Source organism: Bacillus paramycoides (assembly GCF_038971285.1).
GTDB lineage: Bacteria > Bacillota > Bacilli > Bacillales > Bacillaceae_G > Bacillus_A.
Window position 1 is genome coordinate 1 of record NZ_CP152428.1, and the last position, 57671, is coordinate 57671.

The 57671-nt window shown below is 31.5% G+C and carries 40 protein-coding genes and 8 pseudogenes; 15 read left to right on the forward strand and 33 right to left on the reverse strand.

Annotation, left to right across the window (positions count from 1 at the left end):
* Positions 1 to 33 precede the first annotated feature (33 nt).
* Positions 34 to 3894 (forward strand): SIR2 family NAD-dependent protein deacylase, encoded by a 3861-nt coding sequence (locus AAG068_RS27485; protein WP_342719876.1) that lies wholly within the window; start codon positions 34 to 36, stop codon positions 3892 to 3894.
* 253 nt (positions 3895 to 4147) lie between these two features.
* On the opposite strand, the pseudogene AAG068_RS30010 reads toward AAG068_RS27485, so the two are convergent.
* Positions 4148 to 4240, reverse strand: a pseudogene (locus AAG068_RS30010) (IS3 family transposase); the annotation flags it as partial.
* Positions 4241 to 4353: 113 nt separating this feature from the next.
* Between AAG068_RS30010 and AAG068_RS27495 the strand changes: the two are divergent.
* Positions 4354 to 4524 (forward strand): annotated as a pseudogene (locus AAG068_RS27495) (lysostaphin resistance A-like protein); the annotation flags it as partial.
* A gap of 152 nt (positions 4525 to 4676) precedes the next feature.
* A complete protein-coding gene (locus AAG068_RS27505; protein ID WP_342719908.1) occupies positions 4677 to 6626 on the forward strand; it encodes a P-loop NTPase fold protein in 1950 nt (649 codons plus the stop codon).
* A 735-nt stretch (positions 6627 to 7361) separates the two neighbouring features.
* Here the strand turns inward: AAG068_RS27505 and AAG068_RS27510 are convergent.
* The 6 genes and pseudogenes from AAG068_RS27510 to AAG068_RS27535 form a co-directional block, all read right to left on the reverse strand.
* Complete coding sequence (locus AAG068_RS27510; protein ID WP_270673594.1) at positions 7362 to 7922, reverse strand: NAD(P)H-dependent oxidoreductase; 561 nt, start codon at positions 7920 to 7922, stop codon at positions 7362 to 7364.
* Positions 7923 to 8469: 547 nt separating this feature from the next.
* Positions 8470 to 8997: a GNAT family N-acetyltransferase gene (locus tag AAG068_RS27515; RefSeq protein WP_342719877.1), complete on the reverse strand. Its 528-nt coding sequence runs from the start codon at positions 8995 to 8997 to the stop codon at positions 8470 to 8472.
* A gap of 381 nt (positions 8998 to 9378) precedes the next feature.
* Positions 9379 to 10109, reverse strand: a pseudogene (locus tag AAG068_RS27520) (MOSC domain-containing protein).
* 147 nt (positions 10110 to 10256) lie between these two features.
* Positions 10257 to 10421: pseudogene (locus AAG068_RS27525) on the reverse strand (metallothiol transferase FosB); the annotation flags it as partial.
* A gap of 38 nt (positions 10422 to 10459) precedes the next feature.
* Positions 10460 to 11164, reverse strand: coding sequence for a metal-binding protein ZinT (locus AAG068_RS27530; protein ID WP_342719878.1), 705 nt, complete (start codon positions 11162 to 11164; stop codon positions 10460 to 10462).
* 480 nt (positions 11165 to 11644) lie between these two features.
* The gene (locus tag AAG068_RS27535; RefSeq protein WP_342719879.1) at positions 11645 to 12466 is read right to left on the reverse strand and encodes a peptidoglycan-N-acetylglucosamine deacetylase; all 822 of its coding nucleotides are present in this window, start codon (positions 12464 to 12466) and stop codon (positions 11645 to 11647) included.
* A 335-nt stretch (positions 12467 to 12801) separates the two neighbouring features.
* On the opposite strand from AAG068_RS27535, the gene AAG068_RS27540 reads away from it, so the two are divergent.
* Complete coding sequence (locus tag AAG068_RS27540) at positions 12802 to 13152, forward strand: hypothetical protein (protein WP_193673045.1); 351 nt, start codon at positions 12802 to 12804, stop codon at positions 13150 to 13152.
* A gap of 274 nt (positions 13153 to 13426) precedes the next feature.
* On the opposite strand, the gene AAG068_RS27545 is transcribed toward AAG068_RS27540, so the two are convergent.
* The 3 genes from AAG068_RS27545 to AAG068_RS27555 all read right to left on the reverse strand — a co-directional run bounded on the left by AAG068_RS27545 (position 13427) and on the right by AAG068_RS27555 (position 17378).
* Positions 13427 to 14644 (reverse strand): macrolide family glycosyltransferase, encoded by a 1218-nt coding sequence (locus AAG068_RS27545; protein WP_342719880.1) that lies wholly within the window; start codon positions 14642 to 14644, stop codon positions 13427 to 13429.
* Between the two features lie 657 nt (positions 14645 to 15301).
* Positions 15302 to 16807 carry a PIN domain-containing protein gene (locus AAG068_RS27550; protein ID WP_342719881.1) on the reverse strand — a complete coding sequence of 502 codons (1506 nt, stop codon included), beginning with the start codon at positions 16805 to 16807 and terminating at the stop codon, positions 15302 to 15304.
* Positions 16808 to 17099: 292 nt separating this feature from the next.
* The gene (locus AAG068_RS27555) at positions 17100 to 17378 is read right to left on the reverse strand and encodes an AbrB/MazE/SpoVT family DNA-binding domain-containing protein (protein ID WP_342719882.1); all 279 of its coding nucleotides are present in this window, start codon (positions 17376 to 17378) and stop codon (positions 17100 to 17102) included.
* A 608-nt stretch (positions 17379 to 17986) separates the two neighbouring features.
* On the opposite strand from AAG068_RS27555, the gene AAG068_RS27565 reads away from it, so the two are divergent.
* The gene (locus tag AAG068_RS27565) at positions 17987 to 19021 is read left to right on the forward strand and encodes an ElyC/SanA/YdcF family protein (protein ID WP_342719883.1); all 1035 of its coding nucleotides are present in this window, start codon (positions 17987 to 17989) and stop codon (positions 19019 to 19021) included.
* A gap of 276 nt (positions 19022 to 19297) precedes the next feature.
* Here the strand turns inward: AAG068_RS27565 and AAG068_RS27570 are convergent.
* Positions 19298 to 19586: pseudogene (locus tag AAG068_RS27570) on the reverse strand (replication initiation protein); the annotation flags it as partial.
* Positions 19587 to 20303: 717 nt separating this feature from the next.
* Between AAG068_RS27570 and AAG068_RS27575 the strand changes: the two are divergent.
* Genes AAG068_RS27575 through AAG068_RS27585 form a run of 3 tightly spaced genes read left to right on the forward strand, consistent with a single transcriptional unit; the run spans position 20304 to position 22717 of the window.
* Positions 20304 to 21218 carry an ABC transporter ATP-binding protein gene (locus tag AAG068_RS27575; RefSeq protein WP_342719884.1) on the forward strand — a complete coding sequence of 305 codons (915 nt, stop codon included), beginning with the start codon at positions 20304 to 20306 and terminating at the stop codon, positions 21216 to 21218.
* The gene (locus AAG068_RS27580; protein ID WP_342719885.1) at positions 21218 to 21958 is read left to right on the forward strand and encodes an ABC transporter permease; all 741 of its coding nucleotides are present in this window, start codon (positions 21218 to 21220) and stop codon (positions 21956 to 21958) included. Before AAG068_RS27575 ends, AAG068_RS27580 begins: the two co-directional genes overlap by 1 nt.
* Before the next feature lie 15 nt (positions 21959 to 21973).
* Complete coding sequence (locus AAG068_RS27585) at positions 21974 to 22717, forward strand: ABC transporter permease (RefSeq protein WP_342719886.1); 744 nt, start codon at positions 21974 to 21976, stop codon at positions 22715 to 22717.
* 155 nt (positions 22718 to 22872) lie between these two features.
* Here the strand turns inward: AAG068_RS27585 and AAG068_RS27590 are convergent, their stop codons facing one another.
* The 3 genes from AAG068_RS27590 to AAG068_RS27600 all read right to left on the reverse strand — a co-directional run bounded on the left by AAG068_RS27590 (position 22873) and on the right by AAG068_RS27600 (position 28603).
* Complete coding sequence (locus AAG068_RS27590; RefSeq protein ID WP_342719887.1) at positions 22873 to 25050, reverse strand: peptidase domain-containing ABC transporter; 2178 nt, start codon at positions 25048 to 25050, stop codon at positions 22873 to 22875.
* A gap of 101 nt (positions 25051 to 25151) precedes the next feature.
* Complete coding sequence (locus AAG068_RS27595) at positions 25152 to 28343, reverse strand: type 2 lanthipeptide synthetase LanM family protein (RefSeq protein WP_342719888.1); 3192 nt, start codon at positions 28341 to 28343, stop codon at positions 25152 to 25154.
* Positions 28344 to 28444: 101 nt separating this feature from the next.
* Positions 28445 to 28603, reverse strand: a complete 159-nt coding sequence (locus AAG068_RS27600; RefSeq protein WP_063263939.1) for a lacticin 481 family lantibiotic — start codon at positions 28601 to 28603, stop codon at positions 28445 to 28447.
* Positions 28604 to 28868: 265 nt separating this feature from the next.
* Between AAG068_RS27600 and AAG068_RS27605 the strand changes: the two genes are divergently transcribed.
* From AAG068_RS27605 to AAG068_RS27615, 3 genes are all read left to right on the forward strand, one after another.
* Entirely contained in the window at positions 28869 to 29606 is a 738-nt protein-coding gene (locus AAG068_RS27605; protein ID WP_137026902.1) for a response regulator transcription factor, read from the forward strand.
* Positions 29603 to 30997 (forward strand): sensor histidine kinase, encoded by a 1395-nt coding sequence (locus AAG068_RS27610; RefSeq protein ID WP_342719889.1) that lies wholly within the window; start codon positions 29603 to 29605, stop codon positions 30995 to 30997. Before AAG068_RS27605 ends, AAG068_RS27610 begins: the two co-directional genes overlap by 4 nt.
* A gap of 510 nt (positions 30998 to 31507) precedes the next feature.
* Positions 31508 to 32350, forward strand: a complete 843-nt coding sequence (locus tag AAG068_RS27615; protein WP_342719890.1) for a hypothetical protein — start codon at positions 31508 to 31510, stop codon at positions 32348 to 32350.
* Positions 32351 to 32920: 570 nt separating this feature from the next.
* Here the strand turns inward: AAG068_RS27615 and AAG068_RS27620 are convergent.
* The 17 genes and pseudogenes from AAG068_RS27620 to AAG068_RS27700 form a co-directional block, all read right to left on the reverse strand.
* Positions 32921 to 33153, reverse strand: a pseudogene (locus tag AAG068_RS27620) (hypothetical protein).
* A 41-nt stretch (positions 33154 to 33194) separates the two neighbouring features.
* Complete coding sequence (locus tag AAG068_RS27625; RefSeq protein ID WP_342719891.1) at positions 33195 to 33383, reverse strand: hypothetical protein; 189 nt, start codon at positions 33381 to 33383, stop codon at positions 33195 to 33197.
* Between the two features lie 350 nt (positions 33384 to 33733).
* The gene (locus AAG068_RS27630; protein ID WP_342719892.1) at positions 33734 to 34396 is read right to left on the reverse strand and encodes a restriction endonuclease; all 663 of its coding nucleotides are present in this window, start codon (positions 34394 to 34396) and stop codon (positions 33734 to 33736) included.
* Positions 34389 to 35366, reverse strand: a complete 978-nt coding sequence (locus AAG068_RS27635; protein WP_342719894.1) for a DUF3991 and TOPRIM domain-containing protein — start codon at positions 35364 to 35366, stop codon at positions 34389 to 34391. The genes AAG068_RS27630 and AAG068_RS27635 overlap by 8 nt, the downstream gene beginning before the upstream one ends.
* 354 nt (positions 35367 to 35720) lie before the next feature.
* Complete coding sequence (gene mphM / locus AAG068_RS27640; protein ID WP_428846011.1) at positions 35721 to 36620, reverse strand: macrolide 2'-phosphotransferase MphM; 900 nt, start codon at positions 36618 to 36620, stop codon at positions 35721 to 35723.
* A 304-nt stretch (positions 36621 to 36924) separates the two neighbouring features.
* Positions 36925 to 39582 (reverse strand): type IA DNA topoisomerase, encoded by a 2658-nt coding sequence (locus AAG068_RS27645; RefSeq protein WP_342719896.1) that lies wholly within the window; start codon positions 39580 to 39582, stop codon positions 36925 to 36927.
* A 15-nt stretch (positions 39583 to 39597) separates the two neighbouring features.
* Positions 39598 to 39732, reverse strand: coding sequence for a hypothetical protein (locus tag AAG068_RS27650; RefSeq protein ID WP_001103676.1), 135 nt, complete (start codon positions 39730 to 39732; stop codon positions 39598 to 39600).
* A 145-nt stretch (positions 39733 to 39877) separates the two neighbouring features.
* Positions 39878 to 40804, reverse strand: coding sequence for a hypothetical protein (locus tag AAG068_RS27655; protein WP_342719897.1), 927 nt, complete (start codon positions 40802 to 40804; stop codon positions 39878 to 39880).
* Positions 40805 to 40825: 21 nt separating this feature from the next.
* Positions 40826 to 42754 carry an LPD25 domain-containing protein gene (locus AAG068_RS27660; RefSeq protein ID WP_342719898.1) on the reverse strand — a complete coding sequence of 643 codons (1929 nt, stop codon included), beginning with the start codon at positions 42752 to 42754 and terminating at the stop codon, positions 40826 to 40828.
* Positions 42747 to 43022 carry a hypothetical protein gene (locus AAG068_RS27665; protein ID WP_086391240.1) on the reverse strand — a complete coding sequence of 92 codons (276 nt, stop codon included), beginning with the start codon at positions 43020 to 43022 and terminating at the stop codon, positions 42747 to 42749. The genes AAG068_RS27660 and AAG068_RS27665 overlap by 8 nt, the downstream gene beginning before the upstream one ends.
* A 42-nt stretch (positions 43023 to 43064) precedes the next feature.
* A complete protein-coding gene (locus tag AAG068_RS27670) occupies positions 43065 to 43502 on the reverse strand; it encodes a hypothetical protein (RefSeq protein ID WP_342719909.1) in 438 nt (145 codons plus the stop codon).
* A gap of 3 nt (positions 43503 to 43505) precedes the next feature.
* Positions 43506 to 44696, reverse strand: coding sequence for a MobP2 family relaxase (gene mobP2, locus AAG068_RS27675; protein ID WP_342719899.1), 1191 nt, complete (start codon positions 44694 to 44696; stop codon positions 43506 to 43508).
* Complete coding sequence (locus AAG068_RS27680; protein ID WP_342719900.1) at positions 44689 to 44949, reverse strand: hypothetical protein; 261 nt, start codon at positions 44947 to 44949, stop codon at positions 44689 to 44691. Before AAG068_RS27680 ends, mobP2 begins: the two co-directional genes overlap by 8 nt.
* A gap of 259 nt (positions 44950 to 45208) precedes the next feature.
* Complete coding sequence (locus AAG068_RS27685; RefSeq protein WP_342719901.1) at positions 45209 to 46105, reverse strand: hypothetical protein; 897 nt, start codon at positions 46103 to 46105, stop codon at positions 45209 to 45211.
* Positions 46106 to 46126: 21 nt separating this feature from the next.
* On the reverse strand, positions 46127 to 46705 hold the full coding sequence (locus AAG068_RS27690) for a MerR family transcriptional regulator (RefSeq protein WP_342719902.1): 579 nt from the start codon (positions 46703 to 46705) through the stop codon (positions 46127 to 46129).
* Positions 46706 to 46732: 27 nt separating this feature from the next.
* A complete protein-coding gene (locus tag AAG068_RS27695; protein ID WP_342719903.1) occupies positions 46733 to 47860 on the reverse strand; it encodes a bifunctional lytic transglycosylase/C40 family peptidase in 1128 nt (375 codons plus the stop codon).
* Between the two features lie 4 nt (positions 47861 to 47864).
* Positions 47865 to 49535: pseudogene (locus AAG068_RS27700) on the reverse strand (VirB4 family type IV secretion system protein); the annotation flags it as partial.
* Between AAG068_RS27700 and AAG068_RS27705 the strand changes: the two are divergent.
* The 4 genes and pseudogenes from AAG068_RS27705 to AAG068_RS27720 all read left to right on the forward strand — a co-directional run.
* Positions 49535 to 50219, forward strand: a pseudogene (locus AAG068_RS27705) (Replicase RepFR55); the annotation flags it as partial. The pseudogenes AAG068_RS27700 and AAG068_RS27705 overlap by 1 nt on opposite strands.
* A 1188-nt stretch (positions 50220 to 51407) precedes the next feature.
* Positions 51408 to 51962, forward strand: a complete 555-nt coding sequence (locus tag AAG068_RS27710; protein ID WP_098138944.1) for a MerR family transcriptional regulator — start codon at positions 51408 to 51410, stop codon at positions 51960 to 51962.
* A gap of 2321 nt (positions 51963 to 54283) precedes the next feature.
* On the forward strand, positions 54284 to 55471 hold the full coding sequence (locus AAG068_RS27715) for a ParM/StbA family protein (RefSeq protein WP_088080615.1): 1188 nt from the start codon (positions 54284 to 54286) through the stop codon (positions 55469 to 55471).
* A gap of 1 nt (position 55472) precedes the next feature.
* A complete protein-coding gene (locus tag AAG068_RS27720; protein WP_342719905.1) occupies positions 55473 to 55910 on the forward strand; it encodes a hypothetical protein in 438 nt (145 codons plus the stop codon).
* A gap of 178 nt (positions 55911 to 56088) precedes the next feature.
* On the opposite strand, the gene AAG068_RS27725 is transcribed toward AAG068_RS27720, so the two are convergent.
* Both AAG068_RS27725 and AAG068_RS27730 read right to left on the reverse strand, forming a co-directional pair.
* A complete protein-coding gene (locus tag AAG068_RS27725) occupies positions 56089 to 56787 on the reverse strand; it encodes a YrrS family protein (RefSeq protein ID WP_342719906.1) in 699 nt (232 codons plus the stop codon).
* Between the two features lie 238 nt (positions 56788 to 57025).
* Positions 57026 to 57460, reverse strand: coding sequence for a sodium:proton symporter (locus tag AAG068_RS27730; protein ID WP_342719907.1), 435 nt, complete (start codon positions 57458 to 57460; stop codon positions 57026 to 57028).
* Between the last annotated feature and the right edge of the window lie 211 nt (positions 57461 to 57671).

The window sequence follows — 57671 nt, forward strand, 5'->3', positions numbered from 1 at the left end:
ATGTTATTTAAAGGGATATTTTACTATCTTTATGTGCGTGGTAATAATAAAATTATTAATAAAAGAGGAGGGAGTGTTATGGGGGATATGACTTATTTACCTGATCAACATCATATTGAAAAGATAAGAGAAAGCCTTTGGTGTGGAAGGGAATATGGGAATGTTTCTATAATGGTAGGGGCTGGTTTTAGTTTAAATGCCGAAAAACTATCGTATAATTCAGATTCCTTTTTACTATGGAATCAACTGGGAGAAAAAATGAAGGGTGAATTACACCCTTATGATAGTAGTTATAACCAGGATGTTTTAAAGCTTGCAAGTGAATATGAAGAAGTTTTCGGGAGACAGGCTCTTGATCAACTAATTTTAAATTCGCTACCAGATGAAAATTATGTACCTGGTAACTTACATAAAATGTTGTTATCACTGCCTTGGGCTGATGTCTACACAACAAATTATGATACGCTTTTAGAAAGAACAACAAAATATATATATGATAGAAATTATAGTTTAGTACTAAATACCTCAGATATACCGAATCGTATGAAACCTAGAATCGTAAAATTACATGGAAGTTTCCCGTCACATAGGCCATTTATTTTTACTGAAGAAGACTATCGAACTTATCCTAAAAAATATGCTCCATTTGTTAATATGGTACAACAAACTATTATGGAGAATGTATTATGTTTAGTTGGTTTTTCAGGGGATGATCCGAATTTTTTAAATTGGATAGGTTGGGTAAGAGATAATTTAGGTGAAAATACTCCACCTATTTATTTTTGTGGATTTGTTTCCTCTACACAACGGAGAATGCTAGAAGCTAGAGGGATTATTCCGATTGATTTCTCGCCTTTATTTCCTAATCATAAGTACCCAGGAGTATTAAAGCATAAAAAGGCATTAGAATGGTTCCTCTTAAACCTAAAATGTGGTAGAAAGGCAGATGTGTTGAGATGGCCTAGTTTAGAAACAATAGAATATGACGGTCATGAGGATATACCAGATATTCCAGTAAAGAATTATAAGAACGAATCGATAAGAAGCGATTTTGGTTATGGAGAGGAAATTAAAGAAGAAGAATTACTGAAGATTGCAAGGTATTGGAAGCATATTCGTTTGTTACATCCGGGATGGGTAATTACTCCTAGAAGTAATAGAAAAGATCTTTGGTTAGAAACAGATTGGGTAATTGATGAAATACTTAATAATATTCATAAGTTAACGGATGTGGATGCATTAATGCTTATATATGAATTGAATTGGAGGATTGAGACATCATTATTACCGATAGAGCCCAGATGGAAGAATAAAATGATTATAATTATTGAGAAATTTAATGAGATTTTTCAAACTAATTACCTGCATAGAAATCCAGAACAACTTAAGAATTTTAAGTCAAATCTGGATTCAAATATCGATTGGCAATTTCTCCAAAAATGTTGGGTTGAATTAATATTTTCAATCATAAGAGAAGCCAGATGTAATCATAATGTGGAAGAGTTTAACTGGTGGTTAAATACTACTAAAGATAGTGTGCAAATAAATTCTGAATGGATTTCAAGATGGTATTATGAACAGGCACTCTTTCATTTGTTTAAGCTAGATCAGGATGGTGTTAAGCGGATTTTAAAAGAATGGCCTAAAAATAAAAACACTCCTTTTTGGCAGGTTAAAAGGGCATCTATATTTGCCGAATTAGGTGAAATCATTGAAGCTGAAAGGGAGTGCGAAGAAGCGTTAGAAGAAATTCGCATACGATTACAGGCCAATAGAATAGACATCTCTTTACTTTCTCAAGAAGGCTGGACAATGTATTTACTAAGAATGATTAAACATGATGGCATGCGTTTCAAGGACCTTGGTGAGTATCGTGACAGATGGACGAAACTTTCACAATACAAATGTAGTCCTTTCCAAGAAATTGAGATTATGGATTCATTATTAAAAGATTCTGCTCCTGATTTGAAGAAAAAAGTGAACGAGGATTTTGATCCAGGGATAAAAACTTATCACTTTTCTTATGGCACTAATAATGAAAAAATACATCTATCTTTTGAATTTTTACGTTTGTTTGAAGAAGTTGCTATGCCTAAGAGGTGTCAGATTATAGCAGTCTTTAATAAATCTGTTATAAATGCTACCAAGTGGATAGATTTTGTTGCACCATTATTATCTATGAGCGCTTTAATTAGAACAGGCGATTCTAAAGCAATAAAGAATAAATTTACTAGGGCGTATATTGTTTCTTTAACTGATGAGAGAGTTGAATATTTCTATGAGTTATTTGTTCCTGCCCTCAAGCAAGCATTAAAGGGAATATCTCAGGGAGAGGATATTTACGGCTTTTCTCATAGACATTTCCCTAATTTGTTAGAAATCATTTCTAGAATATATTTTCGCTTTTCAAAAGAGAAAAAGGAAGAAATTTTTAGTTTAATGATTAAAATGTATAATTCTAAAGAAATTCAGAACTGTTACTCTTTACATTTTAATTTAAGGTCTATGTTTAAAAGAGTACTGTATGGCATGCACGATGAGGAAATATGTCAGCAATTCAACGACTTATTAGAACTTCCGATAATTGGAGAAAATGGTTTGGATGAGCGGATGGATTCAACATGGCTTGAACCGTTTCATTTTATAGAATGGGGTGAAAATTATAGGGTTTATAGACCGGATGAAATTTTGGGACAGGCTATTACAAGGTTAATAAAATTGGTTAGACATTCGTCTGTCACTACCAGGGATCGGGCAGTATTAAGACTATTTAAATTGTTCCAGATTCATGGACTAACTGAAGAGCAATGTGGAGAATTTGCTGATGCTTTATATACTAATGTTGATAATGAGACTGGATTACCTAAAACTTCAATTTTATATAATAGTAGCTTTTTACGTTTGCCTAAGAAAAATGAAGAGCAGGTTCAGCAAAATTATTATAATTGGATAATAGAACAAGATGTGCCATCTATTTTTGTAAAGGATGGTGTATATAATGGGGCAAGTAAATATAAAAAGTTCGTAAATGAATGGATTAATAGTGCCAATTCAATATTTTCAGATAAGGTGGATCCTGAAGATATAAATTACAGTGAAGAAGATTGTATGGAACTATTAAAAAAAATATTGGTTTGGTGGGATAGTGAGAGAAAAAATAGAATACTAGATGAAGATATGTTTCAAGGACATCCTATAACCGATATATATAATCTGACTTATCTAATGATTCATGTTATTTTTCCGAAATTAAAGGTTATTGATAATAGAACAAGGGAAAAAATAAGAAGTTTATTTGAAGAAATTGAAGAGAGGGGTATTATAATTACTCATATTCTTCCTTCAACTTTGCACTTAGAGATATATGAAACTAATTACATATATCAAAAATTAAAAAAGGAATTGGATTCGAATGATGAAGAGAAAGTAAAGTACTCTAGTCAAGGTTGCTTGTTCTGGATTATATATAACAACAGAAAAATTGCATCTGAAATCCCAATTATTCTCCTTTATAATTGGGTGAATAAAGTTTATAGCCGTAGGCAACCTGGGTTAGATCACATATTACAAGATATAGGAACATGTTTACTTTATGTCCCTAATGCATTAAATGAGATGCAGTGGGATTATATACTAGAGGGATTGGAATATTTAATTGAAGAAACTGATATAAACGTTATTATGCAAGAAAGTAAGTTTCAACTATTTTCAAGGGCGGAATATGCAAATTATAAACAATTATGTGTGAGACTGGCTGGTGTATCTTACAAGTCATTCGAGGAAAATGGGAAAAATATACCTGATATATTAATTAAGTGGAAGGATATATGTAATTCTGATAGTTTACCGGAAGTAAGAAAACATCTATATTTATTTTTGAATAGAACAGAATAGATATACTAAACATAGGGCCCTTAATTTGCAGAAATTAGTTTATAAATGAAAATTTTAGAGCGTTATTACATGTAAGAAAACAATATAAATAAAGGAGAATGAGTCTTGAAAAAGAGCAGCATAGCGATTTTTCAAGACTCAAGAAATTTATTTTTTCTTTTTGAGATAAAAAATATATAATGTATAACATTATATTAAGAAAAAAGCAGATACAAGTATGAACTGACCCCATAAAGTTAGAAAGGTCGTTTCATTAGGCAGCCTTTAGGGCATGAGTTCGATATTGTACCGGACTCATGCCTTTTAATTTTTCCTTAATCCATTTGTGATTATAATAATTGATATATTTTTCAAATTCTTGTTTAAAGTGTTCTATATGCTTTCAACATTTTCTAGGTAAAGAGATTCAGATTTCATTCTGATTATAAAGTTTCTATATAACAGAGAAAAAAGCACCCAGCAGCGATCGTGATCGCTAATGGTATCTATGCAGCCGTGCATTTTGATTGCTTCTTTATCTCTTACTTTATAAATGGATGTCTATATGCATGGAGTTATGAAAAGACCAGAGATATAAAAGTACCAATAGTAGCGCATATATCATTTAATTCTTTCGTATTATCTTCATAACTCCAAAGATAAGTCCCACGCATAAAGCTAAAAGCAATAAAAAGCGGATTGTCGCTGTAGTATCTTAATTCTAATACTTTTCGACAATATAGTTCAAATCAAAGTTAAAATGATAAAATCGTTAATTATAAGGGGGCTAACAAGTGAATTATATGATTGATAGTGTCATTAATTATGTAAAACAAGAAGATACAAACTATGCAATTTTAATTAACGGGGAATGGGGCTGTGGGAAAACTTATTTTTGGAACAAAGTCCTTAAGAATGAGATTGAAAACATTGAACTAAAAGGCAAGAAGCAAAAGACCGCCTATCTATCTCTTTATGGCATTACTAGTATTGAAGAAATTAATAAAAGAATTGTAGTAGATCATGTTTTTAAAAATAGTGAAACGTTTAAAAGTATAAGTGAAAGTAAATGGGGGGGAAGATTAACAGAGTTAGGGAAAATGGCTGTTGGAGTTGTGAAAAACCTTGAGATACCCATTATATCAGAGGCCATGAACACAGAAATAAATTATGAAAACTTACTGAATTTTACTGATACTGTTTTATGTTTTGATGACTTAGAAAGAGCTAATTGTGATATTGCAGATATATTGGGTTACATTAATAATTTTGTAGAACATGATGGTGTTAAAGTTATTATTATTGGGAACGAAGCCGAAATATCCACTCGATTAAATACTCAAAATTATGAAATGAAAATGATCACTTCTTCAATTGTTTTGGAAAAAGAAGGTGCATTTACAGGGACAAATGTTGAATCTAACGAATTAATTGAAAATAAATTACGATCTTTATTTAATAAAACGGATACATACAAGAGAATAAAAGAAAAGCTTATAGGAAAAACTTTATCGTTAAATTCAGATTATACTGAAATTACAAAAGAAATAATTCAAAGTTATCAGGACGATTCATTAAGAGTTTTTTTGATGGATAATTTATCAATAATAGAAACAACTTCTCAAAACAGTGGTACTAAAAACATTCGTATCTTGAAACAAGCTTTAGATGATTTCAAAATAATTTATGGACACTATAATGAAAAATATAAGGATTTAGAAGGTCAAATACTTTCTTCAATACTTAAATTTACGCTTGCCGCTTCATTTGAAATTAAAACTGGTATTGAAGAAAATGATAAACTAGAAGTTATAAAATCTAATTCTGATTTCTTATCACATGTCACATATTCAGATATGATAATTAAAAATAAACCAAAAGATTACATTAAAGCTTTTAAAACTAAGTATTTTAATGACTCTAATAATTACAATGATCTTATTTACTTTAAATTCTCCGAAATACTAGTTCGAAAAGGCATATTTAATGTAGAAATTTTTGAAAATGAAATGAATGCAATTAAAATTCAATTTAAAGATGATACACCATCCTATATAAAATTGTTAAGAAGTGGGTATATGGTATTAGATGATGATGTGTTTATTGATGCTAGGGATACAGCTTATTGTAAGCTGATTAATGGAGAAATGAAATTTACGTGGTATTTTAAAGCTTTTGTACTATACAGAGAATTAATAAACGTAGGGCTATTTAAAAAGGAAATTAGCGAACTTAAGCAAGAGTTATATGAAGGGCTAAAAAAAGCTGGGGAGCAAGCTACAGATTATGTAGATTCAGTTACCTTATTCTGGGGTTATGAAGTAAACCCGGAGGATAGTGATTTACAAGAATTTAATAGCAAAACAGTTGAAATTAATAGAGCATTACTGGCAAAAAAAGAATTTAACGATTTTAATAAGTTAATTGAAGACCTGAATAAGAACTTCCAGCAATTTGTAATAGATGTGAATGGTGTATATTATAATACACCTGTATTTTCTTATTGTAATATGGATGAATTATCTCATAAGATAATTAAACTTTCGAATCGGAATATTGGGGTTATGATTGATGTGTTTGAAAAGAGATATAACGATTTAAGAATCAATTCAGAGTGTAGATCGGAGCTAGATAATCTAAAAAAATTAGGTTCGAAATTTAATACATATATACAATCAAAAGAATTAACACCGAAAACTGTCCTCTTAAAGGAATTTTCAAATGTAATAAAAAATATAAACTCACGTATTTAAGTGATGGAAGACTTCTGATCGTATTTGATCAGAATAACAAAAAGAACTTGTAGGAATCACTACAAGTTCTTTTTCAGACAATGTATAAAAGGTGAATCAAACTATCTCATTACTCGTAACGGGGAAACCATCTTACATATGGCTTGATTTTATTATATAACAAATATTAACATCCATAGATTTTAATTTTGAAAATTATGTGAATTAAGAAAATAGAATGGTTTATCATTTTCTCTTCCTAAAAAGTCCATTTAGTTATTTCATATAAATAACTTTAAATTAATATCTATATCATAATTAATTAGTGAAATTATAAGTATAGGTAAATAGAGAAGAATGGTGCATTCTTACAGAAAAACATATAATTAAATTCAGGATTAATTAATTATAAGAAAATGAATTTTATGTTATAACTAACTATAATTCTTGAATATATGTAAATGTGGGTTTCTTATCTTTTTTATTTATGAGATGAAGAAATTAGGTATAGAAAAATTAAACAAACATTTGTTTAAAATATTTTAGTTATGAATCAATATGTGAGGTATGATGAGTTCAGTGTTCAATTGTCCGCTTAGTTAATTTCTCATTTATTATATAAATTTTATATAACAAAGAAAAAAAGCATCCGCTATGGATGATGTACAGCGGTAGCTAGCTATTTTATTTAAATCAAAAGAAGTATCTCCTCAAGAAGGAGATACTTCTTTTTTATAGCTGTTATAAAGCCACCTATTACAGGTTTTCAACAAAATTCAAATAATCTTGAGCGCTTTTTTCCAATTCGCTTGTACCAGGCTCATTTTCTTCTTCTTCGTTTCCACCCGGCTTATTTTCTTTACCATAAAACGCAAAGTACGAACGATAATCTGCATTGCAATACAGGAATGTCGTTTTAAATGGAACTAATATTTGTTCAAGTGTATACTGATATCTTCCATTTTCACTATAATCTTCTTTTTTGATTCCTGCAGTTACACCCAAAGCAACTTTACGATTCTTTAATTTATCTCCTCCATTTGAACCATAAGCCCATCCATAAGTTAAAACATCGTCAAGCCATTTTTTGAGGAGAGGCGGACAATTAAACCAATGTATAGGGAACTGCAAAATCAGATTACCATGTGATTCAACCATTTTTTGTTCTTTTTGCACATCTATGTTTCCATCAGGGTAAACCTTAGACAATTCGTGAACAGTATACTTTTCCGGATATTTTTTCAGTTCTTCTACCCATCGCTTATTAATGACGGAAGTTTCTATGCTGGGATGTGTTACAATGACAAGGGTTTTCAAAGATTTGTCCTCCTTAAGTATTATTTATATCTTGATAATAAAGTGAACACTGTAAATATGTAAGTATGCACTTTAAGTACAGGTACTTACATAAAGGTGAGTATTAAATCATTTATAAAAATATTTATTCTATATGGGGGGACCAGAGAACCTATTACCCGCAAAGTAGAATAATTACATTCATGGGGACACCGTACGATGTACGAAAAGATGTCATTTTTTCATTATTCAAGAATAGGGCGCGATTGTTGAGCAAATACAGGTAGAAAAATGATTGAGCTTTTTTATAAAAAATTATTCACTAGCAACAAATAACCCAAGCACTTTGATCAAACTTTTTTCAAAATGTTTGGGTTTCTTCTGTTGAAAAATCAATTTTTGCAGCATGCTTTTGATTGGAAATTATTACAAACCAACAGCATTCACGGCAAGGTTATGCTTCCTTTAGGGGCAACTTTATGGCTAAAGTCACATACAGATTTATCTTAACTTGATGGACATATGTGGTGACACCTATTAAATTAACGCCTCCGTTAGTTTAAGAAGGCTATTTACTGGAAATTAAGTTTAAACACCAATTATTACATCGCATAAAGCTACCAGGAGGGTATTCGAATTCGGATTCGGAGATTAATTTGAATCCAAGCTTCCGACAAATTGCATTTGAAGCTGGATTGTCAACTGAAGGAAAAGCATGAATGTACCTATACTTATTCTCAGCGGATGCTTCATCTATTGCCAACTTTACTGCAGTTGTCGCTATTCCTTTCCCCTGAAATGCGGGAAGAACACTCCAGCCAGTTTCGTACACACTTTCATTATTCCAAGTAGTTTGCCAATAGCCAACAGAACCCACTGATTCTTGCTCTGGTAACAATAAAATGCTAAACATACATCCTCTACTATCTAGTTCAAGGTACCGTTTGTGTCGCTTCAAAATCTGTTCTTCATTTTCTGGACCTCCAAGATGCTGCATCATCACTGGGGTGTTAATACGAAAAAGTAAATCAAGGTCCTTATCTTCCCAAGGTTTAATTTGAATAACATGATTGCTACGTTCTGAAATTTTATTCATCCCCTTACATTTTTCTTTATTTATTCTTTCTTTACTGTAAGCAAAACTCCTTTATTTGTTCAACTAACCTGCACCGTTAGACAATAAGTAAAACTGAAAAATAGTAAAGGGTTTTTATTCTCAAAATTTATCATAGATCATACTACGTAATTTCAATAATTCATCTTTTAAGGGTCATCCATCGCTATCAAGTTAAAATTTTATAAAGCCCCCAGAACTAAATTTTGTGTTAACTTATAATAAAAAAGCTGATTTTTTTTTGAAGTTAATCTGTTCTATCAAGCTATGAAAAACCAAATACCCCAAAACGAGGCGTATCGCAGTATTTTTGAAAAACCTCACGCTAAGCAAAAAAAACGTCCATCAGGACGGCTTTACTTTTTACATAATCAGTGTTATCGAAGGGTATTCTAATATGATAGAATCTCCAACATTCACTTTTCCTGGTTTTATAACTGATGCATAGACTCCAAAATGATTATTTCTTTTTTGTACAACAGTTTTTAAGAGAGTTTTTTCAAATGTTAATGTATTAGGTTCAATAGTAATAATCATGCAGCGTTCACAGTGTCTTACTATTTCTAATTCTGCTTCTCCTATACGTATACATTTTCCAAACCATGTATCTTCTACGAAAGGAATATTTTCATATAATGAGAATATCAAGTTTGGACGAAATCTCCTATGGTCCACATTGCACTTATTTCTTGTAATGACGTATCAGTCACAATTAATACATGTTCTTCTTCAATTGCACCTAGAGGTACTTGCTGGGGTGAGTATTGTATGCCTTTAATTCTACGATCTGATTTTTGTTCCAATTCTGTAAGTAACTCTGGATCTCCCCACTTATATATTTTCCCTTCAGGAGAAACGATTTTGATTGATGGATATGTATCCAAAGTTTCTTCTCCTATAAAACTCGCCGTATAACCAATCATTTCAGGAAGTTGTGTTGCGGTTAAATACTTTCCTGGTCTTGTTTCATCTAAAAAAGCATGGCTTCTATCTCCATATAAGCCATAGGATGCAATGAAAGTTTGTTGAACATTTTCTCCGCGAAATGACTTTATTGGATGTCTTACAATTTCTTTTAGTTCTCCAATTATCATATCCCTACTCCTTTTTTATCTAATCTTATCCCTTCATTATATAATCAATTGGAATTAGTTACCTTATGAATATAGTATTCATGTGAAGTTTACATAACCTATCATTATCAGAAGTGCGAAAAGCTAGTATTTTACTAGCTTTTTTAATCAGTAAAAAGTCATATGCTTTTTATCTTCTTTATAATATTGTAAACGATCTTGTAAAGTACCAGTATGAAACTCAAACTTGTGACCATCTGGATCTGTAAAATAAATAGACCGTTTATCTCGGTCATCTCTCTCTCGTCCAGGTAAGATATTAACATGATTTTGATTTGTTATCATTTCATTAATTCATCGCGACCCCAAATTTAATGCTCCATCATCTCATGGGCAATATCATGTCCATCCATTTTTGATGGGTAGTAGGTAGGCCAGTGTATGACTTCATTCAATAAAGCTTTACGGTCGTCACCCCAGTACAAGTGGTAATGACTAGCTTTATTTGGATAGATACTATGATCACTAAATTGAATATACTGAGGAACTCCTTCAACTTTTTCTGCTAGTTTAAATATGTACCTTACACCTCTATTTCCCGCATCATATGTCAGAATTTCGTACCCATCATAGATATACTTACCAGAATGTTCTTCTCTATTTTTGAAAAAAGTTACAGTATCATCTTGAATCGCGATACGGTTAACATCTGTTTGATACCCTTCATTATAATACTCCTTATACTCTTTAGCTGTCATTTTACCTGTATGTTTTGCTTTATAAGCAAATACCTCATCAAGTGTTCCAGCTTGTAAATATGGATATACAGATTGCCAGTCTCCTTTCCAATCGGAGAGTGATCGATCCTTCACTTGGCTGTCTTCAAAATACCCTTCATAAATTTTTTCTGTTTCTTCATCATGAGCATGACCATGATTATGCTCATGGTTGTGATCGTGTTCATTTTCATGTGTGCGCTCTTGTTTTTCAGATGAACCTGAAGTCTGACACCCTACTAATACTAGCAATGAACTAATAGCTAATATACCTAGTTTCTTTGCAAATAAAATCTTCATTATATCAACTCTCCTTCAAATCGTAATCATTACGATTTAAATTATACATAAATCTTGGGTAAATATCAAAGGAAAAATACCCAATATCACTGAATAGATGATTCTATCCATAAATCTTCGTAGACTATTACAAGTGTTTCTGGTACAAAAACTTCAAGACAATTGCAATGAATCTATAAAAATTCGATAATTTAAGACCATTACGAGATAAAAATTCTAACAAAAGGCAGTAAAATAAATAACCGGTTGCTTAACGTACAGGGAATCGGTTATTTTGTGTCTAAACGTACAATTTTTTTGATATGGTTATCCCATAAAGAGTAATACCTTATGATAAAGTAAGTATTCTAAAAAGCCCATGACTCTATTGATGAAATAGAGTCATGGGCTTTTTAGAGTTTGTTAGAGTACTATATTGATGAATTTTTATAACTTTTAGCTTTATTGTGTTTTAAAATATAGCATAATTTCCTTTAAAAGTTAAATGCGTGGGTCCTGCCAGAAATTTAAAGAGAAGTGATTATTTTCTTGATAAGCTTCAAATTCATATCCTTTGTCTTTTAATCCTTTTATAATGGCTGGTACGGCTGCAACAGCTTGAGGATGGATGTCATGCATTAATATAACTTCTTGGGACTTCGTTGCATTAATAAGTACATTTTGAGCAATGTTAACTGAAGCTGCTTCTACTGGTAAGTTATTATATTTCCAATCTAAAGAGTCAATTGTCCAATCCCATACTTTAAATCCATCCTCTGCTACCTTATTACGAAGCGCTTCATTTAATCCAGGCATAGAACCATAAGGAGGTCGGGTTAATTGTGGTTTTTCTCTAATAATATCTGCTATTAAACTTTGATTTGTTTTCATTTCATTAACATAGTCACCATTTGTATATAATTTTTTGAAATCATGAGTTATGCTATGCATACCCACATAATGACCTTCTGTTTTTTCTCGTTTTACTAAATCAGGATATGCCTTTACATTCTTACCAGTTAAGAAAAAAGTAGCTTTAACATCATGTTGTTTTAATATGTCTAAAAGCTCAGTTGTATACTTTCCTGGTCCATCATCAAATGTAAGATAGGCAATTTTTCTTATTTGACCATTGAATTGGGAAGGAACGGTTTTATATATGTCTATTTTGGGTTGTTCATTTACAAGTTGAATGGGGTTCTCTCGGTTTGTTACACCTCTAGCGGGTGATAAAATAGATTGTATTACAAAATAAGTAATTAGCACTAGGGCTACTGTTAGAATTGATATTAAGAATTTTTTAGTCTGAAATAGTTTTTTCAATCTCTGTATTCCTTCCTCTACCTATTAGCAATAATTTGTTTAAATACAATTATACCAAATTATATATAGCATCTAGAGAATGGTGTAATTTACCTGTATTTCGATTGTTTTGCTAATTAATCCGAAATACAGTTTTTGCGCGTTGTTTGTAAAGGTATACCTTTTTAAACGTCGGATGAAGAAAAATCTCTAACCATGATAAATAGCAATATTTAACTTAGTTTTCTCAATAAGTATATTATGTATAAAATTATAATAATAGTTAATATTTTCTAATTTATAGTGTACAGTAGATATGCGGGTATTATTTTAGAATTTAGAGGAGGTAACTTTAGATGAAAAAGAAAATTATGTTTACTGCACTGACTTCAACATTATTAGCTATTCCATTATTTTTAGGAGTAAATCATGAAACGAAGGTTGAAGCAAAATCTACTCTTGCGAGTGGTTTTTGTAAAAGTTCTCAGGCTACATCTTACATAAGTACATTTGTAGGTGATAAAGAAGAGTTTGAGGGCGTGGAATTTGAGGCAATAAAAGGACATCCAGATATATATTATTTACGTTCATACGAAAAAGATGGATATGCACTTCTTGAAGGTAAAAAACCAGGAAAGGGCTGTCTAAAGGTTGTTGAATCTGATGGTGAAGTGTATTACTGGGATGTACTAGTTAAAGAAAGATAAAAATTAAATTTCTATTGGGGTAGCACCACATCGCTATCAAGCTAAGAAATACAAATACCCCCAAAACGAGAAAATTGACTTCTTCATGTGAAAATGTACAATTTTTTTGTTTTGGGGTGTTATAAAATTCTTAAGTTGATGGGCATGGGGTATTTAATTTCTTAGCTTGATGAGTATGGGATACAGCCAGCATTTCTGCTATCTTCTATATTCTTATTGTAGGGTGTTATAAAACTCTTAAATTAATAGGGCTTGAGTGGGATACATAGCAGTATTAACGAGTAAATGTAATAATCTCATCAACAGCTTTGATATAACCACCTGCCTCACGGAATGATTGACTAATTTTTTTGGCATTCTCTTTGTAAATCGAATGTTGCAACACTTCATTAACGGCATGTTTTAAATCCTCGGCCGATAATTGCTGGATATTTAACATAAATCCTGCGCCAAGTTCATATACTCGCTCAGCGATCGTATGCTGATCATTTATAAATGGGAGCATAACTAGAGGTACTTCAAAATACAGTGATTCACTTGTGCTATTCATTCCACAATGACTAATAAATACATCCGCTTGACGCAGTATATCTAATTGTGGAAGATAGTTACGAACAATAAAATTATCAGGTATATCTCCTAGCTGCTCCACTGTTAATTGTTTGCCTATACTAAGTACTACTTTCGCATTGAGATCTTTTAAACCGACGAAACATTTTTGATAGAATTCAGGCTGTTTATTAATTATGGTTCCCATAGAAATATAAATCACACGTTCTCCTTTTAAATCATCAACCGGAAAATCATTTAGAGTTTCATTTTCAACAATTGAAGGGCCGATAAAAATATAGCCATCCTTAAAATCCTTGCTATTTCTTTGGAAATAGCGAGAAGTAAAGACAATATTCAAATTGCCTGAACCCGGACAAAGTAAAAAATTATCAGATAGGGGTACTTCATATTTTTCTTCTAAATATTGTTTCCGTTTTGCTATTTCTTCTAATTGCAAAAATGCTTGTAGCATGTCTAAACGTTCCTGCTTTTGTTCTATGTTTCTTGTTCCTGTCAGGTTCATATTTTCTTTTAGTTCTTGTGAAAAAGCAAACGTGGTCCAAGTTGCAATAGATGCTAAACCTCTATGGTGAGCAACCCATTTTCCAGGTAAAGACTGTGCATCGTAGAGGATGTAATCGTATGTTTCTTTGGAGATTTCTTTAAGAATGGAATCGGTAATTATTTCCATTGCGTGAAGGAAGTGTAATAAGTACTTTTGAGGATGGGAAGTCATAAGATTCATAGTTTCCGAAAGCTCTCTTTGTGCCTCTTGATTGATGGGACGGAATTGTGCACCTGCTTTTTTGATTTTTTCTTCAAAATCATTTGATGCATAATAGACAATGTTGTCTCCGCGTTGTACTAAATCATGTACTAATCCTAACGTTGGATTTAAGTGTCCTTCTCCACCTATATTGATGTAAAGTGCTTTTTTCATTTTTATCCCCTCCAGTAAATTTGATATCGTTAAATGTAAAAAGTAGACGTTTATTCATTTCGTTTGAATTATAACAAACGAAGTGAATAGGTGTCTACTTTTATTTTTGAGTATTCTTAATTTTTAGAGGGTATTTTATTTAGATAACTTGATGGGCATGGGGTGGTACCCCACATCCATCAATCTAAAGTTTTGAAGTACACCAAACACGAAAAAATTGTGTCTTTTATAGTAATGAAGTTCATTTTTATCGTTTTTCGGGTAACCTGTTCTTTTGGGTTGATGGGTATGCGTCAGTATCCCTAATAAGAAAAACCACAGCGATTGCTGCGTTTTTTCTTATTAAACGGTAAAAGTAAACTAATGGCTAAAAGTTTACTTTCGATTTTCGAATCATCTATAGCTAATTTTGTAATAAATTTCTTAATATTGATATAGATTTTAAATATGGGTTTTATATCGAAAAATAACAAAAAATATAATATCATAAAAATTAAGATGGTTTGTGTCACTTGTTTTTCCCTTATGCTTAAGATAAAATCGTATTCGCCGATCTTATCTTTTTTTATTGGATGTAAATTAATTCTTGTTCAATTAAAGTCCCTGTTACTCGGGTTAGCAAAAGTACCTTTGATGAGAAAAATATTTAGCAAGAGACTAATCCAATTGTTGAAAACATGAATTACAAGTAGAGCCATCATACATTTCATCAAAAGGAACTTTTTGCCCACAATTTGTACAAACCGTGCCATTTGAAGTATCTCCAATACAGGTTTCACATATAGGTTCTCCATTATTATTAAAATAGCTACCTATACTTCTTGCACATTCAACACAAATATCATCAGCTATATCTGTAGATGTTTCATAAAATAATCCATCTGTTATATTAATTTCATCAAATAAATTAGCACTATACCAATAATCTAAATATGAATCTATATTTCGAGTTATTTGAACCTCAAAATCACCTTTAAGGATATGGTATCTAGGCACCGAGAAGGTTACCTCCATAGTATCACTGTCTATTGCCTCGCATTCCCTAGAAATAGCTTTGCCTGTTATATTAACATTTAAGAGATATTTAGCTTCATCAACATAGTAACCCTGAAAATCCACAGATTCTATGTCTAGATTAAATGAGTCTTCAACATATTCAAAATCACTACCGTCATAGTCTGATAAAGATGAAGTATCAACATACCTCTCACCAGTATTATGTAACATTTCAGCTATTTCAGGACCAATCATATCTTTTAACTGACCGAAATAATTTTCTAAATCAGAATTTATTATCCACTCTACTGTAGATGGAATTTCCTTGTTGTGGATATTTGCTAATTCATTAAAAAATTCACTTCCTGTAACCCCTACCATCTTCATACCTGTTCCGGTCTCAAATTCACTTACTAGATATTTCCTAAAACCAATTCGCCTTTTGTTCTCAAGCTCGTACCAGTCTTCTTTGACATCATCCGTAACAAAAATTAGATTCTTATTTTTTTCATGACAGAATTTTAAAGCTTCTTTCCAAATAAACCAATCACCAAAAGCTTGTACACCAGATTTTTTCTCCCCATCTTTATAACCTGGTGGTACTTTATTTTTATACCTTTTTTCACCATCAGCACATAACTGATATATTTCATCAATCGAAAGATGTGGTAATAAATTATTAGCGCTTGCTATGTTATTTATTAATTCATAGATAATATCATTATCTAAAAAATTACGGTTCATTTGTTCAAATCCTTCATGTTCTTGAGTATATACGTCTAGCTTTGTAGTTAAACTCTCGATATCCGCTTTTATTTCTGTCTGTAACTCACTAATCATAGGTATATTGAAGGTATTTAAAATTTCAACTTGTCGATCCAATTTTGCTACGAACTGATTAACAGGTTTTTTTAAATTTGTAATTGCATTCTTAAATTTATTTCTTTGCCTATCTAGCGAATCGCGATGATTTTTGTCAAACTCGCGTTTTACCGTACTAGGTAGTACAAGTTTATCTTGAATTAGATTGCATAAACTTATAAAAAACTCTGTTGTGTCAGGTGCGTATTCATAAAGGTTCAAATAAATATTTGTATCGAAAATGACACAATAATTTTCTAATGCTATAATACTCGCAATTGTTTGTTCTTGATTTGTCTCTGTCAAAACAATTCACCCTCTTCATGTATTAGTTATCTAAGTCTTATTTCAAACTGCTGATTTTCTGTTCCCTCCCCCATTATTATATAGAGAAAATAAAAAATATGGTGAAAACCCCCAATTACATTTTACATTTTTAAACAAATTTTTTGAAAGTAAAATTCCTATATCTTTATATTACATGTTTAGGAATAAGAATTGAATGTGGACTAATAATGAGGTGTTTTATTTTTATTTACTATTGCGGTACGTGAAATTATACATTTCCCTTACAAAAAAAGCCCCTTGAAAGGAGCACTTATTTTACAAGATACTGTTCTATTTCTTTTATTAATAGTTCTGCACCTTCTGGACTTAATGAGATTTTACCCTTTGCTAATGCTATGTTACGATTTGACATTTCTCCTGTTAATGCACAAACATGACCAGGCTGATACTTCTGTAAAATGATGTCTTCCCCTTCTACAAAAATCTCTAATGGTGATTTTTCTTTAATCCCAAGCGTATTTCTAAGTTCCTTTGGAATTACTATACGCCCTAATTCATCCACTTTTCTAGTTACTCCGGTTGCTTTCATCCAGCATATTTCCCCATTTCATTATCAATTTGTACCCAAGTTATTCTTTACTATTGTAACAGGCTTTCACCATACATGAGAAACATAATGAATCAAAAACAGACAATCATAAAAAGAAACTCTTTAAACCCTCGCTGAAAGGAAATACTCAGGGTTCTAACAGGATAATTCACAAACGTTCTTCCTATTCCTTCATGAGGACTGAAAATAAGTGGCACTATCCAAAGGTACAATACATTTCCTAGTACATTTACTAAAATTAAGTTTAAAAATAAAACTATACACATTAGAAGTGCTAGAAAGAGAAGATTTCCCCACAGTTAATAGAAGAAACTTATGCAAAGTGGAAAAAAAGAGAAATAACGAGCGTTAGATTTATGGAACTATTAGGGCTTAAGAAAAATATTTTTTATAAGTTATTAAAAGAATATGAAGAGAACAAATTACAACTTAAATAAAGCATATAAGCCAAATATTCCTTAGAGTAGGAAGTTCGGCTCATTTTATATCGAAATTTTCTTAGGTGGAAATGTGGGCAGTATCCCTATAAAATCATGTATTATTGAATATATGTAAAATTCTTATACAAATTGAGGTGTACTATATTTATGTATTTTGGAATGATTCCTATTATATTGTTTATTGTTTTTCTTATTTCTTATTTAAAGGAGCCGCGAAAAATAATTAACGGCTTTTTATTTAATGCCTTTTTCTGCTCTTTCCTTCTTTTTTGTGTACTTATTTCTTATTACTCAAGTAATGAAACTTTACACTACATTATATTTTTACCCATTTTAGTACTTATCATTATGCTTCCTTTTGGTTTTGTTGCTTTAATGTTTGGGTTATTTCTTAATGCTAGAATTTTAATGAGGCGAGAAGGAAGGCGTTTTACCAATTGTTTAACACTCATTGCGGCTTTAGGAATTCTATTTTTTATGCTAGTCTTTATTATAAGTCCAGCAAGTTTGTTCTCATCACATTTCAAAGCTATTTTTATTGGTGCTGCTCTTATAACTATATATTTCCTTATACACTTATCTAACTTCTTAACCGCTTATTTTTTATACCAATTTAACAGACCTAAATGTAATCAAGATTTTATCATTGTTCTTGGTAGTGGTTTAATTAATGACAAAGTACCTCCTTTACTTGCAAGTCGCATTAATAAAGCTATCGATTTTTATTGGAAACAAGCTGCTGTAACTACACCACCAACAATCATTTTCTCTGGTGGACAAGGTCCAAATGAAGGTCTTTCAGAAGCAAAAGCAATGCAAAATTATGCTGTTGAGAAAGGAATTCCTCTTGAACATACAATACAAGAAAATCGCTCTGTAAACACATATCAAAATATGTTGTTCTCTAAAGAAATTATGGATTCTTTAAAGCCTGAAGGTAAGTATAGAAGTATTTTTACAACGAATAATTTCCATCTTTTCCGGGCTGGTATATATGCAAGACAAGCCGGTCTTAATAGCCAAGGAATTGGATCAAAAACTGCATTTTATTATTGGCCTAACGCAATGATTCGTGAATATGTCGCAATTGTCGTTATGGGACGTAAGCGTCATATGAAAATATGTGGAACTATTTTAGGTTTCGCTTTATTCCTAACAATTGCTAGTTTTATTGTTTCTTAATAACTGAAAAAAATAACCAGAACTTAATTTATGAAACTGTTAGAGCTTAAAAAATAATTCTTATAAAATAATTAAAGAATAGGAGCCGACTTTTCTTAAAGTAAAAAATTCGGCTCCTACCCTATATAATACTTTTATATATTGTATTTTGGTTGAAATATTAACAATAATCCTCTAAAACTAATACCCTAATTAGATTACACGTAAGTCTTCCTTTAATTATAATTGATAAACCCTCGTTTTATTTCTTTACATACTTTCATAAATTTTATCCATAATAAACTCTTCTCCTTCCCTAACTTCAATTACTTTGGAAACTAATTCCTTTGTTATTTTACTTAACTCAGTATATTTAGTTGATCCACTCAAACCAAGTAAGTCATGAAATTGTTTAATTAGACATGTGTATGTTTTAAAATCCCAATCACTTGGTTCAATATTACTTGCCAAGCAAAGTAACATCTTTTGTTCTACTAAAATTCAAACGTGAATTCGCCTCAATTAAAGTATTGGATTTCGAGACAATATTATTTTCTTTAACCTGCAAATCTTGCTTCAGAGACATATCTACATACGTCCGTTCCTTACTAGCTTTATCGCTACAATAACTATACTCCTTAGTTATAGTTACCTTTTAATAACCAAATTTGTTATTTTTCTAAGTCTAGCAAAAATATTTTGGATAAATAATCTTTAAAAACAATAACATAGTTATGTAAACAAGTGTAAAAAGGATGTATTAAATAAATTATCTCTCTCAAATACCAACACATATAGTTCATCATATCCGTAAGCAAATTTGCTATGGTTAAAACCATTTTTGTTATAGTAAGGTTGCAGAAACCCTTATATATCAAAGTAGTATATACTCTTAAAACATATAAAATACTCAAAAACATTTTAAGTTTTAATTTATAAATAATCTTAATGGGAATTCAACAGAAGTATAAATGTATTTCCGCTAAACTTTTATTAACAATAACAAAATGTAAATTTAATTTGTATAAGTTATTTTCAAGTTAATACCAGGGGAAATCATATAGAAATTAGTTGGATAAATTTATTAAATAATAAATATTACCTTTTCTAAAAATATTATTTTAGAATGGAACCTCATAATTTATTTCATTTCCGTAACCTATCTTAAGCTCCTGAAACATCTGAAATAGATAATCTTTTTACATACATAAGGTAATCTTAAGGTAAGCTGAATCTTAACTTAAGATTATCATTGTATAATGATATTAAGTTAATAAATATAAAATGATGAGGTGGTATTTATATGTCTAAATATATTGTGCAAACCCATAACCTTTCCAAAAAACACGGAGATACTTTTAATGTAAATAATATAGATTTAAAGGTTAACGAAGGTGAGATTTATGGTTTTTTAGGACCAAATGGAGCTGGAAAAACAACAACTATAAAGATGCTATTAGGATTAGTCAAACCAACAAACGGTGACATCAAAATATTTGGCCAAGATTTAAAAACAAATAGGCTAAACATTTTAAAGCAAATTGGTTCTCTCGTTGAATCCCCTTCTTATTATGGACACTTAACAGGATATGAAAATTTAGAGATAATCCGTAGAATGCTTAATGTTCCACGAAAAAATATAGATGAAGTTCTTGAAATAGTAAGATTAAAAAATCAAAAAGAGAAATTAGTAAAGAATTATTCATTAGGTATGAAACAAAGATTGGGTATTGCCTCATCACTTTTAGCATTTCCAAAACTTTTAATTCTCGATGAACCAACTAATGGTCTAGACCCATCAGGTATACATGAAATACGTGAACTTATTAAAGAATTACCTAGTAAATATGGTATGACAGTCATTATCTCAAGTCATTTATTAAGTGAAATAGACCATATAGCTACTCAAGTTGGAATTATTCAAAATGGGGTTTTAATTTTTCAGGATGATATAGCAAAATTAAGACAGCAAAGTAATTCAATTATTAGAATGAAAGTAAATAACTTAAGCGATGCTCACAAAATTCTATTAAAAAATGAAATTCTCTCCAAAATAGAAGGTGATTCTTTAGTTTTAAATACATATACTGAAGAACAAATTGCCCAAGCAAATCGACTAATGATAAATAATGATATGTCGGTTTATAGAATTGAAGAAGAGAAACGTACACTAGAAGATATATTCCTTGAGTTAACAGCTAAAGGAGGAAGTCTGTAATGATATCCCTATTAAGAAGCGAATTTCTTAAGTTAAAAAGAAAACGTTTTATATTTGTTATTATTTTAATGAGTATATTAGAGATTGCTTGGGTTTTTGCGTTAACAGCAAAGGCCCGTCAGGAATTTCATATTTGGGATAACTTAATATCAAACTTCGGCATACTAAATGGTTTATTTGTGCCAATTATGATTGCCACAATTGTATCTAGGCTTGTTGATGTAGAACATAAAGAAAATACATGGAAAATGCTATTGGCTACACCTATTAATAAAGCATCACTTTATATATGTAAAATAATTACGACTATGATTTTACTTTTAATACCTCTAATTATTTTATTTTTCAGTATGTTAATAATAGGTAATGTCTTAGATTACCCTGGATCTTTCCCAATAAATTTAATACTAAAATTCCTTGCGACAACTTGGATTTCTAGTATTGCGATTGTAGCTCTGCAAACTTGGGTTTCTGTATTAATAAAAAATCAAGCATTTTCATTAACAGTAGGTATTCTTGGATCTTTTTTAGGTTATTTGGGGCAAATGGTACCTATCAGTAAATTTCTTATTTGGACGTATCCATCAATTACTGGTCCTCTCATGCTTAAAGTAGTCGGAAACCAAATGACGTATCAACCAAATGTTAATGCATTATCCAATTTATTTTTAAGTATTGGAGTAGGTATCATCCTAATTCTAGTAGGATTAAAACATTTTATGAAAAAAGATACTAACTAAGGAAGGATTGTTTTTATGCTTAGACTAGCTATTTCTACAGAATTATTAAAATTAAAAAGATCTAAGATGTGGATTATTATGCTATGTATACCTTTTATTTGTATCTTATTGGGTCTACTAAATTTTCAGTTTAATCGAGAAGTACTTGCAGGTAATGGTAAAAATGAATGGATGCAAGCTTGGACACAAATAGGTATGTTATATAGTATGTTTTTATTTCCTATATTAATAGGTGTTTATAGTTCTCTTGTTTGCAGATATGAGGATTCGGGTAATAATTGGAATAAAATATTATCATTACCTATTTCCATAACTAATATTTACCTTTCGAAACTTATTGTTATCGCATTACTTTCTTTGGTTACTCAGGTATTTTTAGTAATACTGTATATAATTTCTGGGTATTTTTTAGATTTTTCTCATCCATTCCCTATGGTGCTAATTAAATGGGTATTTTATGCTTGGATTGGAACTATTTCTATAGCATCTCTTCAGTTATGGCTTTCTACATCATTAAAGAGTTTTGTAGTTCCAATAGGTATTGGAGTAGCTTTTACATTTTTAGGGATTATTTTTTATTTAATGGGTGTTGGATATATATGGCCTTTTTCTTACTCAGCTTTATCAATGGATCCAATAAAACTACATGGTATTCAAGGATTTAAGAATACATTTTTCTTTTTCATTATGAACATTTTTTACACAACATTATTTTTATTTATAGGTATACGCAGAATGACACGTAAGGACATTAAATAATTTCTACTATCATTTTATAATTTTAAATTTCACATTAAATGTTCAATAAGATGTGAATCATAAACAAACGGACATTTCGTATCTAAAAATCTGTTAAAGATTTAAATATGAAATGTCCGTTTGTTATTGTTTACATTGAATTAGGAAAATAAGTATTAAATTTTTTGTAATTGTTTACTATCATGAAAATTACTATAATAGAAATCTTTGTAATAATTACATCGTAAAAGTAGCTGCTCATGGGTTCCACTATCCAAAATTTTACCTTGATCCATAACAACAATTATATCTGAATCTATGATGGTACTTATACGATGAGCAATTACAACTCTTGTACAATTTAAGTTTTGAATTCCTTCATTAAGCTTCTTTTCTGTTATCGTATCTAAAGCACTAGTAGCTTCATCTAAGATTAATATCGATGGCTTAGAAATTAATGCTCTAGCTAAAGAAAGCCTTTGTCTTTGTCCACCAGATATATTTGATCCACCTTCAGAAATGACCGTATGATATCCCATAGGCATAGCTTGAATATCTTCATGTATTTGAGCCAAATTAGTAGCAAATAAAATTTCATCCATATTAATATCCTTATTATGGATAGTTAAATTCTCTAAAATGGTTTTATTAAATAGAAAATTTTCCTGCAGTACAACACCTATGTTCCCTCTCAAAGTTTCCTTACTAAGGGAACTGTAATTATTATCATCAAAATATATATTACCATGTGTAGGTGTATATAGCCCTGATAGTAGTGCTGCTAAGGTACTTTTTCCTGATCCAGACTTCCCAACTATTGCTACCTTTTGACCAGATACGATATTTAAAGAAATATTTTTTAAATTGTAATCTCCAAATTTACTATATCTAAATGATACATCATCCAGCTTTATATCCCCTTTTAATCTAATGAATACATCATTATCAGGAATAGGCTCTTTTTCTTCTGTTAATACGTCATCAATTCGATCTAATAATGTTTCTGTAGTTACAATATCATTTAATAGCATAGCAATGGAATTGAGGGGTGTTAAGAAAGAAATTGTTACTGATTGAAATGCAAAAAGCGTCCCAATTGTTATTTGTCCATGAACAACTTGATAAATACCTATACATATGACAATTAATGGCGCAACAAAAAATAAACTTTTTGTAATAGTATCTACTTTTAATTGAAAATAGGACTTATTTTTATTTGCTTCAACCTGCTTACTTAATAATTCCTCCCAATTTTTATATATATTATTTTCAATACCTAAAGATTTAATCGTAGACATTCCACCTAACATTTCAGTCATAAAACTGCTGTAACGTGTTTGGCTAGTAATCTGTGATTTTGTTAAATACTTCAGCTTATTTTTTGTAAATATAATGGTAAGAACTTGTATAATCCCAATTAATAATACTACCAATGCTAAAAGACGTGATTCTATGAACATGTAAGTAAATAATACAAATACTAAGCAAATATTAATTAAAGACATAATAAGATTTTGAGATAAGAACTCTCTTATTCTAACATTACTATTAGCACGTAAGATTAAGTCCCCTCGGGAACGATTCTCAAAAAATTTGTATGGTAATTTTAATAGATGCGATACAAATTTATTTGTAAGCTTATAATCTAAACTATTTTGTAATTTAATAAGTATGAAATCCTTAAACAAATTGAAACCAACTTGAAAAATACAAAGTATTAAAAAAGAAATTATAAATGTCGAAATCATAGCGTATTTTTTTTGCATTACAATTAAATCTATAGATGTTTTCATAATTATCGGTACACCTACGGAAATCAATTGAATTAAAAGTGAAAACAGCACTAAATATAGTAATGGTTTTTTATTTTCAACTATAATTTTTTTTATACTTGATTTTTGTTTTTGTTTTTTGGGAACAAAATCCTCATTAGGAATCATAATAAAAATGGTACCCGAATATTTCTCTTCAAACTCTTTTTTAGTCATTTTTACATGTCCTATAGCTGGATCGGCAATAAAGAAATGTGTACGTGTAACCTTTTCTAAAACCACATAATGTTTATTCTCGAAAAACACCATAAATGGAAATGGCAAATCTTTATATTCTAGTAAAAAATCTATTGATACCTTTTTTCCAATACACTGCATATTAAACTTTTCTGCTACTTGTTTTATTTTTAACAAAGTAGTACCATTTCTACTTTCTTCAAAATAAGGCCTTAATTCAGAAAGTTTTATTTCATAATTATAATACTTTAAAATCATATTCAAACAACAAATTCCACATTCATATTGACTCATTTGTTCAACAATTGGAACTTTTGATTTTTTATTTCTTATATTCCATTCCATTGCAAATCTTTTCCCCCTAAAAATTAAAATCGCTAAAATTTAATAAAAGTATGGCAATCAATATAATTGTCCTTATATTGAGTACCATACTTTTTTATATCTTATTCTAGAGTTAGAACGGATGGTAGTTCACTATTATAAAGACGTAGTAACTGATAACCTATTCCTGACAGACCTACCATAAAGTTAGGTGTTTGTTGCCCGCCTGGTATTCCACACTTCCAATTTCGATTATCTTCCAGTACATATTGAAGTATACTACTTGCTTTTTCATAAACAAATTTTGACAAATAATTATATTTATCAATACGCGTAGCAGCTAATAATAGTAAATCTAAATTACCTAAATCACCGTGGCAAAGGCTATAGTTAGGATTTAAAAAACCACGATCTATAGTAATTTCTATGGATTTTTCTAAATCTTTTTCAAATATCTCCGATTGATAATGCTCTAAGATTTTCAATCGTGCCATTCCTATGCCAATCGTTCCATTACACCAATGTATAACAGATTTAGGTGTATCTCTATTCATATTTTGGCGAAGGTCTAGCCAATTGTTTTCTTTAGAAGAAAAAGTGCTATTCTCATAATTTAAAGCTTGTAATGCTGCATTTAAATAATTTTGATTCCCTGTTTCTTCAGTTAATCGAATAAGAGCTAATGCAATGCCAGATGTTCCATGAGATAATCCTGTTAAGGGAGTATGCTTAGGAGAAATAGTCCAAGCTACGCCTCCATTTACTTTCACGGCATTTTTTAATAAATGATCGCCACACTTTATAGCGATATCTAAGGCCTTTTGATAACCAGTGACTTTATAGAAGTTTAAAAGTACTAATAAAGTTCCTGCACTTCCATTAAGTAGATCGAACGTCGTATCTTTATCTACATGTGGTTCAATTTCATTAATGAAATTGATTGCTTCATCTAATAGTTCTTTTTCACCCCATAATTTATAGAAATGAGTTAACACATAAACTGCTGAAGAATATCCTGAAAATGCAGATATGTATGCTTTTTTTGTAGCATTCTTCTCATTTAAAGCAGTTTGTAGACAGGCTTTAGCAATTTTTTTAAATTTAGAAATCCCACTTTCTTTTCCAACGTATGCAAAGAAAATCGCCATACCTAGGATACCATCATATATCCCCATATCCATTGCTTTATAGTTTAGTTTCTCATCTGAGCTCATACCTATTCCAATCCAAGTTACATCAGAAAAATCTTCTGCCCAGATTGCTTCTTTTTCTAATACATTAGCAATTCTAATAGCTTCTGCTAAGAACACCTCTTTGTTTAACAATGTACCTTCGTAAGAGGACTTCTTATTAAAATCTTCAATAGCTTTGTTCATATTATTGATATCCAAATAATATTTTGTTAATAGTGACTTTTCAATAAAGTCTAATTGTCGATTGCAATCTTCTTCGCCCATATTTTTTATTTTTTCTAATACCATATTAAAACTATCTTTTGCAAACATATCTTTTATCTCAAAATTTTGATGGGTTAATATTTTAGTGGAATCAACGTCTACATAGAAATAAGGGACATCACCTGCTAATAGGTCCTTACATTCACATATAGCCGCGTTTTTTCGATTATGAATATAATCAACTAGTAACCACATATAATCAAACAATTTCACTCTATCAATACCAGATTTTAAATACTTAGGATGAGTACTTGCATCAAGAAGATGACTATATACTATAGTACTTCTAAGTATTATTCTTACTCTATCTTTACTAAATGCATGGATTGGTGAATCTGTTGACAGAAGGGCCTCTTTATAATTTTCTAGTAATTTATATGTTTTGTAGAATCCTTCTTTAATAGACTGTGTATAATTAAAGGCCTCACAAACTTCCCCATTAATTTTAGGCGAATTTAACCCTGCTTCTAAATATATTGAACCTTTAATCAATCTCATTTCATCAGTTTTTACTTTATCTATTTTATATCTTTCTACTTGCTGTTTCTTTCCGCCACCAATACCACTAACATCGATATCAAACAAATCATTATCCACAAAAATTGGCAATAGACCAGTTCTTGCAATGGAATCATTTAGGATATTTATGGCTTTACGATTAGCTGGACTTTTTAAGGATTGATTGTTCTTTATTGTAGTATGAAATAGTGATTCTAAATCAATTAGCATTGGATGTTCCCCATGAGCAATTAAGTTTTCATAGTGAAAATCTGTTGCGTTTAAAAAGTGTAAAACACATAAATATTGCCCTTGTCTTTCATAAAAACGACGTACTTCTTCTTCCGTAGTACAATCCTTATATGTAACAAATTCTTGCCAACCATAAGTTCCTTTATTAATAACCTTTATAGTTTTAAAGTCATGAATTTCATTTTTTTCATTTATCCAATTTAAAAATTGTTGAAAATGTATATCAATCGATAATGATCTAGGTTTATAAATTATGGACTGGTTATCATTAAAGTCAAGTTTTAGAACATGTTGCCCCTTATTATGTGAATCGCCCAACGCCTGAATATTAATTACTTTGGTAATATTTATCTCAAATGTAGTTTCAATTTCTCTATAGTCATTCGTAAATTGATTTATAAATCTAATTAGATTATTTATGATATTACTTATAGCTTCAGATATTAAGCGAGCTAATACTGGGTATTGAGAAAGTACCGCTAAAACTTGAGATGGTTTACCAATTTTCTCCTTCTCGAAGTAGTTATATCTCTCCTTTGGAGTATCTCCAGATAATTCGTTTTGAATTCTTGCTTTATTTAATTCATATATCAATGTTTTTAATGAGTACTTGAAAATAGTTGAAGAAACCAATTTAACTATAGTTTCTTCTATGCATTTTTTTTCAAAAATATGTAATGTATTTGTTTGACTTATTTCTTTAAATATTTTCTCTTTCACATAATTAACAAATGGGATTATAAAAGAAATAAAAGGAACGTCTTTTGAAAAAAGTTCATTGAATTCTCCATCATAATGCTCGTCCTTCGTTTGTAAAAAAATCTCTTTAATTGTTAAAAACCATTCCATTTTTTTATATGTGTTGTCTACCTGTGAACTTGAAAGGATAGATGTAAATTGGGAATATGTTATTTTTTCCTGATCAAGACGTTCTAATAATAATTCCTTATTATTATTAAACTTTTGAAGCCATTCAGTTACGTTATCTTCATTAATAGAATTATTAATTTTTATGCTTTCTCTCTCATTTAAATATAGTGCATGACCCCATGTGGAATTGTCCAATAGCTCATTAATATTATTTAAGGAATCTGTAGATGCTAACAAATGATATCCCCCACTCTATATAATTAGTAATTTATATTTTTAATTAATCTACAAGAAAAGAACGCCCTTTAATAAGAGCGTTCTTTTCTTGTAGATTCAGCTTAGCTGCAGCAAGTGAATAGGAATTGCCATGTATTCCAATGACACTCATGAGAAATTGTGTCGAATTGACCTTTGTCTGCGCCTACTACGTTTTCTAATTCTGCATCAGTAAGATCATTAATTGCTTCTAAAGCTTTTAGTTCAAAATTCTTTTCCATATTTATCACCCTTATTATTTAAATTTTGCGATATCACAATTATGATTGTAATACCAATTTCCGGAAATGTAAATACTTTTTTATCCTTTTTTTCTCTTTTTTATCCTTTTTATTGAATAAAAAGGGAAATACATTATATCCCAAAAGGAAGAAAAGCTTGAATATATAGATACTATCACTTTAAAATTAGAATGAAATATGTTAATTATTTCATTTTCAAAATTGAAAACATAACCCGCAAATAGATGATTAGAAGGTGAAAAATTTGTTTATTGATCCTAAATATTTAGAATCTAAAAAAATATTATTAATTGATGACGAAGAGGAAATTCTCAAAATACTAGAAATTGTCCTTAAAAAAGAAGGATTTTATCATATTGATAAGGCCTCGTTAGGAAAAAAAGGTATACAGATGTGTAGAGAAGTTGATTACGATTTGATTATATTAGATATAATGCTACCTGATATTGATGGTTTTAGCGTATGTCAACAACTAAGGAATATTACATTAGCGCCAATCTTCTTTTTGTCTGCTAAAGAAGAAGATTCGGATCGTTTAATTGGATTAAGTCTCGGAGGGGACGATTACATTACCAAACCCTTTAGTCCCAAAGAAGTTGCATTTAAAATGAAAGCATTTTTCCGCCGAGAACAGTATCATAATCAGGAAGAAAAAAGCACAGATAAAGGTTTGTATAATTTTGGAGATGTTGTTTTAAATGAAAAAAAAGGTACGGTTTTAAAAAACAATATACCTATCTCTTTAACAGCAAAAGAATTCCATCTTCTTTTATATCTTATCAAGAATCCAAATCAGGTATTTAGCCTTCCACAACTCTACAGAACTGTTTGGAATGAAGAATGTGCTGGTTGTGAGAATGTTATTATGGTTCATATTAGGCATTTGAGGCAAAAATTAGAAGACAATCCTTCTAATCCAAAATATATTCTCAATGTTAGGGGATTAGGATATAAGATGTGCATCGAGGGTAACGTAGAATGAAATGGAATATCACATTATTATACGCAGCTTCAATTATAAGTCTAATTTTCATTTTATTTATTGTCCAATTTATAGTTGCCACTTATTTTGTGTTTAGTCAGGGTTCAAATAATTACAAACAATCTACTCCAGAAAACATTGCATTAGAATTTGGAAAATATTTAAATCTAGATAATCAAGATATTTCTATAACTAATGAGGGAAAGAATATTTTAAATGCGAACAAAGCTTGGCTTCAAATTATAGATTCAAATGGCAATGTTGTTCGTGATATGTATGCACCCAATAACTCTAAGCAACACTACAATGCAAAAGACATTGCCATGTTATATAAGTATACAGTAGACGGATATACCTATTTTATTAGTGAAGTTGAAATAGAAGAGAAAAGGTGGAGTTACTTAATAGCATTTCCTTCTAACAAAGTGTCTCGATATATGATTTATTTAAATTTGGATAATATCCTTAGTTTTTATCCTTATGGTATCTTAATTTCAATAGGTTCTGCATTATTATGCTTATTAATTTTTTCGTATTTTATCGCTAGGTATTTTGCAAAACCTGTATTGGTTCTCATTCATAACATTACAAATTTATTTAATGGGTTATATACGCAAAAAGATGTAAATAAGGGCCTATTTAAAGATGTATTTACAATTTTAAATAAGTTAGCTATAAAACTAAAAAATGTAGAGAATGACCGATCGCGTCTAGAAATCATGAGACAAGAATGGATTACTAATCTTACTCATGATTTAAAAACCCCTTTATCTTCTATTAAAGGCTACAGTGAACTGCTTACTGATGACCAATATAATTTTACTATGGAGGAACGAAAGGAATATGCAACGGTAATTAAAAAGAAAGCCCTATACATAGAACAACTGATAGGTGATTTAAGACTCACATATCAATTGAAAAATGCTACACTTCCTTTAGAAAAAAAAGATAAAGATATTGTAGGGATAGTTAGAGAGTTAGTAATTACCTGTCTTAACAATCCATCTTATAAAAGAAAAACATTTGATTTCTCTACAAATCAACAGAATATTATTTTAAAAGTCGATGAAGTACTCTTAACAAGAGCAATAAATAATATCATGATGAATTCTATAGTTCATACTCCTGAAGGAACACATATTACAGTAAAGATATGCAACACTAAAAAAACCACAAAAATTATAATTGAAGATAATGGACCAGGCATACCCAAAAAAGAATTAGAGCAAGTATTTGAGCGCTATTTTAGAGGGAGTAATACAAAGGATATAGAAGGTTCTGGATTAGGTTTAGCCATCGCAAAACAAATCATCGTATCCCATGACGGATATATTGATATTAAAAGTGAAGAAGGGAAAGGAACTTGTTTCATCATTACATTCAAACATTAACCAAGTTAATGAATGGACTTCATTTGATTTTGGATAGATTTATCTCGTAAAGACAGTTATCCTATTTTAATACTATATACCGTTTCTATCCATAGAATACTAGATTGGGCTGTACGAAAAAGAAAACCATACTTATTTATGTAAGCAATATATATTAATTAAAAATGGATTAAAACTAAAACATATCGAAAGGAGGATTATACTATTCTTCCATATTTTTCTTATTGATTCTTCATTTTTCGTCAGTAATCTGCTAAGATGAAGGATAGAAACGAGAACTTTTAAACAAATACTTTTAAATAAACTAAAAAAAACCCCCGACGGAAGTTTTTAGATAGTTGACAGTTTGGCGACCGATACTATTTAAAAACCGGAAACAGAGGATTTGTAAATACAATATTTAGTTATGATACTTAAATATTATCATAACTAAAAAAAAACGTAAATACGAATTCTCTATTTTGTCGTGTCCAATTTTTGTCGGGATGAAAAATGGAGGATTTTTTTATTATGACAAATGATATTTTTAAACATGCGCGAAAACGCGGACATAGCGTTGTAGAGAATGCATTACTCGACGATTGTAACCTAACAGGAATGGCAAAATATCTTCTTATTCAGTTTTGTTCACATCGTAACGGCTATTGGAAGGTCACCATGCCTGATATTATTAAGCGCTCAAAAAATGGACGTGATGCACACTATAATGCACTTAGAGAGTTAATACATAACAAATACGTTGCTCGTGTTAAAGTATTAGAAAAAGGAAAACATAAAGAACAAATTTACATTTATGGACAAATAAAAGAAGATGTTGCTGAAATGTTAAATGAAACAATCCAAGAGTACATGTTTAAAGGATATGTAGTTGAGGTGGCGTTCGGGGATCCACTTACTGAAAATCCGAATGTGGAAAATCCGAATTCGGATTTTCAGTACAATATAAAATACAAAAGAAAAAATACTAAAAAAGAAAACACCAATATATTTATAAATGATATAGCGAAATTTGATGATGATAAGCGAAGTTTCTCTTCTCTAACTGAAGAACAAATAAATTTAATCGTTAATACTCTTAGAGAAGCTACAAAAGATGATCTAACAGATCGAAGCTTTAAAGCTGTATTAAAAAAAGTGATGGATAAATACAACCAAGGGAAAATCTCTGATTTTAGAGACTATTTAATCACAGCGTTAGTTAATAAAATTGAAGAGTTAGAGATTCGTAGAATAAAAGAAAATGCGAAAAAACAATTACAAGAGGACAAGCTAGATAGAAGTATAATCACTCGTACACTTTCAGAGCATGAATATACAGGGAAAGTTCCGTTTTATGATTGGATAGCTTCATAATAAATAGTCTTTGTAAAATATAAGGGCTATTTTACATGAAATAGTATCCAAAACAAACAATACATTATCCATTTAGCGGATTAATTAGGCACAAAATTAAATGTAGACTATTGATTATGTAAATTTGTTTTTTATTAAACATTGAGATATGTGAAATGATATATATCCCTTGTTAAAAAAGCCCCCATAGATCTTACACATATGAGAGCTACCTAAGAGTATTTAGACTTTCGATTTCATTCTATTGTAACAGGCTTTCACCATACATGAGAAACATAATAAGCCAAAAACAGACCATCATAATAAGAAATTCTTTAAACCCTTGCTGAAAGGAAATACGACCTTCTTCCATTCTGCATGCCCCTTTCCTCTACAACTTTTAATATGTTAAAATATAGAGGAAAGAAATCTGCCAATTTCTTTCCTCGACGGTCACTCATGACTTCTGCTCTTTGTTTGCTTTTGCAAATGAAGAGCTTTTATTTTGCATACTTATACTTGCTTTCCATTCCGATACCGCAATCTTCATTCTTTATTCCTCCATTATTTAAATTTGTTATTTATATAGACTTACAAGTTCCAGTTATATATTTCTCTAATTTGCTTATCGCTAAATCCTTTATGAATAGCGAAGATTTCTGGAAAATCAGAGATATACAAATCAATAATTGCATTGTCAGTTGTTCTTATATAATAATATTGAACAGCTTCCTCATAATTGGAATACAAATAGTACTTATGAATCTTATACTTAAATCCATTTTTTCTAATACCTCATATAACTTATTTTGAGTTTCATCCATTACGTCAAAAATGGTTAACAGCTCCTCATTGCGTAATTTTACTAAACTAACTCTATAAACAAAGTTGTTTCATTGTATTCATTGGTATGCACATTAAACATTTTTCCGGTAGCTTCTAATGCACTAAAAAGCATTCTTTTATAACCTAAATCCATAAAATCTACACTAATTTGACCATCATTCATAATAAATTGAAGATTAGCCATCATCTTTTTAGCTTTCCGTTCCATATAATAAAGACAAGTACAATCAAATTTTAGTTACTTTTACAAAAGAACAAGTAGAAAATTATTGGCATGAAAATAAGCTGAAGAATCGAAATGAAGCAATTCGTCAGATTGTAGACAAAGGGTTAAGTCGTAAATAATGGCTATCCTTTTTATTTTCCCTAAAAAACCTAAAAACTCATATACATCCCCTTTCTCCCTTTACATATGTTTTTATAACAAATACGACTTATTATATTGATAACTCCATCTAAACCCCATACAGCCAAATCTGAAGGTTCATTTTTTAGTTAAACTGATTTTTTCATGTATTCATTAAACAAATAAAAAAAGAGCCGGATTTTCATCACAGCTCATGTATGAATTGGTTCTGTATGTGTACATGTGGGATATTGTGAACAGCCAAAAAACTTATTTCCTGTTTCATTTGAATTACGAACGACTAAATCATGTTTACATGTTGGACATTTCCGTTCTGCAGGTTTTATCCCTTGATACACATCTTCAGCCGAATATTCGGGATTGATTTTATTAATCAATTTCTGAAGTTCTACACGATCTATTAGTTTTACATGACAAGCTTCTGCTAATTCTTTTGCTTGCCTTGTATACACACTGTTTGTTACAACCCAGCCTTCATGTGCTTTGTAATAGGCTTGTGCTGCATATATCTCTTGTACGGCACTGATGCCAACTCTATTTTTCATCCCGTAGCGTTTCGCCTGGATTACAATACGATTCTTCCCCTTCAATACCAGATCCGCTCCGAAATCATTTGACTGCTTTGTAACTATTGGAGAATAACCCAACTCTCGAAAGAGGGCTTTTAGGTATATCTCGAATTGATGTCCGTCCATTTTGTCTATATAGCGAATACCAGACTTAGCCATTCTCTTTAATATTCTTCGCTCCTGGATCTTCCGGTACATGAATTTACAAATACGAAAAAGAACATAAAGGATAAAACTATACATCAAAATTTGTAATATGTTTGGCATTTCTGGTAGATTAGACACTTCGCTCCACCTCTTTAATTAGTTTCATTTTCTTTGGTTGAGCTGTTTCTTTTTCCTGTTGCTCATTCACTTGTTTCTTCCGGACATCGTTCCAATCTTTTTCAATCGTTGGAATATCCTCTTTAAGATCGACAAAGCATTTCATTGTCTGAATGAAATCTTTCCCAGCCTTATCATTATCAACTGCCATGATGACCTCTTTAATATCGTGCCCTTCTTTTTTCGCATCCATTAAAGATTGAATCACTGTTTTTGACTTCAATCCATGCATAGAAACCAGGCGAGCGTTTTGGATATTATTTTGTTTAATGCTCCAATGAGATAACATGTCGATTGGATCTTCATAAAAATAAATCTTATCCGGTTTACCTACATCAACCGTAAAACCGGCATTGATTTTTTCATAATTCGGGACAATTTGCTTAAAACTTCCTCTTTTATTCTCCATTTTGACCGTACCTTGACGGTTCATTCCAATGACTTGCCCTTTGCCTCCTTCTTCCCTCCATTTAAACACCACATTATTTTTCTTATCCTGGGCGATGAGATCCTTTTTAATCAGCCAGTTCACTAAACGAGGATCAATTTTTCTCTCATCAATTAGGTATTGCTTGATTTCTGTCTGTTTCGGTACCTCTAAATGTTTTGGATAACTAAAAGGCTGCTGCTCTTTTTTGCGTTCTTCTTCAGCTTTTGAACGATCAAACTCTTTGTATTCCCCCTTCTGAATGTCCATCACAGCTTGTGGAAATGTCATGTCATAGTACATCATCGCAAAACTAATCGCTCCATACCCTTTTTCCCCTCGACTATTCCAGGCGTACTGATTTCCTTTAATAATGAGACTATCATGTTCCGTATGACGATAATAATTTCCTTCTTTCTTAAACGTTTCTCCTTTTGCTTCCAGATATGAAATCAAGTCAACTTTTCTTGCTTTCATTGCATCCTCCGCACTGACATATGCCATTACGGAATCCCCCCTTTACTCTATAAAATGAAATGAAAAAGAGGACTATTCCGTTTCCTAGTCCTCTTTTTCACGCATTCTGTAGCTTTTGAATAAAGTTTGATTAAATTAACTTAATAGACCTTGATAAAAGAACAAATGAAAAAAGCGTGTTTTGAAAAATAATTTGATCAAAACACGCTTTTTCTATATTCAATTGAATCATCAAGTTGTTTTTTCTAACGGACCCTGAAACAACAATAAAAAAACTAATAAGATTTTCTTTGTGAAAACTCATGCGTCTTGGCTTATGAATTCTTTATACAGCGGTTGTATCTCACAAAGAAGAACTTTATTTTTATTTTTTTCATAATGCTAGCGGTCATTCACTTCTAATGTTTCTTTCGCCATCCGCTCATATTCTTCTAAGCCGGAGATAATCGCAAACTCAGCTATCGCAACAGGGTATGCCGCATTAAGTTCAATGACGTGCTCTTTCATGGCAGGCCAGTAAATCCCGCCTGCTTGCTGGTAATAGTTGATCAGTTTCTCCAGGGCTTCCTCCCCGAATGCCCGGTACTGGAAAACAAAATCATTTGATACATCCGTTACTTTTGCTTCGGTCCAGTCGATAAAACCGGTTACGTTAGCATCTTTATCAATCATCGTGTGGCCAGCATGAACATCTCCATGAATCAGACCTGTTCTCTGAGGCCACAATTCCTCATTTTTTACCCAGGCCTGCCAGCGGTTCCATAAGGATTCGCCTACGCCAAACTTCGCTTTAACCTTTTCCATACGCTCAATCATTGATTTTCTTGCCTCTTCTGCTGTCTGGACAACCAGGCCTACTTTAAGGGCTTCTGCTTTCGAGACTGTGTGTAGCGAAGCCAACGCTTTGGCTAATGTCTGGTGAAATTGTTTAGGTACGTTTTCATAATCCATCTCCCACAAATAGTTTTGAATCTCCGGATCAATCGTGCCTGCTGGCACTCCGGTTAACTTTTTATAAGCTATTAGATCGTCTTTATAAACCGACCAGACTGGAACCTGAAAAGTAACATATTTTTTTAAAAGATCCAGTGCTTTCTTCTCCACTATCGTCCTCGGCATCACATCGTCCCGTCTCGGAAACCTTAGCACCCATCCTTCACCTTTATCGTCTTCTGCATAAGCAACCAGAAAATCTAAACCGGACTCGTTGAATATGATAGACTCTTCTTTAACTTCCAAACCATACTTCCTTGCTATTTCTACCGCTTTTTGTTTATTCAAATCTTTCACTTCCTTCCCTTATATTACTGATCTTTTGTAGTGAAGAAACAGACCCTTGCCTTTGGAAAACTTGTGCAATACTCTACTTATTCAGAGCAAGTTTGTCATATATTTTTTCATATTCAATATTCACTTCTTTATGTTCCAAAGTAATAAACACTCCCCCTTTTAAGAAAATGTTTTTTAATTATCCTGCATACTAACTTTAAGTAGAAATCTCCACAATCTATTATAAATTTCAACATATATAACCAGTTTCCTGTATTACTGTTGTTCAACAATCTGGCCCTTTAGTTGAGTAACTTTATTTGCCGAATAAGAATTTTAATCGCTTCTCCTGTACGCTGTATGATAAACGAGCGTCAAATTTTTCCCCGTTTTTGTTTGAGATAAACCCTTTAATCTGATCCGTTACATTCTTTTCTAATAACTTTTTCACATGGTTACTACTTAGGTTTTTACCAGAGGATGTACCAAAGATAATGAAGTCACAGCCTTTTTTGTATTTCTCACATAAGTAGTTATTTTTCCCTACAAGAACCCTACTCTTACACAATGGACATTTACCAATGGTACGATCTTCAGTCGTTGGAAAACGAAATTTCAAACTTCCGCCCGCTTCCATATAGATAGCTGCTGTAAATTCTCCCTTTTCTCCTTGAAAACCGTTGATAAAATCCGTTGTTTTATTCTGAATTAACTTTTTTACCTGATTACCAGGGATTGCTTTCCCTTTCATCTTGGCTGGTAACATAAAATCACATCCATTTTTATGCTCTGTGCATCCATAAAATGTTTTACGATGAAGCATACCCCCTTTTTTACATTTTGGACATTTACCAAATGACAGCTCCTCTTGTGTTGGGAACTGAAATTTAACTTTTCCTTCATGTAACACTAAATAAGCGGAAAACTCCTTCTCATTGGACTTAAATCCTTTTAAAAGCTCTGTTTTTTTATCCTCAAAAAGCTTTTTCGCTTGCGCTTCCGGAATCGCTTTTTCTTTAATTTTTTTCGGTAAGGAGATTTCACATTCCGGATAATTACTGCACCCGTAAAAGTTTCCTTTATGAAGGATTTTTCCTTTTCTACAAGGGCATTTGCACACCTCAATCTGCTGACTCCAGGTATTAATAATGCTATCCGACACCTTATCATCCATTGCGCCTAATTGTTCCACTGTGTCTTTTACAAACGTATTCGTTTTCTCCACAAATTCCTCATATTTCATTTCATTCTTTTCGATCATGTAGATCATCCCTTCCATTTCAGCCGTATAAGCTGGATTTTTGATTTCATCTACCGGAAAAGCATCTATAAACGCACGACCAATATTAGTAGTTCGAATCTGACTGTTAGTAACATCAATATAGCTTCGCTCTAACAGTTTTGGAATAAACGTTTCTTCCGTTGCGACTGTCCCAATCCGTTTTCCTTTCATAAGTTCTTTCAAATGTTCATCATCTAATTTACGCCCTGCCGTCTCCATAAAGGTTAAAATGGAACTTTCCGTATGAAAGGCTGGTTTCTTTGTTCGAGACTCAATCAAGTCATACTGAACGATTCTGAAAGAATCTCCTTCTTGTAAAATAGGTATCTGGAATGCTTCAACTGACCCCTCTTCTATATCCTCTTGAAACACACTTAGAAACCCTTTCTCTTGTAGGATTTTTTCTTTTGTACTGTATGTGTTGCCCTCTTGATCTATAAAATGTACTTCTCTTACCAGGTAGATTGCTGGTTTCATAAAATTCCCGATAAATCGTTTTACAATTAAGTCATATAACTGTTTTTCTAATGGTTCTCGGTTGGTCCCGACATATAATTTTGTTGTTGGGATGATGGCAAAGTGACTACTGACTAATTCATCATTAAAAGTAGAATGTTTTTTCGTAATAGAAGATGGAGATACTTGTTGTACAAGATTTGCATAGGCGCTTTTTTCTAATGCTGCCATTACTTCTTTCACTCGTTCCACTTGTTCTGTAGGTAAGTGCCTGGATGAAGAACGAGGATATGTGATAAAGCCTTCTTCATACAAACTCTGAATATGCTTTTTTGCTGTTTCCGCATTTATCTTCAGTTTGGCGTGAGCATCTTTGTAAATATCCGTTAAGTTATATAATAATTTTGGTTTCTTTTTTCTATTGCTTTCTTTAAATTCCGTTACAATTACATTCGTTTCTTTCAAGCTATCTCCAAGCTTTTGTAGTGGCGATGGATCTACCAGTTGATCTTCTGTTTTCATTACTGGTGATAAACCGTTTTCCGTTAGTAGCTTTAAATTGTAATAGGTTTGTTCTTTATAATTTTGAATAGCGATTTCCCTTTGACGGATTTCATTCAAGATACACATTTGAACACGACCAGAAGCCAATAAGAATTGGTTTCTTGCTAGTTTGGATGTACTGCCTCTTGTAACATTAATCCCTAGAATATAATCCAGGTATTGCCTTGCTTTAGCCGATTGTGCAAGCCCGTCATAGTCTGTTCCTGGTTCTAATCGGTTCAAGGCTCCTTCTAATTCTGCGGCTTCATAGGAAGAGATAAAAAGACGGGATTCTCGCTTGTTCACACCTGCATATTCATATAATTCACGATAGATAAGCTCCCCCTCTCTATCTGCATCACAAGAGTTGACCACATGATCCACATCGGGACGATTTAACAACTTAACTAATATTTGAATTTGTTCTAGACTATCCGATTTCTCTTTATATTCCGGCTCTAAAATAATGGGTAAGTGATCAAATTTAAATTCTTTGTATCTCTCGTCCATCTCCTCCGGATGTTTTAGTTCTAATAAGTGCCCACGGCACCAACTAATAATGTAATTTTCATTTTCATAGTAACCATAATAAGGCTTGCTCCCTGGATATCTTTTTGAGTTTTTAAATCTAGGTGATTTTAATAATTCAACAGCTACCTTCGGCTTTTCTGCAATAAATAATGTTTTTCCCATACGTATTACCTCCTATTAATCTACAATTTCAGTTTTACGCTTCCATTTCTTATTTCTGCGCTTTTTCATTATTCTGTGACCAAATAATAGCAACATGTTCAAAAAGACAGCTACAAGGAACATACAGCCCGCAAACAGCCATACATTCATGGCATTCTCTCCTTTCGTTCTATAAATAAGAAAGAGGGCTTTTCCTTTTACCCTCTTTCATTTTTAGATATAAAAAAATCACTCTCCGTTATCTCAATTGAGTAACAAAAAATGATTTAATCTGCTTTTCCTGTTATAAAATTTTTCATCGTTCCATTTCCATTGTTTCTCTTTTTCTACCTGATTTCTTTGTAGTTTTCGACTGATCTACATTCCCAGGATCTATTTCCTTATCTTTTTCTTTATCATTAGCTTTTTTTCCATTCAAATGCTGAAAATTTTTATCAAAATCCATTTCTTTTGAAGTTGTAGACTGATTCACTGTTATTCCTTCTTTTCCAAGCTTCTCATCCACCTGATTTTCTAATTTTACTACGTGTTCCTGGCTTACCAGCTCATTATCAATCGAAACATATTTCGTTGTATAATACCGCTCTTCAGCTTTTACACGAGTGACAATACTATCAATATTATCTGGTGTTTCTTCATATTGTGAACGTCTGTATGCTTCGAATTTTCGGCTTAAGTCCTTATCTAATGTAGTTGATTCTTTTGATTTTGTAGGTTGAATTTGTTGATCTAATGAGACAATAGGTGCATATCCTTCCTTTTTCATTTCTTTATATAATTCCACTTCTTTTTCATTAAATGAGTAATCTTTTTGTGCCTCCGCTTTATCAACTAAGTGACCATATCTTTCATCTTTTACGATTTCATCTAGACTCATATTTGCATCCTTTTCATAAACCACAAATGACAAATTTCCTCTCCCGTCAAAGATAGAACTTTGAACCTTTTCATATAAATCTGGTTTTAAAATGTTATCTAAGGAGTAATTTTCCCGTTTCCCGTTCTTTTCCATTAGGAAAACAGATAAATCTTCCCGATTTGTTGAATCTTGATTCCATACAGACAAATAATCAATATCTTTCGTAACAGCATCCATCATGTGGATTCTTGCAACTTCTTCTTCATCTTGTATACCGTTTGCTAATACTTCAATTGTTACTAAGTGGTTAGGTGTCTCTTTTGATTTTTCTAATGAATTTTCTTTGTTATTTCTATGATTCACTATCTCATCTCGTAACGCTTGTTATACTTCATCCGATAAATGCCTTTTCTCGTTTAATACTTGTTCATACGGTGTCTTGTAGTCCCCATCCCCCATATTCATACGATCCATACTCACAAGCTCCATTCTTCCAAAATCCCTATCAACTTCTTTTGGAATGGCAATATGATAACGAGCTTGATCGTAAGGGATGGTTTCACCTCTTTCTCTAGCTTCTTCCCTTGCTTTTTCAATACTTGCAATAACTTCAGCCATTTTTTCATTTGCTTCTCCAAATGGAATCAGTTGATTATTCTTAAAAGTTTCATTGTCGCTCCATTGAACTAACATAGTTGGACGATTAATTTCGTCCTGATTTAGTGCTGCATATTTTTCTTGATTCGCCTCGTTAAATGCATTAATAAATTCTTTATCACTCAATTTCTCTGCACCTTCTACAGGTTCAAACGCACGGTTCCTATCTTCTTGTTCCTTTAACTCTGCAACAGAAACAAGCTCTTGTGTCGTATTACTTAAACTCATGTATTCCACTAGTAAAATATTTTTTTCACTTTCATTCTGTTCTCTATTTTCATTCTGTCTTTCATTTTCTTTTACTTTAGCCGCTTCATATTTTTCTGTATTAAATAAAATAGCGTATCGATCATCTTGTTCTAACTCACTTAAAGGAATAAGCATATCTTCTTCACGTACAGTAAATGATTGACTTTCGTTCCTATCAAGGAGAGTATCCTTTACTTTTTCATAAACATCTCCTTTAAAAATATGTTCAATATTAGAAACATCCCTTTCGCCATTATAAAATTCATCACGGTCTAATACTCCCGGATCATAAATTGCCATATGATATACTTCTTTGGTTTCTGCATCCACCATGTGTAATTTTGCAATCTCACCGTCTTTGATATCCTTATCCAATATTTCAACTGTTACTACATTCTCTTTTCCATTATTAGACACTTGTTTTGACATATTATCTACTCCCTTTTCATTCGTTTTTTCTTTTTCCTTTTCTAACGTATTTTCAATTGTTTCAATAAATTCAATCGAAGTTTCATGTACTTCTTTCAACAACTTGGTTTTATCTTTCATTTCTTTTCCTTGTGTCCAGCTCGCTAAATATCCTAACGAATATTCGCTTGTATCAATCCCAAAATAAGAAGAAACGGCATAAGCTGTCATTTCTGCTTGAAACTCTTTTTCTGGTGCTGTGTAGTTCATATGTGTCTCTGCTGTATGAAGTTTGGCATGTGCCAATTCGTGAAGAAGTGTTTTTACATTTTGTAATTCACTGTTTCGTGGATTCAAAGCAACCTCTTTTGTTAAGGGATAGCTCACACCTTTTGCGACACCCAGTTCTGATTTTGGCGCAATAATTTTCACATCGTTTTTTTTCGCAATAGCTTCCATTCCCTTGTACAAACTTTGGTAATCTGTAACGCTCCCTTCTAGCCAACGATTCGGAAAAATACGAGGAAGATCTTCCGCTTTTGCATTTGTTTGGGACACATCAAACACATGACCGATAGCAAAATATAAGCGACCTGGTTTCACTTCTACGCTTTTAGATTCAATTTGTTTCTTCTCTTCCTCATTTGCTTTAGTTACTGTTTTCCAAGAGCCTTCTTTGTCCTTAAATTTTGCTACAGTTCGGTTTGGAACAAGAATTTTAATTCCTTTCTCACCCTTCTTAACCGGAAATCCTTTTTCTTTCCAAAAAGAAAAGGAACCAACTGCACTGGCTCCCTGGAATTGACTCTGTATTAATGAAATATTAGATGGTGAATAGTGATAAAACTTTGCCATAAACGTTAGATACTCTTTTAAATCTCCTGGTGTACGAAAATAACCTTCAACGCTTTTTTCCATCTTTTTTGTTACAGCTTGCACCGCTTCTTTCTTTTCTTCTGGTGATTTTGTTTGATACTTTTTCTTATAACTTTTACTCATGATCTTCTCCTACTCTTTCACTCGCTCTTTGCAATTCCTCCATTTCTTCTTCATTCCATCTCTCAGCTGTATCAAAGAAAAGCTCATGAGTTTTCACATTAACCGGAACTAACATATTTTCTTGATTCATGACATGGACTGCAAGTTCTTCCTCTTGTTCTCGTGTAATTTTGATTGTTAGTTCTTCCTCTTTTACAAGTAAAACAAGTTCACCTTCTCCAACCTCTTTAATGACTCCTAATGCGATATCTTCATGAAATAATAACATCCTACTAACCTCCTGTTTTTTTATAAAAAGAAACAATGTAGCTTACGTTACATTGTTCTTTGATGCCTCATGATCTAAACGTTTTTGTCTTGCGTTACTAATCCGTTCCGCTACGACTTCTTTTGCTATCTTCACACTTCCCATCTCTTGTTTATCAGTCGTAATAAGGCTATCTACGCCCTCTAAAAAGAAATAACCATTTAATAATTCAATTAAAATTTGCGTATTTCTATCCGCACTATTTGCACCAAGACGAATTTTTGTTAGTTCACTTTTCAACACATCGTGTAGATTCTTTGATACAATTTCGGAAATATAATTCAATGACCATTCTGAACTTTTTGATGCTTGATGCTCCATACAAATTTTCGATATAGCATCACCAGGATGAGTAATATTATTTTCATCCATGTAGTCTTTAATGTATTGATGGACATTTTCATTTAATGATAACTTCATTCGGATTTTTTTATTCTCTATGATCTAACCCCTTTCATTTTCATATGCATTTTCCCTTTGCATACGCTCATAATACTTTTGATTTTTCCAACTTTCATATTCACTTTTAAAGGCGCCTTCCACTTTTCTCATAGAATACTGAATAGATACATTCTGCTGAAATTTTCGAAATGACTTTGATTTTTTCATGTGATGGATTCTTTTTTGTTCTTTATCATATGCTTTCATTTCTTGTAAAAAAGCGTTACCCATCCTTTTATACAGATCACTGATTTTATTCATCTTGTAATTTTCATATTGCTTCTTATCATACTTTCCTTCCCCATATGCTTCTTTGAAAACTTGCACTTCTTTATCTAACTTTTGGAGAAACTGATCATAATCTTTTTTATGATGATGTTGAATATACCGACTGCTCAATTCATCAATTTGCGGCTTTAATGGTTGAATCGTATTGTAGCTATATTGCCACTGTCTTTTATCACTTGGTAACTGTTTATAGATTTGTAAAAACAATGGTTTCAAATGTTGATTACGCCAATTAAAAACGGAATCTTCTTTTTTCCTTCCCACCATATTGTTTCGAATCAAATCATTAATTTGTTTTTGTTCCTGCTTACGATCTAACAAATTATTTACGACTTTACCCTTCATCGCATCTAATGTTTTTGGTTTTCTTTTACCACGTTCTCTCGTTGGAAATGGTTCAACAGTTGCTACATGAATATGAATATTATCCGTATTAAAGTGAATGGCTGCCGACCAGATAGAGCTTTTTTCCAACCCCTTTCTTTTTTGCATTTCCTTCATCGCAAGCCGTGTTACATCCATTAACTTTTTTTCATCCAATGTTTTTGTTTTCTCATCATAAATTCCTTGCTTCTCTAACCAGGGATTATGAAAAGAAATGACATCTTGCCACATGATACTTCCATTCTCATGGGCGGTTTTAAACATTTCCTTTAGGGACTTTTTTTCACTTTCTGTTAAACGATTTGCTTGTTCCGTAAATAGTGCCGATGTCTTTTCTGAATTCCCCATATAGTCTTGATACGTTTCGAACATTTTCGGATTCAGCTTCACTTCACTTTTCGCTTCCTCTCGATCTACATAATCAATATAGTTCTGAAACACATCAGAACTTGGTAAAACAAATTTCGTTTTTAAAACAACACCTGGTGTGACTGAAGACTGAACAGGAACGGCATTATTCATTTTCAATATCCTGCATCATCATTTGAATAAACTCATTCATTTTTTCCATTGCGCTATAACAGTCACTCATCATATGGATGTTCTTTTCAATAAGATTTTCTAATTCCATTTCCCTTTTATTTTGCTGCTGAAAAAATGCTAGCATTTCAATTTGGGCTTTCAAAAATTTTTGCCGGGATATTCCCTTTCTCTTTGCCATTTCATCTATTTTCTTTACGGCAATTGGATCTATTTCTCTTATTCTAATTTCCACTTTTCCCTCTCCTTTCTGCAATTCTGGGTAGAGATCAAAAAATAGTGAGAAGAGCATAAGGGGTTTTTGTTCCCACCTAAGGTGTGAAGCTAGGCGGAGCCTAGCAAAACGATGGGAACAAGGAAAGAAGTTGAATGTCCCCATTACGTCCCTATCTTTTTTATTAATGTCTCCATCATGTCCCGTTATTTTTTCTTAACGTTCCTTTCATGTCCCCTTATTTCACCTCAATGTCCCCATTGTGTCCCTATATCTTTTTTCACTTTTTATTAATTTCTTGTTCCTTTTGCTCTAACTTTTTGACCTTATCTCGTGCAATTTTTTGTTCCCCTTTAAACAATTCCACGTTCTTTTCTGATGATTTTATTTTAGATTCTAAGGATGCTATTTTTGATTGTGTTTCCGTTTTTTCTGCTTCAGTTTGATACTTTATTTCATCTTGTAATTCTTTTACTTTTTCATAAACTGTCTTCGCATTTTCTTCTTCCAGTTTGATTGCTTTCCCATAATTTTTTATCTTTGTTTCGATATCCTTTTTGTCTCTTTCTATAAAATCTAGTTCATATGTTTTTTTATCTTCAGCAATCAGTTCGTCATTCGCTTTTGTTTTTCTTTGATCGGTAAAAATCGTCTGAACTAATTTATTCGGACTTTTTGTTGCTGCATTTTCTTCTTCATATTCGTTAACATCTTGTGTGAATTTACGAATATCCATTTGTTCTTTTTCACCATTTCTATTGTAAATATCGAAGGCTAACGCTCCCCAATTCGGAGATAAGTCTTTTACTTCTACAACGTATTTTCCGTTCTCCTCATACAATACTTTGACAGGTAATTGCACACCTGGATTTGCTTTTTGCTGCGCTTTAAATGTATATCCTGTTTCCTCATATCCTTCTAATCGAAAGTAAATTTGTATAAAGTTTTTGTGTGGATTGTATTCCCTTTTCTCTACAATCAATTTCCCCATACCCGACAACTTAATTACTTTATTTGTTTCTGTATGAAATAGTTTTTCATCGTTTGGCATGTAAATTTTTGATGTCAAGAAAGCGAAAAAACCCAAAAATAGAAAGCTGATAATTGTTAAGTAGATCCACGACTTATTCTTTCTTAGATTGATTCTTTCACTCTTCTTACCAATCGCTCCTATCACACTCTCACCCCACCTTTTTCGTTATAAAACTTTCATATTTAACTCTTCCACACTTGTAACTCGCCATGTTTCATTTTCTTTTTTCATGATGATTCGTAACACATTGTTTACTTTTTCTTCTCGGTTTTGTGTTGAATCTGTCGTGACATTTATAAATTCAGCTAACACATTTACCTCCTCTTTATCGGGTTCATTTTCTTGTAAATAAAACTTCATTTCTATTGGTTTCGTTTTATACGTATCTCCTAATTCGTATTTATCAGTTGGATAAAATTGTTGTAATAGTTCTTCACTCATAATGGATTTTGCTTTTTCTTTTCGCTCACTGTAGCCTTCTTTTTCTCGATGAAATGATAATTGAATAAACGTTTCGGCTGTCGATAAATACGCCATTCTCTGTTGTTCTTGTGCGGAAGGAAGCACCTTATCCAGTCGTTTTTTTAAGTCTTCATTTTGTTTTGTTAGTAATTCATTTGAAAGTTTTAACTGTTTTTCTTTGCCATCACTCATTGATTTTTTACTCAAATAGATATTAAAAGCTGTTACACCTACAACTAAAATGACAAACACAATAAACAAAGATTTTCGTTTATCTTTCATTCTTTTAGTCTCCTATTCTTTCGGTTTTTAGAACCTTCTTACATGACCAGAAAAGACTTTTTTCCAATACGGATTATTTAAATCTTCAATAGAAACACCTTTATTCGTTTGGCATCCAATGAAAGTATTTTTATCAATTACAATGCCAACGTGTCCGTCATGTTTGTAGGTATCAAAGAAAATAACATCACCCGGTTTCATATCATTTGCTGATACTTTTGTACCAATTTTATTTAATGTTTCCGTACTTACAGCGCCAATCGGACTAGTATACATTCCTACTTGTTCGAATGCCCAGCGTACAAAACTTGAACAATCAAAAATCCCTCTTGCGATGTCATTTGTGTTACGTCCTCCACCAAATACATAGGTAGAACGCCCTATCCATTGGCGACCTACATCGGCAACTTTTGAACCGCTACTTCCGCCACTTCCTGGATTTCCTCCTCCGCCAGAAACAACAGAACCCGGCTGATAATATTTTAAAACTGCGTCAACGTACAAAATATCGCCATAACACGCTTGATATGGTACGGCTTCCTGTCTTAAACAATGGTACATTCCTGTATGTTTCACTTTTTGATATTGTTGTTGTGAAAATTTAATTGCTAATTCTTTCGTATACTTGCCACCATTTGCGCCAACAAAATCAAAAAATCCTGTCCCGAAATTGTAAGCTTGGAGGGCTGTTTTGATATGATCCATGTCTCCTGGACTCGTTACTCCGGCTCTTTCTATCGCATGTTTAAACTCCTGTACACCAGCCCAAATACTGTAATCTGGATCTGTAATACAGTTTGGTGATTTACAATATTTCGTATTAAATGCACCTTCCGAGCTTTGCATTGGATCGCTACCTCGACCTCCACTCTCTTGCATCATTTGTGCAAGCATTAAAGCAACAAACGGTTCCACGCCAAAAGCTTTTGCATGCTTCCGAATCGTAGGTTCCCATTTTAGAACTTCAGGTGAAACATTCATGACTTGCCCTTCACCTGTATACGTAATATCACCCGTGTCTGTTCCACTATCACTCCCCATTGCCGCAATAAAAATGCTTACTACTCCAAGTAAAAGAAAAGAAAAAAGACCCATCACAAGTAGTGCTAAAGTGATGAGCCATTTCTTTGGTATAATCTTTAAAACTAGATGCATAGTATTAAGCACCTCCCCCGAATAACATCAATTCTTCATCTGTTACTTCTACATGAAAATGAATGTTTTTTACAGCCCCAATACTTAAGATGACATCCCCTGTTGGCAAATGCGGAATCGCTGCAATCTCACTTTCACTTAACTGTCCTGCAAATACTTTTCGCAACATATCTAAACTGTTATTATCTTGCTGCATGATAAATTTGTACTGTGTAAGTTCAAATAGCTTTTTAATTTCATCAATCATTTCCTGTGAAGATCCTTCCGGTACAAAATCTCGAATCGTGTGACTTGCATATAAAAGACCTGCAAAGTATTTTCGATCTTCTCGGCTAAGTTTCGTTAAAAATTGTAGCGCATGAGCACTTTCTTTTTTCGTGTTGATTATATGATGCGCCTCGTCAATAAGAATGAAATAACGAACTACATCTTCAAAAGCAAGTTGCTTTTTGTTAAAGGCTTTTAATTGTGGCGCACCATTTGAAATCATTTCATCCCAAAGGAGATTTAACACATTAAAGATCTGTGCCTGGAATACTTCTGGTTTAAAACTGGATATATTCCGTAAGGAAAAGGATACAACTTGTTCTTTCTTGAAATCTTCAATTGTAGTATGACCATCAAATAATTCTGCATATGCTTCTACTAAATTTGTAAGATTTAATTCAATTAATTCTAAACGATGAATTCTACTGTCTCCTAAATTATCATGATGCTTTCTAGCTTCTACATCTTGATATAATTCTTTACGAACAAACATTAAAAAGTCAGAGAAAATCGGATATTCTTTTGATTTTCTTGTTGTAATTTCATTTTTCGCTCCTTTTTCGTCATTCCATAATCCCATACGAATATATAATTTACGAAGCAAATTTTCATATTCTTTAATTTCATCATCTTTTGCTTCTGGCGCAATGAATCGATAAAAAATTGTCAATTTAGATAGATGTTGAGTGAAACTAACTTCTTCAAGTTCTGCTGTTTTGTACACTTGAAGTGGGTTAATTTGACCTTGAGAACCGTCTAATGAGATGGTCTTTCCTCCTAGTTCTTTCACTGTATCTGTAAACTCTTCTACAACATCAAATATCCGAACAAAATGACCCTTACTTGCATAATCCACACTTTTCTTTTTTAACAATGTTGATTTCCCCGCACCAGACTTCCCAATCATTACACCGTTATAACTCTTTCTTTGATTGTCTTTATGGAAGATATCAAAAATAACATTTCCTTTTGTTTTCGTTGTTCCATAATACGTACCGTATGGATCGTGCAAATAGGAATAATGAAACGGACACCCACCAGCCAAACTGACTGCCGGAATTTCTTTCCCTTTTCTTCGGTTCACATAATTTTTTTGTGTATCAAAGCTCGTTACGAGTGCATCCCATTCATACTCTTGTTCATTTAAAAAGACAGCTCCTCGAAAGTTATAAGATTCTAATGTTTCCAGGATCTCTTTTACTTGTTTTTCTAGTTCATCTATTGTTCTAGCGGAAACATAAATACGAATGTGAATACGTTTCATGACCTCACCTTGTTTCAAATCCGTATAGAGAGCTTCCAGCTCTAAAAATTCATTTTTCGCATCGATCCGATCTATATTATCCTTCGCTGTATCATGCCGAACACTTTGTTCACTCATGGATTTATTAATCGATTCAACAACTTCATGTGTTAACATGGCTTCAAGATTTGGGAGTATGCCAACAAATTAAAGTGCGCAGACACGGTAAGATTGCCCTTTCAATTTACATCTTAACCATACATAACAACTATTTAAAAATTATTGAATACTTCAAGATAAAATGGGCTGTAGCAATTGATGTGTGCTCTACTTTTACTGAATTTCTAAGTGAAAAACTCTTTAAGAAAACTGTTGTGGCCAATCACGAAGACATAAAGAATGATATTCAAGTTTCGTCTAATTCTGTAGACATTTACAGCGTAAACAAACAAAAAAAATCAAATACGGATTGATTGTAAATTAAAAGAAAAGAATAACAGATTACAAGATTTAGACGACTATCTTAGTGAGGATCAGAAAAAGGCTTATTACTACATTTTAAGTCAAGAACTAAATTACCTTAGTGAAAAGGATGCATACACAATTGCTTTAAGGATGCCACCTTATATCGACCGCTATGCTAGATGGGATTTTGAAGAATGTGTACAATGGTTTCAATATAATGAAGCTCAAAATAGTAATCCCGCGCATTTCATAAAAATGTTTGGCCAAAAATCTAAACAAAACTGGAAACGAAGAAATCAGAACGTAATAGAGAAGAAATCCCTACATGGTACAAAACAAAAAAGAGAATTTATTTTTTATAATTTCTTAGAAGAAAGTAATTAATTTTAAAAAATCATACTAGTATCTAGCCTTGCTTAAAAAAATCAAATATAGCAAGGCTATTTGTCGTATCTTCTTGAAAAAAATCATAAACTTGTTGTTATTCGACACAAGAAACTTCAATATCCAAAGCATTTTATAGAACCTTTCTATGAAGTTCTGGGCAATTTACATATACAATTAACCATAATTTATTTATGGTTAATTCATTATTAACTATCAAATTTAATTTGAAATTTACTAAGAGAAAATCCTGAATATCTTGTCAGAGTAGGTTTAAAGGCATCATAATATATTCTAATGTTTTTATTGGATTTAATTTTTAAAACAAGATTAATTTAATATAGCATTCTGGAATTCATTCTATGTTGTCTAATTTTAGGGAATCCCATTCAACTTGCAAAATATATAAATAATTATGTAGATATTTGTTATTGGCTTCTCTAAAATTTGATAAAATTCTTTTTATTTTAAATTGAATTTATAGGGATGCTCCCCCTTCGCCGCCTACTTCTATATAGTATTATAAGAATATCACTAGCTATTGAATCCATACTATAAAACGTAAACTCCTAAATAGAGATTTGTCACATTATTTCTGTTTAAGATTAAATACCTTTAATAATTTGTAAATTCTATAAAAGTTTACAACATCCTATAAGCTATTTTTGGCGTAGATTAAGTCGTTTTAAGAGCCAAAAATATTATTTGAAATATCCCTATTTTAAATTGAGTATTATTTTTTACTAGTAAAACGCTACTTAAACGCATAGCGTTCCAAAAGATCCCCTTACAAACTTTTCATGTATTTCAAATTAAAAAAACATTAGCTAGATGCTAATTCTATTAATGAAAGCTTTGATTCTTACACATATATCTAGTAAAATTCTTATATCGGAATCAAACTTCTAATAATAAAATTTCAAGTAAGCCTTTATTTATTATATTGTTTAATAAATATTTTCTTGTTTTCAAAAGTGAACGTTATCAAAACGGATAGCTTTTATAATTTAATTAACCTCAATATTAGATACATAGACTAATCTAAAAGACAAGTATCTGCTCAGGAATCCTTTTGAAAGTAGTAAAGTCCTTTTAACCTTGTAGCCCTATAAAAGTCTCTATTATTAGAGGAATGATCCTACTAATAAAGAAAGAATATCTAACACACAAATAATGGAGGTGTAAAGTTTGGAATATGGATATTTTGCACAAGAAGTAGCAAAGCAACTAGATATTAATACTAATACACTTCGTAGATGGTCAATTGAACTAGAGAAAATGGAGTACATATTTGAAAGAAATGAACGTAACCAACGAATTTATTATGAAAATGATATAGATATTTTAAAACAAATGAAGGAATACCTAAATCAAAACTGGAAATTAGAAGAGGCCGCTACGCGAAGCATTGATATAGTTGAAGAAAACGCACAAAAAACGGATAGCGTTCAGGAAGAAATTGATACTGAAGTAACACTTCAAAAACGTTCACAGACGGATATTTCAATAATTCAAGATAAGTTTTCTTATATGTTTAACCAACAAGAAAAAATTGTACAACAAAACCAAGATATTATTAATTTATTATTACAAGAAAGATCAGAAAAAGAAGAAAAAGATTTGCAAATTCAATTACTACAAGAAAAACTAGATAAAACAATTCAATTGCTAAATGAAGATCGACAAGAACAACTGGATAACACCAAGAAAACGTTCATTCAACGTTTGTTTAATCGAAACTAATTTTTGGGTACATTTTCTATCAAATACGTATCCCAATAAAAAAAAGCGGTAATTACCGCTTTTTTTTTATTTTTTAACCCATCTTCACAATGCTAAATATAGATCTTCAAAAGTAGTTCTTCTTATGTCTGTTTTTAATATCTATTTAACTTCAAAAATAAAGTGAAATTTTAATAATACAAATCTAACTACCACTCATCAAATGTTTTTATAGCTATAATCTTTTTAATAACTTTCATACATACCTTCTAAGTACAATGTATAGATAGTAAATTGATTTAAACTATAATCTTATCAACTGAAAAAATTCACAAGAATTCCTGTCTTTTCTCATCTTTTCCTCAATTCCTTTTCTAAATTCAAGAAAAGAAAAAGGAAGAACGCAACATAAACGCTTAGTATTCATGCTAAATTTCAGTGTGTATATACTTAAATTCTATATAGTTATTCCTCAACTCAAATTTAAATTCGATCTTGTATGAAATTTAGATTATTGTTTGCAATTTTATTGCGTTTTAAGACAATTCCACCGTGACAAGAATTATATACATATTTCTTTTGCCTTTCCTATGAATTGCAAAGATCCTCAGTATTAATTAATATTCATGTATTGATCATGATTTTCAAAAATTAGCACCATGGTTTTTAGGAAGCTTGGTTAGGTTCTGTAATTCCCCAACTTTTTAATAGCTTCTTATTATAAGGCCAAAACAAGGATATCTTCCCCCTACAGAAATGGATTTAACGGTTTATGAACGCATCGCGTTCACGTTTTATAAAGCGTTAATTTAACGCTTTATAAGCGCTCATCCCATAATTCTTCTAATCTTGTTGTAATGCAATTTTATGTTGAATACTTAAATTACGTTTTTTATCACAAATATCGAATAATAGCTCATTTTAAATGAATCTACAATGTTAAAATAATGTGTTCCTGAACTTTCAGCTTTATCAACACATCTTTTAACATTCCCTATAAGCTACTTTAGTATAAGTCGCATTTCTCTCAAAGGCTCATAAACATTGATATAAAAAGGATAGTCGCTACAAAAACGGATAGCGTTCACGTGATTTTAAACACTAAAATAACACTTTGATAACGTTTATACAATAGTTAATTTAGTTACATTCTCTAAAACATCAAATCCTCTTAAAAGTATTAAACTTTCAGGTTCAACTAACTACTTTATTTGCTAAAAAATGAGTTCCAACTTAAATAATTGAGTTGGATCATATACAAAGTACTCCCTCTAATTAATGCTTTCATTATTACTTTTTGAGCACTTTAACTTAAGCAGTCTATCAGTTATTACTTTTGATCTAGAGAGCCATACAGAATCATATAATGTAAACTGTGAACTCACATTATATACATCGATTAAAGAAAGCAAAACACTCTAAATTAATGCATTTAATATTTAATGGTTCACTTGCTCTATAGAATTACAAGATAAAGAAACAAGAAAAGGATTAACTTATAATTTTTACTCTACAAAACTCACCAAACAAAATAATATGCAAAGTAAGTTGTGGTTACCCAAATAAAGACGTTAAAAATCTAAGATTTCTGTAGCACAAATTTCTATAGAGATATTAACGCGAGACTAAATCTGAGAAAAGAAGCTGTTTATCTTTTAACTGTAGGGACTAAAAGAGTAGCCCACTGAATTAGAAATTTCACACTTCAAACAGTCTTGGAGGCTGTTAAGTGGCGAATAGTTAGATAGGAATAGATAACAAACATCTTATTCATATCCTTTTCAATGAACAACCCTATAAACGTTGGTATTAAAGGGATAATCGCCATAATAACGGATAGCGTTCATGTAATTTTAAACACTAAAATAACACTTCGATAACGTTTGTTTTGATAGCGGATTCAAATACACCCTCAAAAAAATCAGATTTTCTTAAGAAGATTATAATTTAAACTTTTAAGTCTAACTTTAATTCCTAAAAACATCTTAAAGGAATCCATTCAATACATATAGAAAACTTCTCCAGGGCTTATACAAATGACGTACCAAACATACAGTTAACTAAAAAATAATTAATCCAGCAAACATACCGAAATAAATTCTAATAAATTTCTGTTTAATATCTATTAAATATTTATTAGATATTTATTCGCAATAAAAATCTAATCTACCCACCTAAACAACAGGGTGAATTCAATTAATATTAAAATTATATTTATAATATATCTATTTTATATTTAATTACTGTAGAATCCTCTAAAACCCTTGTTTCTACTATGGTTTTAAGTTATAATATAGCTAATAAATATAAATAAGAAATAAAAATTATAGAGGTGATGTATAATGACAGATTTAAAAGGGAATAATCTTCATATAGACATTGAAGGTGATATTGGAAACGATTCTTTTAAAGGTTATATCAATGGTGAATACATAAAAATGAAAAACGTATATCAAAGCGTTTACTCAATGCCCAATGTAACAGAAACAAACACTCAAAAAAATATAATTAATTTAGTAGACAATATGTTTGTAAATATTGCTAGTAAATCAATTAGAAGATCTGGGATGTACTTTATTGGTAATCGAGCGATGCTAACAGGAAAGAACCCAAAAAACATGAACATTAAAGTAGGCCAAAAATATAATGATGATTTGCCGTTAATTAATATGCTAGGACTAATTGCAAATAAATCAGTCCAGCTTGAATGGGAAAGAACGGAACAACTGCCACAATCAATTAATGTGACTGTTGATCTTATTTCAGCTATTCCAGCTAGCCAATGGACACCTGTAAACGCTAAGCACCTAGAGCAACGTTTTACTAACTCAAATCATGTTGTAGTTGTTTATGTGGGAGAAGAACAAGTAACAGTCAGCTTAACATTTAACAGTGCAAACATTACCCAAGAAGGTGTTCCTCCTTTATATGCAATCCTTGAAGGCGAAGAAGATATGTTTAGTGACTTTATTAAACTATATAAAGACAAACTTGAGGTAGAGACAGTAAAAAAAGCATTCTTTAAGAACAAAAAAATCTTACATATCGATATTGGAGATGGAACAACTGAGTATATATACACAGTTGGCGTAAATCCAGTCATTGATGCTTGTAGTGGAGAAAGACGTGGAGTTGGGCATGCTACAGAAGAAGCTGTTAAGCTATTAAACCAAGAACGTGGAACAAATATTAAACGCCAACAATTCTCACAAATCCTTCAAGATCGAGATCATAAATACCATGAAGAAGCTACTGGGTACTTTAATATTACAAAAGTGGAACAGGCTGAACTTATCTTAGAAGATGCAAGTGAAAAATATGTAAGCAATACAGCTAGTGAAGCTGAAATTTTATGTGTATATGGTGGCGGAAGTGTTACTTTTAAAGATGAGTTATATAATCAACTATTAGAGTATTGTGAACAAGTTGGTATGTACTTATTATGGATTCCAGAAAAATATGCTGTAGATATGAATGCTAGAGGTATGCAAGTAATCAAGAAAATTCTTACTCGAAAAAAGGTGAGATAATATGGCTGACAAGAAAAGAGAATCTTTCTTTTGGAATCTCAAAAAAATTGAGAACGAGGAGTTCTTTAAATGGTTTGAATCTCAAGGGAATATAGCAGATTCACTATATAAACTTGTCTGTTACTTCATTGATAAACATGGCTTACAAGATGTTGGTGATTATAAGATTCAACAACAAATGCAAAGAGAAATCTTACTTCAAGATAAAGATTTTTTAAATGAGGTTAAACGGGTCCTATTGAACGATTCAAATCTCATTATCAAAAATGATGACCAAAACATCCATAATGAGATTAAATCTCCTAATGAAGTAATTGGGGCTCTTGAAAAGAAATCCGATACTGAAAATGTAAAAAAAGAAGACGTTTCTAAATCTGAAACAAATACTTTGAATGATGAATATGAAGATCTTGATACAGCAAGTTTATTTGGTAATTAATGCTGTCAACATAACAAAAAGAGTCCTGAGTAATACGGACTCTTTTTTGAGCTTTTACAAAAGTAAACTTTTAAATACATAATTATTTCAAACATCATATAGAACCAGGTTTATCTTATCTGGACAATAATAGCTTGGTCCCTTACAACGAGAGTGGGAGCATTTACATTTCTATTATTTATTTTACCACTTGAACAGATACTGGTTTCCACCCCTGATTCTCTATCCAATCAATATCAACCTTATATTTTTTGTTACTTTGCTTATCTCGCACATTACCGTAGGCTTTATTATTACCATTATTCCCAATAAAATCGAAAATCAATTGGCTCTCTGGAACATCAACAGCATAAGAAATTGCTTTTTTCATCTCACTCCAATCTACTGTTCCTTCTTTAAATTTCATTTCAGGTTTTGCCCCTTGCTTTGTACCAATTGGCTTCCAAGAAGGATTAGTTTGAGAACCCTTTTCTTGAGATACCGATTTTTCTGCTTTTTGTTTCTCTTCTAACTGTGCTGCTTCTTTCTCTTCACGTTTCTTCTCTTCTAGCTGTGCCGCTTCTTTCTCTTCACGTTTCTTCTCTTCTAGCTGTGCCGCTTCTTTCTCTTCACGTTTCTTTTCTTCTAGCTGTGCTGCTTCTTTCTCTTCACGTTTCTTCTCTTCTAGCTGTGCCGCTTCTTTCTCTTCACGTTTCTTTTCTTCTAGCTGTGCTGCTTTCTTTTCTTGAGCAATTGCTTTCTTTGATGTATCAGAAGAGGAAAACAGCTGGTATGTCACTATACCAACTGTCACTAATACCAAAGTAAATGCAATATTAAAAATCGCCTTTTGACGACGATTTTGTCGTTTTTCTTGAAACCTGCTTACTTGTCCCATTCTTCAAACCTCCGTGTTTATTTTCTCCTCTAATCTTTATGTATTATTCCCATAATTCTTAATATTTTTATTAAATGATAGAAATAAACTACACTTCCCATACAGGATTTCATATCATAATAAAATTTGTGTTTTTTCAAGCATCTGACATATGTTATTCAAAAATAGTTTAATACATTAAAAATTAATACGCTGCTGCACTTAAGAAACCTTCAATTTTATTCAAAGGTGATTCCAATTACGTCCACATTAGATCTCCTGTAGAAAGCTTTTTAACAATTAAGCCCCTTCGTCCCTTATTTATAATTTTTAAATTAAATTTCCCTCTATAGTATAATAAAGATGTGTCGTTTTCTAATGGGGTATGTCGTAAAATCAAAAGGGATTTTATCTCTTTTACCTTCTTTTCAGAGTAACTTTCACAACTAGGGAATTCTATGATTCCTAATGTAATCTTTAATTCGCTTTCATCACAAAGCCAATCCTTATTAAGTTCCCTTATCTTTTGTATAAAGCTTCTTTTGGTTTTTCCTATATAGAGCAATGTTACATTCTTAGCATATACTCTAGAGATTGCAAATAGCCCCTTCTTATAAGCTTCTTCTCTATTATAAAAATCATTTAGATTATACAATCCATACCATTTAATATGTACTGTTTCTATTAGCCTCACCTCATTTTTAGACGATATTGCAATTTCTGAATGTTCAAATTATTGTGAGCGCATAGTCCTGATTACTTGAATTATAAATTGTGCTTTTCAATAATACATTTTATTATTACTAACTTCAATCATGAAATTGTAAATATCTTTATGCATATGTACATATCTTCACGATTTCCTATCATTTTCTTCGTCAAGTAGGGCTCATAATTCTCTTCGG

Excerpts from the sequence above, each read along its gene's own strand:
- AAG068_RS27555 (WP_342719882.1), bottom strand. The coding sequence starts at position 17,378 with ATGAAAGCAACCGGAGTAACTAGAAAAGTGGATGAATTAGGGCGTATA.
- AAG068_RS27665 (WP_086391240.1), bottom strand. The coding sequence starts at position 43,022 with ATGTTATTATTTCATGAAGATATCGCATTAGGAGTCATTAAAGAGGTT.
- AAG068_RS27580 (WP_342719885.1), top strand. The coding sequence starts at position 21,218 with ATGATATCCCTATTAAGAAGCGAATTTCTTAAGTTAAAAAGAAAACGT.
- AAG068_RS27645 (WP_342719896.1), bottom strand. The coding sequence starts at position 39,582 with ATGGGAAAAACATTATTTATTGCAGAAAAGCCGAAGGTAGCTGTTGAA.
- AAG068_RS27575 (WP_342719884.1), top strand. The coding sequence starts at position 20,304 with ATGTCTAAATATATTGTGCAAACCCATAACCTTTCCAAAAAACACGGA.
- AAG068_RS27625 (WP_342719891.1), bottom strand. The coding sequence starts at position 33,383 with ATGGAACGGAAAGCTAAAAAGATGATGGCTAATCTTCAATTTATTATG.
- AAG068_RS27695 (WP_342719903.1), bottom strand. The coding sequence starts at position 47,860 with ATGCATCTAGTTTTAAAGATTATACCAAAGAAATGGCTCATCACTTTA.
- AAG068_RS27590 (WP_342719887.1), bottom strand. The coding sequence starts at position 25,050 with ATGGAATGGAATATAAGAAATAAAAAATCAAAAGTTCCAATTGTTGAA.
- AAG068_RS27545 (WP_342719880.1), bottom strand. The coding sequence starts at position 14,644 with ATGAAAAAAGCACTTTACATCAATATAGGTGGAGAAGGACACTTAAAT.
- AAG068_RS27715 (WP_088080615.1), top strand. The coding sequence starts at position 54,284 with ATGACAGATTTAAAAGGGAATAATCTTCATATAGACATTGAAGGTGAT.
- AAG068_RS27530 (WP_342719878.1), bottom strand. The coding sequence starts at position 11,164 with ATGAAGATTTTATTTGCAAAGAAACTAGGTATATTAGCTATTAGTTCA.
- AAG068_RS27540 (WP_193673045.1), top strand. The coding sequence starts at position 12,802 with ATGAAAAAGAAAATTATGTTTACTGCACTGACTTCAACATTATTAGCT.
- mobP2 (WP_342719899.1), bottom strand. The coding sequence starts at position 44,696 with ATGAATAATGCCGTTCCTGTTCAGTCTTCAGTCACACCAGGTGTTGTT.
- AAG068_RS27650 (WP_001103676.1), bottom strand. The coding sequence starts at position 39,732 with ATGAATGTATGGCTGTTTGCGGGCTGTATGTTCCTTGTAGCTGTCTTT.
- AAG068_RS27515 (WP_342719877.1), bottom strand. The coding sequence starts at position 8,997 with ATGAATAAAATTTCAGAACGTAGCAATCATGTTATTCAAATTAAACCT.
- AAG068_RS27725 (WP_342719906.1), bottom strand. The coding sequence starts at position 56,787 with ATGGGACAAGTAAGCAGGTTTCAAGAAAAACGACAAAATCGTCGTCAA.
- AAG068_RS27600 (WP_063263939.1), bottom strand. The coding sequence starts at position 28,603 with ATGGAAAAGAATTTTGAACTAAAAGCTTTAGAAGCAATTAATGATCTT.
- AAG068_RS27660 (WP_342719898.1), bottom strand. The coding sequence starts at position 42,754 with ATGAGTAAAAGTTATAAGAAAAAGTATCAAACAAAATCACCAGAAGAA.
- AAG068_RS27720 (WP_342719905.1), top strand. The coding sequence starts at position 55,473 with ATGGCTGACAAGAAAAGAGAATCTTTCTTTTGGAATCTCAAAAAAATT.
- AAG068_RS27635 (WP_342719894.1), bottom strand. The coding sequence starts at position 35,366 with ATGGCATATGTCAGTGCGGAGGATGCAATGAAAGCAAGAAAAGTTGAC.
- AAG068_RS27615 (WP_342719890.1), top strand. The coding sequence starts at position 31,508 with ATGACAAATGATATTTTTAAACATGCGCGAAAACGCGGACATAGCGTT.
- AAG068_RS27610 (WP_342719889.1), top strand. The coding sequence starts at position 29,603 with ATGAAATGGAATATCACATTATTATACGCAGCTTCAATTATAAGTCTA.
- AAG068_RS27585 (WP_342719886.1), top strand. The coding sequence starts at position 21,974 with ATGCTTAGACTAGCTATTTCTACAGAATTATTAAAATTAAAAAGATCT.
- AAG068_RS27505 (WP_342719908.1), top strand. The coding sequence starts at position 4,677 with ATGATTGATAGTGTCATTAATTATGTAAAACAAGAAGATACAAACTAT.
- AAG068_RS27690 (WP_342719902.1), bottom strand. The coding sequence starts at position 46,705 with ATGAAAGATAAACGAAAATCTTTGTTTATTGTGTTTGTCATTTTAGTT.
- AAG068_RS27565 (WP_342719883.1), top strand. The coding sequence starts at position 17,987 with ATGTATTTTGGAATGATTCCTATTATATTGTTTATTGTTTTTCTTATT.